This window comes from Stenotrophomonas sp. Marseille-Q4652 (genome assembly GCF_916618915.1).
Classification (GTDB): Bacteria; Pseudomonadota; Gammaproteobacteria; order Xanthomonadales; family Xanthomonadaceae; genus Stenotrophomonas.
Window position 1 is genome coordinate 1,982,529 of sequence record NZ_CAKAKE010000001.1, and the last position, 56,142, is coordinate 2,038,670.

At 69.5% G+C, this 56,142-nt stretch carries 52 protein-coding genes, 1 other RNA gene, 2 pseudogenes and 1 riboswitch (2 of these 56 running past the window's edge); of the genes and pseudogenes, 7 read left to right on the top strand and 48 right to left on the bottom strand.

The annotated features are described in order from the left end of the window. The 4 genes in view from LG380_RS09445 to LG380_RS09460 are tightly spaced (at most 14 nt apart) and all read right to left on the bottom strand, a layout consistent with a single transcriptional unit that may run on beyond the window. Window positions 1-758: the beginning of a penicillin-binding protein 2 gene (locus tag LG380_RS09445; protein WP_225764788.1), read on the bottom strand. It extends 1,087 nt beyond the left edge of the window; 758 of the gene's 1,845 nt are visible here — the first part of the coding sequence; its start codon is at window positions 756-758; its stop codon lies off the left edge, out of view. Next, the gene (gene ftsL / locus LG380_RS09450) at window positions 755-1,018 is read right to left on the bottom strand and encodes a cell division protein FtsL (RefSeq protein ID WP_225764790.1); all 264 of its coding nucleotides are present in this window, start codon (window positions 1,016-1,018) and stop codon (window positions 755-757) included. The genes LG380_RS09445 and ftsL overlap by 4 nt, the downstream gene beginning before the upstream one ends. Further along, on the bottom strand, window positions 1,015-1,980 hold the full coding sequence (gene rsmH, locus LG380_RS09455) for a 16S rRNA (cytosine(1402)-N(4))-methyltransferase RsmH (protein WP_225766547.1): 966 nt from the start codon (window positions 1,978-1,980) through the stop codon (window positions 1,015-1,017). The genes ftsL and rsmH overlap by 4 nt, the downstream gene beginning before the upstream one ends. A gap of 14 nt (window positions 1,981-1,994) precedes the next feature. Next, a complete protein-coding gene (locus LG380_RS09460) occupies window positions 1,995-2,393 on the bottom strand; it encodes a division/cell wall cluster transcriptional repressor MraZ (protein WP_263973797.1) in 399 nt (132 codons plus the stop codon). 372 nt (window positions 2,394-2,765) lie between these two features. Between LG380_RS09460 and LG380_RS09465 the strand changes: the two genes are divergently transcribed. Then, on the top strand, window positions 2,766-3,536 hold the full coding sequence (locus LG380_RS09465; RefSeq protein WP_225764793.1) for an NRDE family protein: 771 nt from the start codon (window positions 2,766-2,768) through the stop codon (window positions 3,534-3,536). 220 nt (window positions 3,537-3,756) lie between these two features. On the opposite strand, the gene rnpB is transcribed toward LG380_RS09465, so the two are convergent. The 3 genes from rnpB to rsmI all read right to left on the bottom strand — a co-directional run bounded on the left by rnpB (window position 3,757) and on the right by rsmI (window position 5,700). Next, window positions 3,757-4,109: RNase P RNA component class A (gene rnpB, locus LG380_RS09470), an RNA gene on the bottom strand. A gap of 63 nt (window positions 4,110-4,172) precedes the next feature. Beyond that, window positions 4,173-4,877, bottom strand: a complete 705-nt coding sequence (locus LG380_RS09475; RefSeq protein ID WP_225764794.1) for a hypothetical protein — start codon at window positions 4,875-4,877, stop codon at window positions 4,173-4,175. Beyond that, window positions 4,870-5,700 (bottom strand): 16S rRNA (cytidine(1402)-2'-O)-methyltransferase, encoded by an 831-nt coding sequence (gene rsmI, locus LG380_RS09480; protein ID WP_225764795.1) that lies wholly within the window; start codon window positions 5,698-5,700, stop codon window positions 4,870-4,872. The genes LG380_RS09475 and rsmI overlap by 8 nt, the downstream gene beginning before the upstream one ends. A gap of 81 nt (window positions 5,701-5,781) precedes the next feature. Here rsmI and LG380_RS09485 point away from each other — a divergent pair, with 81 nt between their 5' ends. The 3 genes from LG380_RS09485 to LG380_RS09495 are packed head-to-tail and all read left to right on the top strand — an operon-like array spanning window position 5,782 to window position 9,259. Beyond that, window positions 5,782-7,500 (top strand): penicillin-binding protein activator, encoded by a 1,719-nt coding sequence (locus tag LG380_RS09485; protein WP_225764796.1) that lies wholly within the window; start codon window positions 5,782-5,784, stop codon window positions 7,498-7,500. Beyond that, the gene (locus tag LG380_RS09490) at window positions 7,490-7,858 is read left to right on the top strand and encodes a YraN family protein (protein WP_225764797.1); all 369 of its coding nucleotides are present in this window, start codon (window positions 7,490-7,492) and stop codon (window positions 7,856-7,858) included. Before LG380_RS09485 ends, LG380_RS09490 begins: the two co-directional genes overlap by 11 nt. Before the next feature lie 21 nt (window positions 7,859-7,879). Then, window positions 7,880-9,259, top strand: a complete 1,380-nt coding sequence (locus LG380_RS09495) for an FAD-linked oxidase C-terminal domain-containing protein (protein ID WP_225764798.1) — start codon at window positions 7,880-7,882, stop codon at window positions 9,257-9,259. A 51-nt stretch (window positions 9,260-9,310) separates the two neighbouring features. On the opposite strand, the gene LG380_RS09500 is transcribed toward LG380_RS09495, so the two are convergent. From LG380_RS09500 to LG380_RS09525, 6 genes are all read right to left on the bottom strand, one after another. Continuing rightward, on the bottom strand, window positions 9,311-10,888 hold the full coding sequence (locus LG380_RS09500) for a CocE/NonD family hydrolase (protein WP_225764799.1): 1,578 nt from the start codon (window positions 10,886-10,888) through the stop codon (window positions 9,311-9,313). Window positions 10,889-11,019: 131 nt separating this feature from the next. Beyond that, complete coding sequence (gene thiL / locus LG380_RS09505) at window positions 11,020-11,994, bottom strand: thiamine-phosphate kinase (RefSeq protein ID WP_225766550.1); 975 nt, start codon at window positions 11,992-11,994, stop codon at window positions 11,020-11,022. Window positions 11,995-12,109: 115 nt separating this feature from the next. Beyond that, a complete protein-coding gene (nusB, locus tag LG380_RS09510) occupies window positions 12,110-12,586 on the bottom strand; it encodes a transcription antitermination factor NusB (RefSeq protein WP_225764800.1) in 477 nt (158 codons plus the stop codon). Continuing rightward, entirely contained in the window at window positions 12,583-13,050 is a 468-nt protein-coding gene (ribH, locus tag LG380_RS09515) for a 6,7-dimethyl-8-ribityllumazine synthase (protein ID WP_225764801.1), read from the bottom strand. The genes nusB and ribH overlap by 4 nt, the downstream gene beginning before the upstream one ends. Window positions 13,051-13,107: 57 nt before the next feature. Beyond that, on the bottom strand, window positions 13,108-14,217 hold the full coding sequence (ribB, locus tag LG380_RS09520) for a 3,4-dihydroxy-2-butanone-4-phosphate synthase (protein ID WP_225764803.1): 1,110 nt from the start codon (window positions 14,215-14,217) through the stop codon (window positions 13,108-13,110). Next, window positions 14,214-14,816: a riboflavin synthase gene (locus LG380_RS09525; protein ID WP_225764805.1), complete on the bottom strand. Its 603-nt coding sequence runs from the start codon at window positions 14,814-14,816 to the stop codon at window positions 14,214-14,216. Before LG380_RS09525 ends, ribB begins: the two co-directional genes overlap by 4 nt. 126 nt (window positions 14,817-14,942) lie before the next feature. Then, window positions 14,943-15,129: riboswitch (FMN riboswitch) on the bottom strand. 164 nt (window positions 15,130-15,293) lie between these two features. Here LG380_RS09525 and LG380_RS09530 point away from each other — a divergent pair. Beyond that, the gene (locus LG380_RS09530) at window positions 15,294-15,914 is read left to right on the top strand and encodes an outer membrane beta-barrel protein (RefSeq protein WP_225764807.1); all 621 of its coding nucleotides are present in this window, start codon (window positions 15,294-15,296) and stop codon (window positions 15,912-15,914) included. 42 nt (window positions 15,915-15,956) lie between these two features. Here LG380_RS09530 and ribD read toward each other — a convergent pair whose 3' ends face one another. The 5 genes and pseudogenes from ribD to LG380_RS09555 form a co-directional block, all read right to left on the bottom strand. Beyond that, window positions 15,957-17,054 (bottom strand): bifunctional diaminohydroxyphosphoribosylaminopyrimidine deaminase/5-amino-6-(5-phosphoribosylamino)uracil reductase RibD, encoded by a 1,098-nt coding sequence (gene ribD / locus LG380_RS09535; protein WP_225764809.1) that lies wholly within the window; start codon window positions 17,052-17,054, stop codon window positions 15,957-15,959. Between the two features lie 34 nt (window positions 17,055-17,088). Beyond that, window positions 17,089-17,571 (bottom strand): GNAT family N-acetyltransferase, encoded by a 483-nt coding sequence (locus tag LG380_RS09540; protein ID WP_225764811.1) that lies wholly within the window; start codon window positions 17,569-17,571, stop codon window positions 17,089-17,091. Between the two features lie 6 nt (window positions 17,572-17,577). Further along, window positions 17,578-18,096: a transcriptional regulator NrdR gene (gene nrdR / locus LG380_RS09545; protein ID WP_225764813.1), complete on the bottom strand. Its 519-nt coding sequence runs from the start codon at window positions 18,094-18,096 to the stop codon at window positions 17,578-17,580. A gap of 101 nt (window positions 18,097-18,197) precedes the next feature. Then, the gene (gene glyA / locus LG380_RS09550; RefSeq protein ID WP_225764814.1) at window positions 18,198-19,451 is read right to left on the bottom strand and encodes a serine hydroxymethyltransferase; all 1,254 of its coding nucleotides are present in this window, start codon (window positions 19,449-19,451) and stop codon (window positions 18,198-18,200) included. Between the two features lie 128 nt (window positions 19,452-19,579). Then, a pseudogene (locus LG380_RS09555) lies at window positions 19,580-20,038 on the bottom strand (RcnB family protein). Window positions 20,039-20,273: 235 nt separating this feature from the next. On the opposite strand from LG380_RS09555, the gene ettA reads away from it, so the two are divergent. Then, on the top strand, window positions 20,274-21,938 hold the full coding sequence (ettA, locus tag LG380_RS09560; RefSeq protein WP_225764815.1) for an energy-dependent translational throttle protein EttA: 1,665 nt from the start codon (window positions 20,274-20,276) through the stop codon (window positions 21,936-21,938). Here the strand turns inward: ettA and LG380_RS09565 are convergent. Further along, window positions 21,854-22,603: a DUF3667 domain-containing protein gene (locus LG380_RS09565; protein WP_318780094.1), complete on the bottom strand. Its 750-nt coding sequence runs from the start codon at window positions 22,601-22,603 to the stop codon at window positions 21,854-21,856. The two genes, ettA and LG380_RS09565, sit on opposite strands and share 85 nt — an antisense overlap. 3 nt (window positions 22,604-22,606) lie before the next feature. Next, window positions 22,607-22,753, bottom strand: a complete 147-nt coding sequence (locus LG380_RS09570; RefSeq protein WP_225764816.1) for a hypothetical protein — start codon at window positions 22,751-22,753, stop codon at window positions 22,607-22,609. Between the two features lie 141 nt (window positions 22,754-22,894). Between LG380_RS09570 and LG380_RS09575 the strand changes: the two genes are divergently transcribed. Then, complete coding sequence (locus LG380_RS09575; RefSeq protein WP_225764817.1) at window positions 22,895-24,211, top strand: NCS2 family permease; 1,317 nt, start codon at window positions 22,895-22,897, stop codon at window positions 24,209-24,211. Here the strand turns inward: LG380_RS09575 and LG380_RS09580 are convergent. The 28 genes and pseudogenes from LG380_RS09580 to LG380_RS15840 all read right to left on the bottom strand — a co-directional run. Further along, entirely contained in the window at window positions 24,196-25,620 is a 1,425-nt protein-coding gene (locus tag LG380_RS09580) for a lipid II flippase MurJ (protein ID WP_225764818.1), read from the bottom strand. The genes LG380_RS09575 and LG380_RS09580 overlap by 16 nt on opposite strands. Before the next feature lie 4 nt (window positions 25,621-25,624). Beyond that, entirely contained in the window at window positions 25,625-26,446 is an 822-nt protein-coding gene (locus LG380_RS09585) for an acyltransferase (protein WP_225764819.1), read from the bottom strand. Beyond that, window positions 26,443-27,840 (bottom strand): O-antigen ligase family protein, encoded by a 1,398-nt coding sequence (locus LG380_RS09590; RefSeq protein WP_225764820.1) that lies wholly within the window; start codon window positions 27,838-27,840, stop codon window positions 26,443-26,445. Before LG380_RS09590 ends, LG380_RS09585 begins: the two co-directional genes overlap by 4 nt. Then, window positions 27,837-28,934, bottom strand: coding sequence for a glycosyltransferase family 1 protein (locus LG380_RS09595; RefSeq protein WP_225764821.1), 1,098 nt, complete (start codon window positions 28,932-28,934; stop codon window positions 27,837-27,839). The genes LG380_RS09590 and LG380_RS09595 overlap by 4 nt, the downstream gene beginning before the upstream one ends. Next, window positions 28,931-30,133, bottom strand: a complete 1,203-nt coding sequence (locus tag LG380_RS09600) for a glycosyltransferase family 4 protein (RefSeq protein ID WP_225764822.1) — start codon at window positions 30,131-30,133, stop codon at window positions 28,931-28,933. Before LG380_RS09600 ends, LG380_RS09595 begins: the two co-directional genes overlap by 4 nt. After that, a complete protein-coding gene (locus LG380_RS09605) occupies window positions 30,130-31,464 on the bottom strand; it encodes a beta-galactosidase (protein WP_225764824.1) in 1,335 nt (444 codons plus the stop codon). The genes LG380_RS09600 and LG380_RS09605 overlap by 4 nt, the downstream gene beginning before the upstream one ends. Then, the gene (locus LG380_RS09610) at window positions 31,461-32,624 is read right to left on the bottom strand and encodes a glycosyltransferase (RefSeq protein WP_225764826.1); all 1,164 of its coding nucleotides are present in this window, start codon (window positions 32,622-32,624) and stop codon (window positions 31,461-31,463) included. The genes LG380_RS09605 and LG380_RS09610 overlap by 4 nt, the downstream gene beginning before the upstream one ends. After that, window positions 32,625-34,607 (bottom strand): hypothetical protein, encoded by a 1,983-nt coding sequence (locus tag LG380_RS09615; protein WP_225764827.1) that lies wholly within the window; start codon window positions 34,605-34,607, stop codon window positions 32,625-32,627. After that, entirely contained in the window at window positions 34,604-35,383 is a 780-nt protein-coding gene (locus LG380_RS09620) for a polysaccharide biosynthesis/export family protein (protein ID WP_225764828.1), read from the bottom strand. The genes LG380_RS09615 and LG380_RS09620 overlap by 4 nt, the downstream gene beginning before the upstream one ends. Then, window positions 35,383-36,309, bottom strand: coding sequence for a glycosyltransferase (locus tag LG380_RS09625; protein WP_225764829.1), 927 nt, complete (start codon window positions 36,307-36,309; stop codon window positions 35,383-35,385). The genes LG380_RS09620 and LG380_RS09625 overlap by 1 nt, the downstream gene beginning before the upstream one ends. Window positions 36,310-36,388: 79 nt before the next feature. Beyond that, on the bottom strand, window positions 36,389-37,732 hold the full coding sequence (locus LG380_RS09630) for an exopolysaccharide biosynthesis polyprenyl glycosylphosphotransferase (protein ID WP_263973779.1): 1,344 nt from the start codon (window positions 37,730-37,732) through the stop codon (window positions 36,389-36,391). A gap of 251 nt (window positions 37,733-37,983) precedes the next feature. Beyond that, window positions 37,984-38,481, bottom strand: coding sequence for a DUF4197 domain-containing protein (locus LG380_RS09635; RefSeq protein WP_225764830.1), 498 nt, complete (start codon window positions 38,479-38,481; stop codon window positions 37,984-37,986). 78 nt (window positions 38,482-38,559) lie between these two features. Next, window positions 38,560-39,738, bottom strand: coding sequence for a nicotinate phosphoribosyltransferase (pncB, locus tag LG380_RS09640; RefSeq protein ID WP_225764831.1), 1,179 nt, complete (start codon window positions 39,736-39,738; stop codon window positions 38,560-38,562). Window positions 39,739-39,790: 52 nt separating this feature from the next. Continuing rightward, a complete protein-coding gene (locus LG380_RS09645; RefSeq protein ID WP_225764832.1) occupies window positions 39,791-40,627 on the bottom strand; it encodes a glycosyltransferase family 2 protein in 837 nt (278 codons plus the stop codon). A gap of 25 nt (window positions 40,628-40,652) precedes the next feature. After that, window positions 40,653-41,486, bottom strand: a complete 834-nt coding sequence (locus LG380_RS09650; protein ID WP_225764833.1) for a glycosyltransferase — start codon at window positions 41,484-41,486, stop codon at window positions 40,653-40,655. After that, window positions 41,483-43,693, bottom strand: coding sequence for a type II secretion system secretin GspD (gene gspD / locus LG380_RS09655; RefSeq protein ID WP_225764834.1), 2,211 nt, complete (start codon window positions 43,691-43,693; stop codon window positions 41,483-41,485). The genes LG380_RS09650 and gspD overlap by 4 nt, the downstream gene beginning before the upstream one ends. Window positions 43,694-43,702: 9 nt before the next feature. Beyond that, the gene (locus LG380_RS09660; RefSeq protein ID WP_225766553.1) at window positions 43,703-44,443 is read right to left on the bottom strand and encodes a general secretion pathway protein GspN; all 741 of its coding nucleotides are present in this window, start codon (window positions 44,441-44,443) and stop codon (window positions 43,703-43,705) included. Between the two features lie 55 nt (window positions 44,444-44,498). After that, entirely contained in the window at window positions 44,499-45,119 is a 621-nt protein-coding gene (gene gspM, locus LG380_RS09665; protein ID WP_225764835.1) for a type II secretion system protein GspM, read from the bottom strand. Further along, window positions 45,094-46,230, bottom strand: coding sequence for a PilN domain-containing protein (locus LG380_RS09670; RefSeq protein ID WP_225764836.1), 1,137 nt, complete (start codon window positions 46,228-46,230; stop codon window positions 45,094-45,096). Before LG380_RS09670 ends, gspM begins: the two co-directional genes overlap by 26 nt. After that, a complete protein-coding gene (locus tag LG380_RS09675; protein WP_225764837.1) occupies window positions 46,227-47,087 on the bottom strand; it encodes a type II secretion system protein GspK in 861 nt (286 codons plus the stop codon). Before LG380_RS09675 ends, LG380_RS09670 begins: the two co-directional genes overlap by 4 nt. Beyond that, entirely contained in the window at window positions 47,084-47,731 is a 648-nt protein-coding gene (locus LG380_RS09680) for a type II secretion system protein J (protein WP_225764838.1), read from the bottom strand. Before LG380_RS09680 ends, LG380_RS09675 begins: the two co-directional genes overlap by 4 nt. Continuing rightward, entirely contained in the window at window positions 47,728-48,126 is a 399-nt protein-coding gene (locus LG380_RS09685) for a prepilin-type N-terminal cleavage/methylation domain-containing protein (protein ID WP_225764839.1), read from the bottom strand. The genes LG380_RS09680 and LG380_RS09685 overlap by 4 nt, the downstream gene beginning before the upstream one ends. Next, a complete protein-coding gene (locus LG380_RS09690; RefSeq protein WP_225764841.1) occupies window positions 48,123-48,641 on the bottom strand; it encodes a GspH/FimT family pseudopilin in 519 nt (172 codons plus the stop codon). The genes LG380_RS09685 and LG380_RS09690 overlap by 4 nt, the downstream gene beginning before the upstream one ends. Before the next feature lie 8 nt (window positions 48,642-48,649). Further along, on the bottom strand, window positions 48,650-49,084 hold the full coding sequence (gene gspG, locus LG380_RS09695; RefSeq protein ID WP_225764843.1) for a type II secretion system major pseudopilin GspG: 435 nt from the start codon (window positions 49,082-49,084) through the stop codon (window positions 48,650-48,652). 57 nt (window positions 49,085-49,141) lie between these two features. Next, the gene (locus LG380_RS09700) at window positions 49,142-50,362 is read right to left on the bottom strand and encodes a type II secretion system F family protein (RefSeq protein WP_225764845.1); all 1,221 of its coding nucleotides are present in this window, start codon (window positions 50,360-50,362) and stop codon (window positions 49,142-49,144) included. A 40-nt stretch (window positions 50,363-50,402) separates the two neighbouring features. Then, window positions 50,403-52,130 carry a type II secretion system ATPase GspE gene (gene gspE, locus LG380_RS09705; RefSeq protein WP_225764847.1) on the bottom strand — a complete coding sequence of 576 codons (1,728 nt, stop codon included), beginning with the start codon at window positions 52,128-52,130 and terminating at the stop codon, window positions 50,403-50,405. Between the two features lie 129 nt (window positions 52,131-52,259). Then, entirely contained in the window at window positions 52,260-54,122 is a 1,863-nt protein-coding gene (locus LG380_RS09710; RefSeq protein ID WP_225766555.1) for a S8 family peptidase, read from the bottom strand. A gap of 159 nt (window positions 54,123-54,281) precedes the next feature. Beyond that, window positions 54,282-56,142, bottom strand: a pseudogene (locus LG380_RS15840) (YadA-like family protein) (its annotated part continues 2,612 nt past the right edge of the window); the annotation flags it as partial.

Below are 56,142 nucleotides of genomic sequence, written 5' to 3' on the forward strand. Positions count from 1 at the left end.
ACCGAGCCGCCAGACGCCTTGTGCGCGGTGACCGCGTTGCGCAGCTCGCGCATGGCCAGGAACTGGATGCGGCGGTCGATGCTCAGGGTCAGATCCTTGCCCGGCTCGGCGGCACGGACCAGATCGATGCTTTCCACGATCGCGCCCTTGCGGTCGCGGATCACCTTCTTGACGCCGGGCTTGCCACGCAGCCAGTCGTCGAAGGCCAGCTCCAGACCTTCCTGGCCGCGGTCATCGATGTTGGTGAAGCCCAGCACGTGGGCCATCGCCTCGCCCTGCGGGTAGAAGCGGCGGAACTCGCGCTGGCTGAAGACACCCGGGATCTTCAGCCCGACGATGCGCTCGGCCTCATCCGGGTTGATCCGGCGGCGCACGTACATGAATTCCTTGTCGGCCTTCTGCGACAGGCGCGTGCCCAGCTCGTCGGCCGGGATCCGCAGCGCCTGCGCCAGCTCGGGAATGCGGTCGGGATGGCGCAGCAGCTCCTGCGGATTGACCCAGATCGAGGCCACCGGCGTGGACACCGCCACCGGCTCGCCGTTGCGGTCGGTGATCATGCCGCGCGAGGTCGGGATCGGCACTTCGCGCAGGTAGCGTGCCTCGCCCTGGCGCTGGTAGAAGTCGCTGTTGACCAGTTGCACGTAGGCCGCGCGGCCAACCAGGGTCACCGAGCACAGGCCCAGGCCCACGCCGACCCACAGCAGGCGCTGGCGCAGGTTGAACTGGGTGCGGGTACGGGCGCGGCCGGAGCTGTTCATGGGCGCACCACCACGATGTCGGCCGCTTCCGGGAACTTCATGCCGAGGCGGCCACGGGCCACCTGGTCCACGCGGGTGGCCTGGGCCAGGGTGGCCTGCTCCAGCTGCAGCCGACCGAAATCGATGTTCAGTTCGTCGCGTGCATGCTCCAGACGTGACAGCTCGACGAACAGCTGGCGATGGCGGTGGCGCATGTAGACCACGCCGATCGCCGAGGCGATGGTGCAGGCCAGCAGCACGACCAGCAGCAAGCGGCTCATGCGCGCACCTCCAGCTTCTGCGCCACGCGCAGCACCGCGCTGCGGGAACGCGGGTTGGCTGCCAGCTCGTCCTCGTCGGCCTTGATCGCGCCGCCAACCAACGACAGCGTCGGCACGAAGGCCTGCTGTTCTGGCAGGCGGCGGTTGCTCGGCGGCGCCTTGGCCAGCTTGTTGAAGTACTGCTTGACGATGCGGTCTTCCAGCGAGTGGAAGCTGATCACCGCCAGCCGGCCACCGGGCTTGAGCCGGGCCACGGCCGCGTCGAGCCCGGCCTCCAGGTCGGCCAGCTCGCGGTTGATGTGGATGCGGATGGCCTGGAAGCTGCGGGTGGCCGGATTGGACTTGTCCTTGCCACGCGGCACGACCTGGTTGATCAGCTCGGCCAGCTGCGCGGTGCGGGTGAGCGGGGTCTTCTCGCGCTGGGCCACGATCGCACGCGCGATCTTGCGGCTGGCGCGTTCCTCGCCGTAGGTCCACAGCACGTCGGCGATCTCGCGCTCCTCGGCGCGGGCCAGCCACTGCGCGGCGCTCTCGCCCGAGTCCGGGTCCATGCGCATGTCCAGCGGGCCGTCCTTGCCGAAGGAGAAGCCGCGCTCGGCCACGTCCAGCTGGGGCGAGGACACGCCCAGGTCGAACAGCACGCCATCCAGGCCGTCGGCGGTGGCGTCCCAGTGCAGCAGGTCGGCGAAGGAGCTGCGGAAGATCGACACGCGCGGGTCCGGCGCGAAATCGCGCTCGGCCACGGCAATCGCCTCGGGATCCTTGTCCATCACCAGCAGTCGACCTTTCTGGCCCAGTTTTTGCAGCACGCCACGGGCATGACCGCCCCGCCCGAACGTGCCATCGAGATAAGTTCCGTTTTCGGTCACCTGCAGGCCTTCGAGGACCTGCGTGTACAGCACCGGCAGATGGGCCGACGGCTGGGACACCGGGAGGTGACCGGCCTGCGCTTCCCCGCGCACCCGGGCACCCCGGCTCACAACGTCAGGTCGAGCAACCCACCGGCCAGATCCTCGTCAGACAATGTCTGCTGGATCAGTGCGCGATGAGCCTGCTCGCTCCACAGTTCGAACTTGCCACCCATACCCATGAGCACCGCCTTCTTCTCGATGCCCACGGCAGCACGATGGCTGGCGGGCAGACTGACGCGGGCATTGGCATCCAGTTCCAGGTGCGCGGCCGAACCCACGAGCTTCTGCTGCAGGGTGCGCACCACGCGCTGGGTGTTGGGCTGGGCCATGACGGAGTCGCGGACCCGTTCCCACTCGGCTTCGGCGTACAGCCACAGGCAGCCGGCCTCGAACGGGTTGTAGGTCAGGACCAGGCGGTTTCCGGCGCGCGCGACAAGGTCGCGATAAGCGGTGGGAACCGCCATTCGCCCTTTGTCATCCACCGTGATGGCCGTCTCGCCCTGGAACACGCCGCCTGCACCTTCCCAAATCCGCCTTGGCGGTCATTGAACCACGAAAAACCACAAAACACCCGGTTTTCCCTCTGGCGCCCACCTTAGCAGCGACCTTTACTTTGTCAACAACTTTCAGAAGGCGAAATCGCCATGCACATCAATGGCTTGCGGCAATCTTTAGAGAATTGTTCAAGGCTTATCCACAAGTTCCTGTTTAGTCTCATTTTTTGAGATTGGGGCGAAATTCAGCCCCGTGGAGGGGGTGTGAAAGATGTGGGTCCATTCAGCTTGGCCGTGATCCAAGCGTGACCGGGAAGTGTGCAAACCGGCACAATTCCGTTCATGTGTCTGGTCGGCCTTGTCTGGAAATCCCACCCCCGCTGGCGGCTGCTGATGGCCGGCAACCGCGATGAGTTCCACGCACGTCCAACCGCCGCGCTGCAGGCCTGGGTTGAATCGGGGGGACAGGTCCTGGCCGGGCGCGACCTGCGCTCGGGCGGGACGTGGATGGGGGCCAGCCCCGACGGCCGCGCTGCGGTGGTGACCAATTTCCGAGATCCGCTGGCCCGCCCCGAGGGGCCTTCGCGTGGCGCGCTGGTGGCCACCTATCTGGCCAGGTCGATGGGCGCAGCCGACCAGGCAGGAGCATTGCTTGCGCGCGCTCCGGCGTACCCGCCGTTCAACCTGCTGCTGGCCGACGCTGAAAGTTGCCACTTCCTCAGCAACCACCCGCTACAGGATCGCGCCCTGGAACCCGGGATCCATGGCCTGTCCAACGGCGCGCTGGATGCGCCCTGGCTCAAGACCCGGCGGTTGCTCACGGCGATGGCGGAATGGCGGGAGGATGGCGGAGACGACCTGACACGGCTGTGGCAGGCGCTGGCCGACGAGACACGCGCCGCCGATCCCGAGCTGCCGGATACCGGCGTGGGCCTGGAGCTCGAGCGGCGGCTGTCGCCGTCCTTCATCCGCGGCCCTGAGTACGGCACACGCGCCAGCACCCTGCTGGGCATTGATCACCACGGGCATGGGTTCATCCACGAGAAGCGCTTCGGCGCGGAAGGCCGATTTCTGAGCGAGACCCGGCTCGAGTTCGGCGGGGAACAGGACTGAGAGCGCGTAGCGCTGCGTGCGCTGGATGGCCCGGCGCCACCGGCCCGGCAAGTCGCGCGGCCATCAGCGGCAGGGGCCCTGCCGGCCGAGCCCACGAAGGCAGGTGGTACCAACACAGCCACGCGGTACCCGACCGACAGGAAGGGCAGATTTAGACAAAGTTTGTCAGCACACACGGTGAACGCCGGCCCGCATGGGGCCTGGGATTCAGGGAAATAGGTGGCGGAGCCGGCCGGTAAGCCGGGTTCTGTCGTGGACAGTCATTCTTCTAGGCGCCACGTCACCGTGACGCTCAAGCAACCTACCCGGACCCGACGCGGGCAACGTCATTGGGTCCCTATTTGGTCTTGCTCCAGGTGGGGTTTGCCGTACCGGTCTGTTGCCAGACTCGCGGTGCGCTCTTACCGCACCATTTCACCCTTACCACGCATCCCGCAGGACCGTTCGGCGGTATCTTTCTGTTGCACTTTCCGTCGGCTCGCGCCGCCCAGGCGTTACCTGGCACCTTGCCCTGTGGAGCCCGGACTTTCCTCGGCATTCCCGAAGGAATGACGCGACTGCCTGGCCGACTCCGCCAGCGCGCATTGTCGCATGGCCGGCCAGCGCGTGCCTGTCGCCGCGACATCGCAGCGCGGATCAGCCGCCGTTGCCGGCCGGGCGCGGCGGCTCGATGACGCCGGCGGCTTCGAGTTGCCAGACCCGGCCTTCGCGCATGAACGCCACCAGCTGGAAGTCGGCGTAGGCCCCGGCCTCGAACAGCGACTGGTGCAGCCGCTCCACCGGCAGCGGATCGAGCTCTGGCAGTGGCCAGTTGTCGTGCAGCAGCAGGCCATTGACGGGGCGCCGCTGGAAACCATTGCGGTGGAGGATGTCGCGCTTCTTGGCCACCGCCCACGCCATCACCGACAGCCACAGTCCGCGCGGATCCTCCGGTGACTGCTGCTGCCGGTGGGCGCGTGCCAGCAGTCCGGCCAGCACCGGGTTGCTCCAGTCCCACTCGAACTGGCCGGGCGCACGCAGCGGCTCGACCCAGCCGGAATTCACGTCGCGCAGCTCGGTCTGCAGCCTCTTGAACTCGGCCGGTACCACTTCCATGCACTCCATGCCCATCTTCAGGCCGGGGCCGTCGAGCAGGAAATCCGGACGTTCGCAGGCCAGTACCCGCAGCGGATAGGCCAGCGTGTGCGCCCGCTCCGCCAGCCACCCGGCCATCAGCCAGCGTTCGCGGCCCTTCTTGTCCAGCAGCGCGGCCTCGGCGGCCGGCAGCCCATCCAGTTCCAGCCGCGACAGCAGGGTCCCGGCCGAGCCGGCACGCCAGGCCAGGACGCAGGGCTCAGTCACTGCCACCCTGGCCGTACAGTGCCTTGCGCGGGGCGCCACTGAGTTCGGCAGCGAGCTTGGCCGCAGCCGACGGCGGCAGGTGCTCGTTGAGCCTTGCGTACAGGCGACGGCCTTCGGCAAGCCTGGCAGCCTCGTCGTCGCCCACGCCCTGCACCATCACCACGAACTCGCCCTTGCGCTGGTTGTCGTCGGCATCGACCCGCGCCAGCAGGTCCTGCAGCGAGCCATCAAGCACGGTTTCGAACAGCTTGGTCAGCTCGCGCGCGATCACCGCCGGACGCTCGCCGCCGAATACGGCCGCCATGTCGGCCAGCGACTCGGCAATGCGGTGCGAGGATTCGTAGAACACCAGCGTCGCGGTCTCGCTGGCCAGCCGCTGCAGGCGCTCGCGACGCGCGCCGGACTTGGCCGGCAGGAAGCCCTCGAACAGGAAACGGTCACTCGGCAGCCCGGCCACGCTCAGCGCAGCGATTGCCGCGCACGCACCGGGCACCGGGCTGACCTTGACCCCGGCCGCGCGCGCCGCGCGCACCAGGCGGAAGCCGGGATCGCTGACCAGCGGGGTGCCGGCATCACTGACCAGCGCCAGCGACTCGCCACCCAGCAGGCGGGCGACGATCCGGCCGGCGATGCTGTCCTCGTTGTGGTCGTGCAGAGCGAGCAGCGGCTTGTTGATGCCGAAGTGGGCCAGCAGCGGCCGCGTGTGCCGGGTGTCCTCGGCGCATACCGCCGCCACCGAGCGCAGTACCTCCTGCGCGCGCGGGGAAAGATCCCCGAGATTGCCGATCGGCGTGGCAACGACGTACAGCGTGGCGGAACTCATGAAACGGCACTCCCTCGGTCAAGGTTAGAATCGTACCGTTTCCCCGGCCGGCCCCGCCGCGCCCTGTCGAACGGAACCCAAATGAACAAGCCAGTCGCACGCATTTCCGCCCTGTCGCTGTCGTTGCTGCTGTTCGCAGGCTGCGCCACCACCAGTGTCCAGCCCGCGGCCTCGCCTGCCCGGCAGGCCTCGCTGGCCCTGATCGAACAGGGCAACGCCCGCGAGGCCGCGCAGCAGCTCGAGGCCCAGGCCAGCCAGGTACGCGGTGCCACGCGCAGCCAGCTGCTGGCCGATGCGGCCTTTGCCTGGCTCACCGCCGGTGACGCAGCGCGCGCCCGCACGCTGCTGGCGCAGGTCCAGCCGCGCCAGCTTTCCGGCCCCAGCCTGCAGCGCTTCCAGCTGACCAATGCCGAGCTGGCGCTGGCTGATGGCCAGCCCGCCCAGGCGCTGCAGGCGCTGGCCAGCACTGTCGAACAGGTACCGCAGCCGCTGCAGGCGCGCTGGTACCTTGCCAGCGCCCAGGCGCTGGAAGGCACCGGCAGGGCGTTCGACGCCGCCGCGGCACGCGCCCGTGCCCAGCTGCCGACCGCCGAACGCGGCGACAACCAGAAGGCGATCACCCGCCTGCTGGCGTCGGTGGACGATGCCACCCTGCGCAGCCGCACTGCCGCCCTGCCGGCCGGCGAGCCGCTGTACAACTACGCCGGCCGCGCCCTGATCTCGCGCGGGCTGCCGTTGCCGCGCCCGTTCGACCGCGACGCCCAGGCCCGTCTGGACACCAGCAAGTGGCCGCCGGCCGACCGCGACGGCTATCGCCCGCCGGCCAAGCTGGCGGTGCTGCTGCCGCTCAGCGGCAACCTGGCCACCGCCGCCGCGCCGGTGCGCGACGGCCTGCTGGCCGGTTACTACGCCGAGACCCGCCGCCGCCCGGAAATCACCTTCATCGACACCAAGGGCACGCCCTTCGGTGCCGGCAACGCCTATGACCGTGCGGTCAGCGAGGGTGCGGACTTCATCATCGGCCCGCTCGGCCGCGACGAGGTCGAGGCACTGTTCGCCCGCGAGCAGTTGCCGGTGCCGGTGCTGGCGCTGAACCGTGGCAAGGACCTGCCGCCGGCCGGCAGCGCCGGCTTCTCGCTGGCGCCGGAAGACGACGGGATCATGGCCGCCGAATACCTGGTCAGCCGCGAGCGCTCGCGCGCGGTGGTGATCAGCAGCAGCGATGACACCGGCCGCCGCGCCGCCGCCTCGTTCGCCCAGCGCTTCGTCGAACGCGGCGGGCAGGTGCTGGCCACCCTCACCGTCAGCGACAACCCGGCCGACATCGGCGCGCAGCTGCGCCAGGCCGGAAATGCCGATGCGGTGCTGCTGGCCGTGCGCGGCAACCAGGCCCGCGCACTGGCGCCGCAGCTGGCGATGGCCGGCCTGTCCGGTGCCAGCCGCGTCGGTACCTCGCAGCTGCTGTCGGGCACCGGCAAGGCCGAGGAAGACATGACCCTGGACGGCATCGCCTTCCCGACCGAAGCCTGGACCGCACGCGGCGTGTCCGGCCTGCCCAATGCCACCACGCTGGCGGGCAGCCTGCCGACCGCCCGCGGCGGTGCCGCGCGCCTGTTCGCCTTCGGCCACGACGCCTGGCAGCTCACCGCGCATCTGGAAAAGCTGGCCAATGCGCCGGAAGGCGGCATTCGCGGCGCCACCGGCACCCTGCAGCTGGATGGCTTCGGCAACGTGCTGCGCCTGCCGGCGTGGTCCACCTTCAGCGGCGGGCGGCCCATACCGATCGCCGATGGCCGCTGACCGGCAGCAACGCGGCGCGGCGGTGGAAGCCGCCGCCCTTGCCCACCTGCAGGCCGCGGGACTTCGGCCGCTGGCCGGCAACGTCCGCTACCGCGGTGGCGAACTGGACCTGGTGATGTTCGACGGTCCGGCACTGGTGTTCGTTGAAGTGCGTTACCGGCGCTCGTCCGCGTTCGGCGGTGGCGCCGCCTCGGTCGACCTGCACAAACGCCGGCGACTGCTGCAGGCCGCCCAACTGTTCCTGGCCAGCCATCCGCAGCATGCGCAGGCCCCGTGCCGTTTCGACGTGGTCGAAGCCGACGGCGAGCCACCGCGCCTGCACTGGATCCGCGATGCGTTCCGCGCCGACGATTGCTGAGCGCCCTCTACTGGACCCCCGATGACCGTCCTGCCCGCCGTTCTCGACCAGCACCTGTCGCAACTCTTGGGCGGTGGCTGGCGCACCGATGAAGCCGCGCTGCAGGCGCACGCGCAGGACAACTCCTGGCGTCACGCCCTGCCACAGGCAGTGGCGATGCCGGCCGAACGCAGCCAGGTACAGGCGCTGGTGCGTGCCTGCCGCGAGCATGGCGTGCCGCTGGTCGCGCGTGGCACCGGCACCGGCACCACCGGCGCGGCGGTACCCAGCGCCGGCGGCATCGTGCTCTCGTTCGCGCGCATGAACCGCATCCTCGCGCTGCGGCCGCAAGACCGCTGCGCGGTGGTCGAGCCGGGCGTGCTCAATGGCGACCTGCAGCACGCGCTTTCCCCGCATGGCCTGTTCTGGCCGCCGGATCCCTCCAGCGCCGAGATCTGCAGCATCGGTGGCAACCTCGCCACCAATGCCGGTGGTCCGCGCGCGGTGAAGTACGGCACCAGCCGCGACAACGTGCTCGGCCTGGTGGCCGTGACCGGCACCGGCGAGCTGATCGAATGCGGCGGGCCGTGGACCAAGGACGCTACCGGCTACGACCTGACCCACCTGCTGGTCGGCAGCGAGGGCACGCTGGCGCTGATCGTGGAGGCGACGCTGAAGCTGGCGCCGCGGCCGCGCGCGCAGGCCGGGCTGCGCGTGCTCTACCGCGATGCCGATTGCGCGGCCGCGGCGGTGTCGCGGGTGATGGCGCAGCCGGTGACGCCGGCAATGCTGGAATTCATGGATGCGCGCAGCCTGGAACTGCTGCGGCTCAACGGCGCGCAGGTACCTCAGGCCGGCGCGATGCTGCTGGTCGAGGCCGACGGCGACGACGACACCCTGCCCTACGCGCTCAATGCACTAGCCAGCGCCGCCGAAGGCGAGGGCCTGCTGGAACTGGACGTGGCCACCGATGGCAGCGCGCGCGACCGGTTGTGGGCGGCGCGGCGCGCGCTGTCGCCCGCGCTGCGCAGTATTGCCCCGGGCAAGATCAACGAGGACGTGGTGGTGCCGGTGTCGCGCATCCCCGAGCTGGTGGCCGGGGTGCAGACGCTATCGGCGGAGTTCACCCTGCCGATCGTCACCTTCGGCCATGCCGGCAACGGCAACCTGCACGTCAACATCCTGTACCACCCCGAGGATCCGGACGAGAACGCCCGCGCCCACGCCGCGCTGCCGCGGGTGTTCGAGCTGACGCTGGGGCTGGGTGGCACGCTGTCGGGCGAACACGGCATCGGGCTATCCAAGCGCGACTTCATGGACCGCGCGTTCAATCCGGCCACGCTGGCGACGATGCGCGCGATCAAGGCGGCACTCGATCCGGACGGCATCCTCAACCCCGGCAAGGTGCTGCCGCCGGGTTGAATGGATGGGACGGATGGCTGCGGATGCACCTGCATCCGCAGCCCCTTCAAGTCAGTGCAGCGGCACGCGCAGCTCCGACGGCGCAGAGGCCGGCGAGGAGAACGTCACCGAACCCAGCGCCCTGGTGCGGTCGGCATAGCGCGGGTCGGTGGTGTCGATGACTAGCGCCAGCCGGCGGCCGGCGGCAATCTCCGCCGCGGTAGCCTCCATCTCGATTTCCAGCGTGCGCGCCTTGCCGGCGCTGCCGGTCAGCGTGTACGGCTTGTAGCTCAGCAGCTCGCCGGCGCCGAGTGCGTTGACGCTGTACAGGTAGGCGAACAGCGTCACTTCCGACTGGCTCGGAGTCACCGTCAGCCGCAGGCTGGGAGCTCCGGCCAGCACCGACTTCCTGCTCAACGCCGGACCGGTCCACACCGCCGCCCCCACGCGGCTGACCAGCGGCAACGAAGCGGTGGTCGGCAGGCCCAGGCCCTGGGCCAGGCCGCTGATCATCACCACGCCCGAATCCGCCACGGTCGGCAACGCGGTGGTGATGCCGTGCTGCCAGCCGTTGGCGTGGGCGCTGGCCAGCGAGCCGGTCGGCGACAGCAGGCCGGTAGGCTTGGTCAGGCCGTAACGCACGGGGTTGGCCTGCACCGCGCCCCAGTTGGCAAAGCCCAGCCACTGGCCGCCGGTGGTCGCCAGCCGTACGGAGGGTTCGCCCGGCACGCCGTTGGCGCTGCCCTTGAGGTGGTGGTCGAACCAGCGCGTGGTCGCGTCATAGACCGCGTTGTCCAGGCCCAGCGCACCGGGGATCTCCGCAGTGGCGTGGTCACCATGACTGAAGATCAGCTGCCTGGGGCCGGCCAGGCCGTTGTAGAAGGACACCAGCTGGCCCGGCGGGAACAGTGCGTCGTTGTAGGCGTTGGCCAGCAGCACCGCGGTGCGGTTGCGGTTGATGTTGGCCAGCTCGCTGCGCGCGCCGCGCTCGGCGGCCACCGGCAGCACGCTGTTGACCGCGCCATGGAAGTCCCCGCGCAGCGAAGCGTTGATCACCGCCGACAGCTCCGGGCCGGGCCGGCCGGTCAGCACGCCGGCGCCGCCGAGCAGCAGGATGCCCTGCTTGCTCGGGGTGGCATTGGCGTACAGCGATTCCTGCAGGTCGGTCCAGCCACTGAGTGCGGCCACGGCCTTGATGCGGGGGTCGCATCCTGCAGCCAGCAGGCTGACGCCGGCACCGTAGGAGATGCCCGAGGCACCGATCGCGTTCTGGTTGGCCCGGGTATTGGCCAGTGCCCAGTCGATCACCGCCGACACATCCTCGACCGTGGCAGGACCGGCGATGTCGATCTGGCCGGCCGAATCCCAGAAACCCCGCGAGGTGTAGCTGACCACGATGTAGCCGTCGCCGGCCATCTTCGCCGCGCGGCCAACGTATTCGAGGTTGGGCAGCGACCAGCTGGCCGGCATCACCACCAGCGGGAACGGGCCGGCGCCCTGGTTCTTCGGTTCCAGCACCACGGCGCCGAGCGCCGTGCCGTCAAAGCTATCGATGCGTTCGTAGCGTTTGCTGTAGTCGCCCGCCCAGGCGGTGGTGGCAGCGAGCAGCAGGGTCGCACTTGCAAGGATCCGTTTGGCCGTACGGTGCATGCGTGTTCTCCGGGTAGGGAAAGATCCCGGACGGGGGTCCGGGATGCCTTACGCCGTGGGGGAGACGCGCGCGCAACGTACCAATGGGTACGGCAGGATTCACGCCGCAATGCGGCACGGTATGGATGGGCTCAGCGGAAGTGGTCGAAGCCGCTACGGGCAGGCGACCAAGGCTGGCCGTCGGGCTTGTGCCAATGCACGCCCTGCCCGGTTTCTAGGCGGCCGATGCAGCTCACCCCGACCCCGGCAGCCGCGGCCACAGCCAGCACCCGCCCGCGGTTCTCGGGTGATGCGGTGAAGCACAGCTCGTAGTCGTCACCACCGCCGGCCTGCAGCGGCCAGGCCTGTTCGCTCGCTGCGTGCACGTCCAGCGCTGCCGAACGCGGCAGTGCTTGCAGCTGCAGCCGTGCAGCCACGCCACTGCGCACACAGAGGTGGCCGAGGTCGGCGGACAGCCCATCGGAGATATCGATCGCGGCCGTGGCGATGCCACGCAACGCCAGGCCCAGTGCCACCTGCGGCGTCGGTCGGCAAAGGCGCAGGCGCAGCGCTTCGGCGTGGGGATCGGGCGCACGCACCGCCACGTCCAGCACGCCGCGCTGCCACAGCGCCAGGGCCAGCGCCGCCTCGCCCGGCACGCCACTGATCCACACTTCGTCACCGGCCCGGGCACCATCGCGGCGCAGCGCCTGGCCGGCCGGGACCGAACCCATCGCGGTGACCGAGATCGACAACGGCCCGCGGGTGGTATCGCCCCCGACCAGGGCAACGCCGTGCTGATCGGCCAGCGCGAACAGGCCATCGGCAAAACCATCCAGCCACGCCGGATCGCCGTCAGGCAGTGACAGCGACAGGGTTACCCAGCGCGGCTGCGCACCCATCGCCGCCAGGTCGGACAGGTTCACCGCCAGGGTCTTCCAGCCGATGTCGAACGGCGCCGTCTCGGCCGGGAAATGCACGCCGGCGTTGAGGGTGTCGGCGGTGACCACCAGCTGCTCGCCGGGTGGCAGCGCCAGCAATGCCGCGTCATCGCCAATGCCGAGCACGACGTCGTCGCGCTGGCCAGCGCGGGCACGCAGTCGGTCGATCAGGGCGAATTCGGCCAGGCTCATCGATTCATGCTCGCAGGCGCGGGAGCGTTGCGTCCCGCATCCGCACGCGCCGGGGGCGCGGCGGCAGGGCCACCGGCGCGCCGCGCAGGCACGCCGGCGACGGCCAGGCTCAGTGGCCGGCTTCGGTCCTGCGCCATTCGACCGCGGCGCGGTCGAGCACGCCATTGACGAAGGTGTGGCCATGCTCGGAACCGAAACGCTTGGCGGTTTCGATGGCCTCGTTGATCACCACGCGGTACGGCACGTCCATGCGGTGCAGCAGCTCGTAGGCCGCCACGCGCAACACGGCGCGCTCGATCGCGTCGACTTCCTCGACGCCACGATCCAGGTACGGCAGCAGCGCCTGGTCCAGCTCGACCTTGTTGCGCAGCACGCCGTCGACCAGGTTCTCGAAATACGCCAGATCGGCAATCTCGTGCGCCTGCTCGTGGGCAAACTGGGCGATCAGCTGCTGCGAATTGCCGCCGGAGATCTGCCAGGCATAGACCGCCTGCAGGGCGCGGCGGCGGGCGCGCGAACGCAACACCGGGTCGATGCCATCGCGGCGGACCTGCTTGCCGTTCCTGCTGTCATTGGGTTTGTTCACGGCAGTTGCTCCAGCAGGTTGACCATTTCCAGCGCCGCCAGGGCGCACTCTTCTCCCTTGTTGCCATGGCTGCCGCCGGCGCGGGCCTCGGCATCCTCCATGCGCTCGACGGCGAGCACGCCGTTGAGCACCGGCACGCCGGTCTGCAGCTGCACGCTCATCAGGCCTTCGGCGCACAGGTCGGCCACGTGTTCATAGTGGCGGGTATCGCCACGCACGACGCAGCCCAGGGCGATGATCGCCGCGTGCCGGCCGGACTGGGCCACGCGGTTGGCGGCCATCGGGATTTCCCAGGCGCCGGGCACGCGGACCACGTCGACCAGGTCCTCGGTGATGCCGTTGCCGGCCAGGCTCTGGCGGGCGCCGGCGACCAGAGTGTCGGTAATGCGGGCATTCCAGCGGCTGGCGATGATCGCAAAGCGCGCGGACTCGGGGGCGCGCAGGTCGCCTTCGTAATGACTCATGGGTGTCGCAGATCCAGTAGGTGGGTCAGTTTAACGTGTCGCGGCGGTCGCCGGCCCTCACGGGGCCGGCGGCTGCACGGTCTCGACAATCTCCAGGCCATAGCCGGCCAGGCCGATCTGGCGGCGCGGGGTGCCCAGCACGCGCAGCTTGCCCAGGCCGAGGTCGGACAGGATCTGCGCGCCCGCACCATTGCGCCGCCACTGGCCCACGTCCTTGTCCTTGCCGGCCGGGCGCACCACGGTTTCGTTGCGCAGCCGCGCCAGCAGCGCATCGCCATCGCGCGGCGCCGACAGCACCACCATCACCCCCTGGCCCTCGGCGGCGATCGCGCGCAATGCGTCGGTGCCGGCCACGCCGAAGTCGTCGCGGCGCCAGTGCAGCAGGTCGGCCAGCGGGTTCTCCACCTGCACCCGGACCAGGGTGGGCGTGGCCGCGTCCGGATTGCCCCTGACCAGCGCGAAATGCAGGTCGTGGGCGATGCGGTCGCGGTAGGTGACCAGCGTGAACGGGCCGAACTCGGTGTCGATGCCGCGCTCGTCCACCCGCTCCACCGTGTGCTCGGTGGCCAGCCGGTAGGCGATCAGGTCGGCGATCGAGCCCATCTTCAGCCCGTGTTCGCGCGCGAACACCTCCAGCTGCGGGCGCCGCGCCATGCTGCCGTCCTCGTTGAGGATTTCCACCAGCACGCCGGCCGGCTCCAGCCCGGCCAGCATCGCCAGGTCCACCCCGGCCTCGGTATGCCCGGCGCGGGTCAGCACCCCGCCCGGCTGGGCGATCAGCGGGAAGATGTGGCCCGGCTGGTGCAGGTCGGCCGGCCTGGCATCGGGCTTGACCGCGGTGCGGATGGTGTGGGCGCGGTCGTAGGCGGAGATGCCGGTGGTGACGCCTTCGGCCGCCTCGATGCTGACGGTGAAATTGGTCTGGAACTGCGCGGTGTTGGCCTGCACCATCGGCGCCAGCCCGAGCTGGCCGGCACGCTCGCGGGTCAGCGGCAGGCACACCAGGCCGCGGCCGTGGGTGACCATGAAGTTGATGTCCGACGGCTTGACCAGCTCGGCGGCCATGATCAGGTCGCCTTCGTTCTCGCGGTCCTCGTCGTCGACGATGACGACCATGCGGCCGAGGCGGATGTCCTCGAGGATCTCGGGGATGGAAGCGAAGTTCATGGGGTGGCTCCTTGGCCCAGCAGGCGCTCGACGTAGCGGGCGACCAGGTCGATCTCGAGGTTGACCGCGCTGCCGACGGCGGTGGCGGCGAAAGCGGTGTTGGCGACGGTGTGCGGGATCAGCGCCACCTCGAAACCCTCGTCGTCGACTTCGTTGACGGTGAGGCTGACGCCGTCGACGCAGATCGAGCCCTTCTTGGCGATGTACTTGAGCAGCGCCCCGGGCGCGGCGAAGCGCAAGCGCTGGGCGCGGGCGTCATCAACGATCGACAGCACCGTGCCGATGCCGTCGACATGGCCGCTGACCAGGTGGCCGCCGAGGCGGTCGCTGGGCCGCATCGCGCGCTCGAGGTTGATCGTCGCGCCCTCGGCCAGGCCGCCCAGGGTGGTGAGCGAGAGCGTCTCGGTGGAGGCGTCGGCCTGGAAGGAGCCGGCGTCGAACGCGATCACGGTCAGGCACACGCCGTTGACGGCGATGCTCTCGCCCATCTGTACGCGCTCGAACGGCAGGCTGCCGACGTTGAAGGTGAAGCGGACATCGCCGCCGATGGACTGACGGGCGGCCAGGCGGCCGACGCCCTCGATGATGCCGGTGAACATCAGCAGGCCTCCGGGACGCGGAAGCCGCGAGTGCTGCAACGATTGGACATGAACGTTTCCCGCATGGTTGGTGAGCGAAAAACGCCGCAAGGCAAACAGGCGCACGCGCGGCCGGGGCCGCGCGCAGGCCGTCTTCTTTCATCCGGACTCTAGGCAGTGTCGCCGGGCGACCCTGCCAACCGTCGGCTCCGGCATCGGACCGGATCTGCTGACCCCGCAAGGACTGCGGGCGCTCGCGGGCTCGTGCGGTTGCTCCGTGGGAGAACCTGCACCTACCGCCGGTGGGGAATTACACCCCGCCCTGAAGACGTTCGTGGTTGCCGGCGAACCGGCCTGCGCATTCTAGCAGCCCGCCAAATGCGATGACCGTCGCAAATTTGTACAGACATAACTAGAATCCGCCGCGGCGACACGACGTCGCCCACCCGCGCCGCAAGGGCGTGGCTGACACGGACATCACCCCTGAAAGGAAAAGCAATGCGCAACAACCTCATCCTGGCCACCCTGCTGGCGGCCTCACCGTTTGCGGCCTCCGCCGCCGACATGAGCTACACCTACGTCGAAGCCGGCTGGACCCAGGTCCAGATCAACGACGATTTCCTCGACGACCCGAAGGGCGACGGCGGCTACCTGCGCGGCTCGTTCGCGATCGCCCCCCAGGTCCACGTGTTCGCCGGTTACTCCACCGTCTCCAAGAGCTACAGCCTGGGCACGGCCCGCATGAAGGTCGAACTGGCGCAGCCGGAAATCGGCATCGGCTACCACATGGAACTCAGCGATCGCGTCGACTTCACCGCCGACATCGCGCTCCTGCGTCTCAACGACGAAGTCACGATCAGCGGCCTCCCGGGCTCCAACGGCCGCTACAAGGATCACACCTCTGCCGGTCGTGCCACGCTGGGCGTACGCGGCAAGCCGTCGGCCCGCACCGAGGCCTGGCTGAAGGGTGGCGTGATTGACGGTTCCGACATCGATACCAGCTTCGTGGGCAACCTGGGCGGCCAGGTCATGTTCGCCCAGCAGTGGGGTCTGGTCGGAGAGATCCAGTTCTTCGAGGACGGCACCCAGTACATGGTTGGCGTGCGCGCCAGCTTCTAAGTAGTCATCTGGCCAGGCCACAAGGGCCTGGCCAGAGCCGCGTCACACCGTCAGGTGCTGGCGCAGCAGCAGGCGCAGGTCATCGCCGAGCTGGCGGGTATCGACCAGACGCAGCTGCCGGCGCTGGGCCATGGCCTCGATGCCCAGCCCTGCCAGCAGCGGCCGGGCGTTGTCGCCGAGCAGGATCGGCGCCTGGTACAGCAGCAACTCGTCGACCAGATCGGCGGCCAGCAGTGCCCCGCCCAGGGTGGGCCCGGCCTCGGTGTGGACCTCGTTGATGCCGCGCGCAGCCAGCAACTGCATCACCGCGGCCAGATCGAGCCGGCCATCGTGCACTGGCACGGCGGCGAATTCGGTATTGGCCAGCGACGGCGGCTCGCGGTCATCAGCGTGCAGGTACAAAGTTGGCGCGTCGCCCTCACGCACACGGGCGCAGCCCAGCGACCGCAGTTGCCGATCCAGCACCACCCGCAATGGCGGCATGACCCCGGCATCCTCACCCAGGCGCACCGTCAGCGCCGGATCGTCGGCCAGCACCGTCGCCGCGCCGGTCAGGATCGCGCCGGCGCGGGCACGCCAGTGCTGCACGTCCTCGCGTGCGGCCGGCCCGGTGATCCACTTGGATTCGCCACTGGCCATGGCCGTACGCCCGTCCAGGCTGGCAGCAAGCTTCACCCGCAGCCACGGCCGGCCCCGCTCCACCCGCGACAGGAAGCCGCGGTTGAGCTCGCGCGCCTGCGCTTCCATCAGCCCCACCTCGACGCTGATGCCGGCCTGCCGCAGCAGCTCGAAGCCGCCGCCGTCGACATGCGGGAACGGATCACGCATGGCCGCCACCACGCGACTGACACCTGCCTCGACCAGCGCCAGCGCACATGGCGGCGTGCGCCCGTAGTGCGCACAGGGCTCCAGGGTGACGTAGGCGGTGGCAGCGCGCGCGCGCGCGCCAGCCTGGCGCAGCGCGAACACCTCGGCATGCGGGCCGCCGGCACGCTGGTGGTAGCCCTCGCCCACCACCTGGTCGCCATGGGCGATCACGCAGCCGACCATCGGGTTCGGCCGCGTGGTCCAGGCGCCTTTCTCGGCCAGGCGCAGCGCGCGGGCCATCAGCAGGTGGTCGGTCGGGGAGAAATCGCTCATGCGCCGTATCGCCATGAAATGGGGGGATTGTCGCTCAGCCGGCGTCGACGGCGCGGCAGACGGTGTCGATTCGCAGCACGTTGACCGGCAGCGGGCCCAGCAACAGCCGTTCCTGCAGTTCCCACCCGAGCCGGGCGTAATACGGCAGCAGCGCGTCGGTGCAGTACAGGTACAGCGGGTTCACGCCGAGCCGTGCGGCCTGGGCAACGCAATGCGTGACAAGCGCAGGTGCCACGCCACGACCGCGCGCCTGCGGGCGCACGTACAGGCTGGCCAGCCACGGCGCGTATTGGCGGATGTCGTCGTGGTCGTTCTGCAGCAGGCTGACGCTGCCCAGCCAGTCGCCATCCTCCTCGGCGACCCAGGTCTCGGGAATGCCCCCGTGGCTGTACTCGCGCAGCTCCTGCTCGGCCTGGGCCACGGTCCAGTCCGGCAGCAGCGTACCGAAGGCGTCCACGTGCGCACTGGCGATCCCCGGGATCCACTCCGGGCGCTCGCACAGGCGGACGATGCGCATGCGCGCTCAGCGTGCCTTGGCGCGGGCGCCGGCTTCCTCGGCCAGCAGCGGCAGTTGTTCCTCGGCCGGCGGCAGGTCGCGCTCGAGCTTCTCGATCTCGTCGCGGAAGTCGGCCAGTTCCTCGAAGCTGCGATACACCGAGGCAAAGCGCACGTAGCCGACATGGTCGAGCTTGCGCAGTTCGTTCATCACGAATTCGCCGACCCGGATCGACGGCACCTCGCGCTCGCCGCACATGCGCAGCTGGTGCACCACCGCGCGAACCGCCGCCTCGATCCGCTCCTCGGCCACCGGCCGCTTCTGCAGCGCGCGGTCGAAGCTGGTGCGCAGCTTGCGGGCGTCGAAGGCCTCGCGGCCGCCGTCGTTCTTGATGATCACCGGCAGCTTCAGCTCGATGGTTTCCAGCGTACTGAAGCGCTCGCCGCAGGCTTCGCAGCCGCGGCGGCGACGGATGGTGGCGCCGTCCTCGGACACACGCGAGTCGATCACGCGGGTATCGGTGTGCTGGCAGAAGGGGCAATGCATGGGAAGCCTTTACGTCGTGGTGCCGCAACCGCAGCCAGGATGCCGGACCGGAAGCAGCGGCGCGCACCCGGCGCGCCGCCGTCCCTCACGGGCCCGATGGCTCAGCCGTAGACCGGGTACTTGCGGCACTGCCCAGCGACCTTGGCCTTGACCGCCTCGATCACGCTGTCATCGTTGGGCGCGTCCAGCACGTCGGCGATCCAGTTGGCCAGGTCCACGCAGTCCTGCTCGACGTAACCACGGGTGGTGACGGCCGGGGTGCCCAGGCGCAGGCCCGAGGTCACGAACGGCGAGCGCGGATCATTGGGCACCGAGTTCTTGTTGACGGTGATGTGAGCCTTGCCCAGCGCGGCTTCGGCGTCCTTGCCGGACACGTCCTTGCCGATCATGTCCACCAGCATCAGGTGGTTCTGGGTGCCACCGGAGACAATCTTGTAGCCGCGCGCGATCAGGGTGTCGGCCATCGCCTGGGCGTTCTTCACCACCTGCTGCTGGTAAGCCTTGAACGCGGGTTCCAGCGCTTCCTTGAAGGCCACGGCCTTGGCGGCGATGACGTGCATCAGCGGACCGCCCTGAATGCCCGGGAACACGATCGACTGCAGCTTCTTGGACAGCTCCTCGTCCGCGCCCCTGGCCAGGATGATGCCGCCGCGCGGGCCGCGCAGGGTCTTGTGGGTGGTCGAGGTGACCACGTGCGCGTGCTCCAGCGGGCTCGGGTAGACACCGGCGGCCACCAGGCCGGCGACGTGGGCCATGTCCACGAACAGGTAGGCGCCAACCTTGTCGGCGATGGCGCGGAAGCGCGCCCAGTCGATCTGCTGCGAGTAGGCGGAGAAACCGGCCACCACCATCTTCGGCTTGTGCTCCACGGCCAGGCGCTCGACCTCGTCGTAGTCGATCAGGCCCTGCTCGTTGACGCCGTACTGGATGGCGTTGAACAGCTTGCCGGAGACGTTGACCTTGGCGCCGTGGGTCAGGTGCCCGCCATGCGCCAGGCTCATGCCGAGGATGGTGTCGCCCGGCTGCAGCAGCGCCAGGTACACGGCCTGGTTGGCCTGCGAGCCGGAGTGCGGCTGCACGTTGGCGTAGTCGGCGCCGAACAGCTGCTTGAGGCGGTCGATGGCCAGCTTCTCGGCCACGTCCACGTACTCGCAGCCACCGTAGTAGCGCTTGCCCGGGTAGCCCTCGGCATACTTGTTGGTCAGCTGGCTACCCTGGGCCTCCATCACCGCCGGGCTGGCGTAGTTCTCGCTGGCGATCAGCTCGACGTGGTCTTCCTGGCGCTGGCACTCGGCGGCAATGGCCTGGGCCAGTTCGGGGTCGTAGGAGGCGATACGGACTTCACGCGAGTACATCGGGCAGCTCCGGAGGGTGAGGATGCGGATACGGCCATTGTAGCCCGTGGCATCCCCCGCCCGGCCCGTCCCGGACACGACAAGGGCGCCCTCAGGCGCCCTTGTAAACTCTCACCGGGCCGGCCGGCTCAGTGGTGCAGGATCAGGTCGGCGATGATGCCCGTGGCCACGGCCACCAGCAGCATGTTGCCGCGGTCGTCGCGGATCCAGCGGTGGCCATGCGGCGGACGGCGCAGGTGGTAGCGGTCGTAGTCGTGCACCACGTAGACCGGGCCACCGTAGTAGTTGCTGTAGCGGTGGCCGCGCTGGAACGCGTAGGGGCGGTAGACCACGCGCGGCGGCGGGGCATGGTGGCGACGGTCGTTGTGGCGGGCGTCGCGGTAGCCCTCGCGGTAACCGGTCTGGTAGTGACGACGGTCATCGCGGCGATCGTGGCGGCGGTCATGGTGCTTGTCATGACCACGACCCTAGCTCCAGCCGGGCTGGTGGCCACGGCCGTGGTCGCCGGGACCGGCAAACGCCGGAGCGGTGATACCGACAGCCAGCAGCGAGGCCAGCGCCATCATGGCAAAACGTTTCATCTTCATCTTCGGACCTCGCGGTGGATGGGACGCACCCCATCATGCCGACGCCATCTGAACAAATTCCGGCTGGAAACGCTTTCCAGTGGGCCTTTGAAAGCTGGATTCACACGCCAGCAAGGAAGCTGGCTGGGGCCAGGGCCGGCCGGGCGCGGCTTGCCGCTATAATCGGCCCATCCCTCTTTTGCCCTGGACCTGTCCGATTCCCGGACCGGGCAAGGCGTGCGCTTACGGAGACTTCATGTCCTCGCAATACATCTACACCATGAGCCGCGTGTCCAAGGTGGTCCCGCCCAAGCGGCAGATCATCAAGGACATCTCGCTGAGCTTCTTCCCGGGCGCCAAGATCGGCCTGCTCGGCCTCAACGGTGCCGGCAAGTCGACCGTGCTGAAGATCATGGCCGGCGTGGACACCGATTTCGAGGGCGAGGCCCGCCCGCAGCCGGGCATCAAGGTCGGCTACCTGGAGCAGGAACCGCGCCTGGATCCGGAGCAGACCGTGCGCGAAGCGGTCGAGGAAGGCGTCGGCGAGGTACTGCAGGCCCAGGCCGCGCTGGAAGCCGTGTACGCCGCCTATGCCGAGGAAGGCGCCGACTTCGACGCGCTGGCCAAGGAGCAGGAGCGCCTGGAGGCGATCCTCGCCGCCGGTGACGCCCACACCCTGGAGAACCAGCTGGACGTGGCCGCCGATGCGCTGCGCCTGCCGCCGTGGGACGCGAAGATCGGCAACCTGTCCGGTGGCGAGAAGCGCCGCGTCGCGCTGTGCCGCCTGCTGCTGCAGAAGCCGGACATGCTGCTGCTCGACGAACCGACCAACCACCTCGACGCCGAGTCGGTGGAATGGCTGGAGCAGTTCCTGGCCCGTTACACCGGCACCGTGGTGGCCGTCACCCATGATCGCTACTTCCTGGACAACGCCGCCGAGTGGATCCTGGAACTGGACCGCGGCCGCGGCATTCCGTGGAAGGGCAACTACACCCAGTGGCTGGAGCAGAAGGAAGAGCGCCTGAAGCAGGAAGACAACCAGGAAAAGGCTCGCCAGAAGGCCATCCAGAAGGAACTGGAGTGGTCGCGCCAGAACGCCAAGGGTGGTCGCACCAAGGGCAAGGCCCGTCTGGCCCGCCTGGAAGAGCTGCAGAGCGTCGACTACCAGAAGCGCAACGAGACCAATGAAATCTTCATCCCGCCGGGCGAGCGCCTGGGCAACTCGGTGATGGAGTTCAGGAACGTCTCCAAGAAGTTTGGCGACCGCCTGCTGATCGACAACCTGTCGATGATCATCCCGCCCGGTGCCATCGTCGGCATCATCGGTCCGAACGGTGCCGGCAAGTCGACGCTGTTCAAGATGATCACCGGCCAGGAAAAGCCGGACTCGGGCGAGATCGTCGTCGGCCCGACCGTGCAGCTGTCCTACGTGGACCAGAGCCGCGACAAGCTGGAAGGCGACAAGACCGTGTTCGAGGAAGTGTCCGGTGGCCTGGACATCCTCAACATCAACGGCATCGAGATCCAGTCGCGCGCCTACATCGGCCGCTTCAACTTCAAGGGCCAGGACCAGCAGAAGCGCGTCGGTTCGCTGTCCGGTGGTGAGCGTGGCCGCCTGCACATGGCCAAGACCCTGCTGCAGGGCGGCAACGTGCTGCTGCTCGACGAACCGTCCAACGACCTGGACATCGAGACCCTGCGTGCGCTGGAAGATGCGCTGCTGGAGTTCCCGGGCAACACCTTCGTCATCTCGCATGACCGCTGGTTCCTGGACCGCATCGCCACCCACATCATCGCCTTCGAGGGCGACTCGCACGTGGAGTTCTTCCAGGGCAACTACCGCGAGTACGAAGAGGACAAGAAGCGTCGACTCGGCGACGATGCCGGTCCCAAGCGCCTGCGCTTCAAGGCGCTGAAGTAAGAGCTGCAGCAAACGCCCGCCATCCGGCGGGCGTTTCGTTTCAGGGAGCCGTGCTCAGCGCAGCGCTCCGGACGCCACCATGACCAGCCCGGTGATGAACGACTGCGCAACCGAGAACATGCCCCAGGCCGACGATGCCACGCAGCATGGCCTTCCACCACGGATAGCCGGCGAAGAACTGGACCAGCGCGAACAGCTGGAAGGCAAGCGAGCACACGATCCCCCCAGCCCACTGCGGCGGGCACCCAGCGCCGCAGCGCCAGCTCCCCCATCCAGAACAGGAAGCTCTGCGCGGTAAGGAAGGTGGCGACCACCAGCCATTCGGAATAGTTGAGGCCGCCAACACGATGGAAGGCCAGCCGCAGGGCCAGCGCTTCCAGCGGCAGCATCAGCAGGGTCATGGCCGCGAAGTTGCGGTTGGCCCATGCCTGCACTGCCTTCATCGACTCGTGCGCCGCGATCGCAACCTGGTCCGGATTGCCCACAAGATCCCCACCCGCCTGCCTCGCCGAGCCGATAAGGTCGCCGCCGGCGGTAAAACGACCGACCAGCACCACCGCCGCACCGGAGACCAGCAGCAACGTCAGTGGTTTGACATGGCGCGCGCGGCGGCCCTCGATGTAATCGCGTATCAACCTGCCGGGACGCAGCAGCAGGCTGCCCAGCGATTACGGCAACCCGCGGTCCAGCTTGAAAACACCGTGCCGCACCTGCTCGACCAGGTAGCTCCAGTCGATGCGCCGCTGGCCCGGCGGCCGGCCGCAGGCCGGACAGAAGTTGAGGAGCGCATCGCCACTGGCGTGACCGCATTCCATGCACTGCGCACTCGTCATCCGCCACCCCCGGAAACAGAGGCCGCATCATGACTGCCGTGCACGCAGCCGCGGCGGGGTGCTGCAGTAAGCTGCAGCCGGTCGCCACGCGCGGCCCCCTGCCCACCCCATCCGGAGCCTGCGATGTCCCTGCCCGAACGCCTGTTCAAGCTCAGCGAACACGGCACCAGCGTGCGCACCGAACTGCTGGCCGGGCTGACCACGTTCCTGACGATGTCCTACATCGTGTTCGTCAATCCGGCGATCCTGGGCACCACCGGCATGGACCCGGGCGCGGTATTCGTGGCGACCTGCCTGGCCGCGGCGCTGGGCTCGGCGGTGATGGCGCTGGCGGCCAACTTCCCGGTCGGCATGGCCCCGGGCATGGGCCTGAATGCCTTCTTTGCCTTTACCGTGGTCGGGGCCGCCGGCCTGCCGTGGCAGCAGGCGCTGGCCGCGGTACTGATCTCCGGCATCGTGTTCCTGGTGCTGTCGCTGACCGGCGTGCGCAGCTGGCTGGTGGCCGGCATCCCGCCGTCGCTGCGCAGCGCGATCGTGGCAGGCATCGGCCTGTTCCTGGCAATCATCGCGCTGCAGAAATCCAACGTGGTGATCGGCGATGCCGACACCCTGATCCGGCTCGGGCCGATGGACACCGCGCCGCCGCTGCTGGCGATGGGCGGCTTCCTGCTGATCGCGATCCTGGAAGCCCGCCGCATCCGCGGTGCGATCCTGATCGGCATCCTCTCCGTCACCGCGATTGCCTGGGCACTGGGGCTGGTGCAGTGGCAGGGGCTGGTGTCGCTGCCGCCGTCACTGGCACCGACCTTCCTGCAGCTGGACCTGGCCGGCCTGCTGCACTGGGACGATGGCGCGGCGTGGTCGGTGCTGCTGCACGTGGTGCTGGTATTCGTGCTGGTGGAAGTGTTCGACGCCACCGGCACGCTGTACGGCGTGGCCAGCCGCGCCGGCCTGCTGAAGCTGCCCAGCGGCCAGAAGCGCTTCGGCCGCGCGCTGCTGGCCGACAGCACCGCGATCGTCGCCGGTTCGCTGCTGGGCACCAGTTCCACCACCGCGTTCGCCGAGTCGGCATCGGGCGTGGAAGCCGGCGGCCGCACCGGCCTGACCGCGCTGGTGATCGCCGCGCTGTTCCTGGCTGCCCTGCTGTTCTCGCCGTTGGCGGCAATGGTCCCGCCCTACGCCACCGCCCCTGCCCTGCTGTACGTGGCCGGGCTGATGCTGCGCGAGCTGGTGGAGATCGAGTGGCAGGAACTGACCGAGGCGGTGCCGGCCGCGCTGTGTGCGCTGGCGATGCCGTTCACCTACTCCATTGCCAACGGCCTGGCCTTTGGCTTCATCGCCTACACCGTGCTCAAGGCCGGCACCGGCAAATGGCGCGAGGTGCATCCGGCCGTGTGGCTGGTAGCGGTGCTGTTCGCGCTGCGCTATGCGCTGGAGTAGAGACTGGATTGGCGCCGGGTCCACAGCCCCAGCGCCAGCAACCACGCCCCGGCATGGGCACTGGCCAGCAGCAGCTGGACAACACCGGCGGTAGTGACCTGCAGCAGAGCGGCCGTGCCCAGGCCCAGCGCGGTGAGCCCAGGCAGCCAGCGCACCGTGGCGTCATCCAGCAGGCGCGCCTGACGCAACAGCAGGGTGGCGGTGACCACACATCCGGCCAGCGTGGCCCAGGCGATGCCCGGCATTCCGGCCGCCAGCGGCAGCAGCACCAGTCCGACGGCGGTCACCGCGTTGCCGGCCAGTTCGTAGCGCAGTGGCGTGAGCGTGTCGCCACCGGCATAGGCGTGGCGGGCGAGCAAGGCATTCCAGCCGCCGAACACGATGACGCAGGCAAACCATGCCAGCAGCTCGGGCAAGGGTCCGTCGGCAAGGCCCGGCGGCAGCATCCAACCCACCAACACCGGTGCGGCCGCGACCAGGCCCAGCGCCGCCGGTACGGTCAGCGCCGCGGTCAGCAACAGCCCCTGGCGCAGCGTGTGGCGGCGGCCGGTGGGGTCAGCCTGCTGTCCGACCATCCGGGCCAGCAGCACCTGGTTGAGGCTGCCCAGCGCGACCAGCGGCAGGTTGACCAGCTTGCGCGCGAGGTTGACCACGGTGATCGCACCCTCGCCCAGCCACGACGCGCAGATCCGTTCCAGCAGTGCCAGTGCCTGGCTGGCAGAAGCGCTGACCAGCAGCGCTCCCAGCCTGCGGTAAAGGATGAGGGCCTGTTCGGCCGAGAGGCGGCCACGCCACGGCCGCCAGCCACCGGCGCACAACAGCGGCAGCGCCGAGGCCAGCATCAGCCAGCCGCCGGCGACGAAGGCCCAGGCCAGCGTCCGTTCGTCCACCGTCGCGCCTCGCATCGCCAGCAGCAACACCGCCGGCAGGTTGTAGATCAGGGAGCCCAGCCCGGCGAGCAGGAAGCGCCCACGCGCCTGGCCCACCGCCGCGGCCAGTGCATGCAGCAGCAGCGCCGGCAACATCGCCGCCAGCAATCCCAGCGAGCCGGCGGCGACCTGCCAGCCTTCGTTGCCCAGGCCGGGCCCGACCACGCGCACCCACCATGGCGCGCCGCCGGCCAGCCCCGCGGCCAGGGCCACGCCGAGCAGCAGCAGGCTCCACCACTGGCTGGTGAGCCAGCGTCCCTTTGCAGTGTCGTGCTGAGCGGCCAGCAGCGGCATCGCCGCCGCCGCCAGCAGGCCGCTGGCCAAGGTCATGCGCACCGCCTCGGGCACGAACATCGCCACCAGGAAGGCGTCGGTACGTGCGCCGGCACCCCATGCGGCCACCAGCAGCCATTCGCGGGCAAAGCCCAGCACCAGGCCGGCCACCGTGGCCAGGGTCAAGCTGAGCGTGGTGCGCAGCATCGGCTCAGTGCAGCAGGGTCAGCAGGTTCTTGCCGCCCACCCGGTAGTTGAGGTTGTGCGGGCGTTCGCCCATGACCTTGGCTCCGGTACCGCCGACGATCTTGTACGGCGCCACATCCTTGGCCACCACGGTATTGGCGGTGACCACGCTGCCACGGCCCAGGCGCGCACCGTGGGCGACCAGCGCGCGGCTGGCAACCCACACGTAGTCCTCGATCACGATCGGCGCGGAGATCGACCAGAACTCCGGTGCGGCGAGATCATGGCTGCCGGCGATGATCAGCACGTGGGAGGCGATGGCGACGTGGTCGCCGATGCGCAGGCCGGCGCGGGCATCGATCTGGCAGTGCCAGGCGATGACGCTGTCGCGCCCGATCACCAGGTTGTTGATCCCCAGCACCTCGGTGTTGCGCCAGATGGTCGAGCCCTCGCCGATCTTGGCCCCGCCCAGCCGCAGCCAGGTCAGCCGCACCCAGTGGAACGGCACCTTGTTGATGGCGATGTTGTAGAGCTGCTCCCACATCCGCAGCCAGCGGTCCTTGAACGTCGGCCAGTTGATACCGAAGGCCGGCACCAGCTGGATGCCCAGGTCCTGCTTGAACGCGGCGTACAGGCGGCGGGCGTTGGCATCGGCCAGCCGCTGTTCGATGTCCACCGAGCAGATCGACACCCGCACCCCGTCGCTGCCGGGTTCCTCGAACACGACCTCGTTGGCCAGCAGCCACTGGTAGGCGTCGGCGACCTGCGGCGGCGCCAGTTGCAGGCGCGCGGCGTAGTCGTCCAGCCGCGTGGCCAGGTCGTTGGAGTGGTGGATGCGGTGCCTCATGGTTTGTCTCCGGATGACAGTCTGGGAGCGCCCGGCGATCCGGCCGCGACGGCGGCCGCGCCCTGCATGCCCAGTCCGGCCACCAGCCAGAACAGTGCAAGCAGGACCATCGTCGAGCTGTAGTAGTGGTCGATCAGGCCAGTGACCAGCGCGGCCACCAGCGCGGTGGTGGCGCCCATCCAGATCGCGTTGCCGGCATGGATCGGGCCGGGGCGGCCGCGCGGGGCCACCGCGCGCCACCAGCGCACGGTCGTGACCACGTGCAGCAGCATGCCGATCAGGCCCAGCTTGTAGACCAGGTGCAGCCACAGGTTGGAAATGCCAAGCAGGCCGCTGCCCGGCACAGGCGGTTCGGTCCTGAAGCCGATGCCCAGCGGGTAGCGCGCCATTGCCTCGGGGAAGCGCCGGTATTCGTCCATGCGCACTTCGGTGGACGCATTCCCGGCGCTGAACATGGTGGCCAGTCGCGCCTGCAGCGGCGCGTAACCCAGCGCCAGTCCGGCTCCGAGCAGCACCCCACCCAGCAACAGCGCGCGTGCACCGGGCACACGCAGCCAGGCCAGCCAGGCCAGCACCACGCCCACGGCCAGGATGGCGCCACGCGAGCCGGACAGCAGCAGCGCCGCGGCGCCAAGCACGGCCACCGCCACGCCGAGCCAGCGGCGCCAGCCGGAAGTGCCCAGCGCATAGAACGCTGCCAAGGGCACGAACATCGCCATCGCACCGCCGGTCAGGTTGGGATGCACCCACGGCGTGCCCAGGCGCGCGTGTTCGGCGCTGAAAATGTCCTGCAACGCTTCCGGATGCGCATAGCGCAGCAGCCTGAGCACCGGGATCATTTCCATCGCATTGCGGTGCTGCACGAACAGCGCCAGCGACAACAACAGCATCGCCAGGTTGCCCAGCAACAGCATCACTACCAGGTTGTCGCGTTGTTGCGGGCGGGCGAGCAGCCACGGCGCGAGCAGCAGCGGCGACAGGTTGGCCAGCCACCGCACCCAGTTGACCCAGCCATTGCCGTCGGCAGCGATGCTGGCCTGGCCGACCAGCAAGGGCACCACGCTGAAGGCGGCCAGCAGCAGCAGCGAGCGCTGAACCGGATCGGGCCGCAGCGGCGGTTGCCGCTGGAACAGCAGTTGCAGGCCGACGCCCAGCCAGGTCATGCCCAGCACCGCTTCGGCCATGGTGAAACGGAAGCCCAGGTTGATCGAGCTGTAGGGGGCGAAGGTGGCCAGCAGCGCGAACAGCGACAGCCCGGCCGTGGGCCAGCGCAGCACCACCAGCGCCAGCGGCACGCCGGCCAGCAGCACGCTGAACTTCTCCAGCGGCAACAGCAGCAGTGCCGCGCCGAACAGCATGCCCAGCGCGGCGGCCAGCCAGCGTCCACCGCTCATCGGCAGGCCTCCGCCAGCAGCTCGGCCAAGCGGGCACGGTAGACCTGCGCATCGAAACGCGCCGCCGCTGCCTGCAGGTTCTCCACGGTCTCGCCTGGGTGGCGTCCGCCGCAGGCGCGCAGCAAGGCCGCGTCCAGGCTGGGGGGGCTGTATGGATCAAACCGCAACGCGTAGTCGGGCAGGATTTCGTCCAGAGCGCTGCCCGTGGCGGCGGCTACCGGCGTGCCCTGGGCCATGGCTTCGATCACCGGCAGGCCGAAGCCTTCGGCCCAGGCTGGATGGAACAGGCGGCCGGCACCGCGGTACACGGCGGCCAGGGTCGCGTCGTCGATACCCGACAGCCAGTGCAGGCCGTTGGACTTGGCCAGCTCCGACGGCACGTCCAGCGCTGAGCCGACCACCACCAGCGGCGGCAGCCCATGCCCATGGTTGCGCAGCGCACGCCAGCGTTGAAGCAACAGCGCCAGGTTCTTGCGTGGCTCGCGGCTGCCGACCGCCAGCCAGTAGCCCGGCGGCAGCCCCTCGGGCAGTGCCGACGGCGGCGGCAACGGCACGACGGCGTTGTGCAGCACGCGCACGCGCTGCGCGCTGGCCGGGAAGAGTTTCGCCAGCTCACCGGCGCTGTAGGCCGAGGGCGTCCACAGCCGGTCGGCCGTGCGCACCGCGTGGCCGACCAGGTAGCGATCCATGTTGCGGTAGACCGCCGCGCGCAGCGCACTCGCATGAGCGCCGGGCAGGGTCAGCTGGAACAGGTCATGGACCAGGGTCACCAGGCGCACGCGTGGCCGCCTTAGCAGCGGCAGGCCGCTGTTGGCGGTGGCGATGTAAAGGTCCAGCTGCAGTCGCGGCAGTTGCCGCGGCAGGAACCCAGCCTCGAAACGCAAGCGCTGTTCCGGCCGGTGCAGCCGCGCGGGCGCGACCTCGACATCGGGACAGTGACAGGACTGCCGGTGTGGATGCGCCGCCGGGGCCATGGTCAGGCGCACTGGCTCGTGGCCCAGTTCAGCCAGTGCAGCTTCCATCGCCAGCACCTGGCGGGAAATACCCGAGTGCGGCGCAGCGGTCACCGGCCGGTAATCAATCCCTACCCTCATCCACACACTCCGGCATAGACCGCTTCGAGCTGGTCAGCCGAGCGCTGCCAGTCGTGTTGTTCGCACACATAGCCACGCGCGGCCACCGCCAGCCGTGCCGCCTGCGCCGGATCGGCCTGCAGTTCGACCATCGCCCGCGCCAGTCCTTCGGCATCGGCGGCCAGGCGGCAATGCACGCCATCGCTGACCGCCAACCCGGAGACGGCCTGCGCGGTCGCCACCAGCGGCAGTCCGGCGGCCATGGCCTCGATCACCTTGAGCTTGGAGCCGCCACCATCGCGCAGCGGGGCGACGAACAGGCTCGAGCGCGCCTGCTCGACCGCCAGCTCGGGCACGTAGCCGATCCAGTCGATGCGCGGATCACGCCAGCGCTGCGCCCACTGCGGCGGCAGCGCGTGGCCGCACAGGGCAATGCGCAGCCGTGGCGCCTGGGCCCAGGCCCGTGGCATCACTTCGTCCAGCAGCCACTGCACCGCATCCACGTTCGGCGGGTATTCGAAGTTGCCGACGAACAACGCGCGCGCGGCGTGCAGGTCCGGCTGCACCACGGCAAGCGCCCCGGTATCACTGCCGTTGACGACCACCGCCACCGGGCTGGCGGCCATCGCGGCGAACACACGTGCATCGTCGGCCGTCATCGCCACCACGTGGTCGGCCTCGCCCAGCACCTTGCGCTCCCAGCGGCGGTAGCGACGCCGGTCGTGCCCGGCAAGGCTGCGCAGCGGCCACGGCAAGCGCGCATAGGTGACCGCGGCCAGTTGTGATTCGACGTTGTGCTCGGTCAGCACCAGCGGCGCACGTCGCCGGCGCAGTGGCTCGCGGCACGGCTGGTAGGTGTAGGAGTGCTCGACCTGGATGACATCCCAGTCCTGCTCGAGCAGTCGTTCCAGCTGCTGCGACAGCGCCGGCGCGTGGCCGTTGACGGTGGCCAGCAGCGGCAACGGCGACACCAGCCCGTGCCACAGCGTGCGTGCCGAGCGCAGCGGTCGCCGCGGCAGCACCACCAGCTTCTCCAGCAGCGGCTCCAGTCGCGCGGCGGTCTCCGCATCCAGCGGCGTCTTGGACTGCACCACCAGGGTGATGCGGTGGCCACGCGCGGCCAGGCAGCGCAGCAGGTGGTACTGGCGCAGCTTGCCGCCGCTGGTGGTCGGCCACGGCAGGTACGGCATCACCCACAGCAGGCGCAGCGGACGCTTCACCACTGCAGCACCTGCAGCTGGGTGGTCACCGGCAGTTGCAGCTGGCCATCGCTGGCCAGTACCGCCTCGCGGCGGTTGCCCAGGATGTCGTGCAGCCAGCCGCGTTCGACACCCGCAACGGTGACCTGCCCCGGGGTGCCGCCCCAGTACATCCACAGGTTGCGGCCGTCAGCGGTGCGCCAGCTGATCGATATCAGACCTTCCGGCGGCGCCTGCACCGACGGGCCCTGGCCCGGCAGCAGGCTGGGACCGGTCACCGCCAGCAGCCGCTGCAGCGCGAGATAGGCAGGCTTGGGCCGGGCCTGTTCGTCGAGCAGCCCATAGCGGCGATCACGCGGACTGGCGCGCTCGTCCAGATCGCTGAGCGCGAACAGGAACACCTTGTCGTAATCCAGCGCGGCCATCAGTGCCAATCGCCGCAACACGTAATCGGCCTGGCCGAGCTCGCCGACCAGCGCCTGTTCCTCGACCGGGCCGTCATAGCTGGACCAGCCCCATTCGTCGGCCCATATCTCGCGCGCGCCAAAGGCGCGCAGGGCGGCGTTGCCCTGGCGGGCGCGGGCGATGAAGTCCAGTTCCTTGGGGTCATCGCCCTCGGGGTACTGCGAGTACGGGTGGTAGGCGGTGACGATGTCCAGTTCGTAGAGTCCGCCGGCGGCCAGCGCCGGGATCATCAGTTCGCCACCACGGGTAGGCATCTGGCTGTAGTACGCCATTCCGCCCAGCACGATCTTGCGGCCCGGCACCTGCGCCTGCATCGCGTGGTAGCTGGCCAGCAGCAACTGGCCGTAGGCCGCCGGGTCCTCGCGCGGACGCCAGAACGCGGGCAGGTTGGGTTCGTTCCAGACCTGCCAGGCGGCGACCTGGGGATAGCGCCTGGCCAGTTCCACCAAGGCCTGCGCATAGGCCTGCGGGTCGCGCGGCGGGTACTGGTCAGGGGTCGGGCTGCCGGGCGGCGCGGAGGTGGCGTGCGGCGCCGAGCCCACCAGGTAGACCTCGGCCTTGAGTCCGCGCGCGGCGATCTCGGCCATCATCGGGTCGAGCACGTCCCAGCGCCACTGCCCCGGCTGCGGCTCGATCGTGTCCCAGTGCAGGTCGATGCGGACCCAGGACAGGCCCAGTGCCTGCAGCCGGTCCAGCTGCCGCGTCTGGCGCGCGGTATCGAACCAGAGCAGGTGCGCGTTGACGCCGAGGAAATCGCCCCACACCACCTCGCGTCCGGGTACCAGGCCGACCGGTTCCCGGGCCTGGCTGCTGCAGCCGCCAAGCAGCAGCAACCAGCCACCAAGCAACAGCGTGGCCACGCCACGCAGTACGTTTCCACCGATCATCGATGCACCTCCAGGACATGATTGAACAGACCGGCGAAGTGGCCGGCCACCTGGTCCCAACGGCGCTGCTCCCCGAGTGCGGCCGCCTGCCCTGCCCAGCGCGACACGCGCGTGGGCTCGTCGATCAGGCGGGTGATGGCCGCGGCCATCGCCTGTACATCGTCCTGTGGCACCACCTGGCCATTGCCTTGCGAGAGCTCCTCGGCGAAGGCGCGGGTATCGGTGGCCAGCACGCCACGACCACAGGCATGGGCCCAGGACAGCGCGCCACTGGTACCGCACATGCGCCCGAGCAGGCGGATCCGCCACGACTGCCGGTAAGGCAGCACCATCACGTGGTGGGCCTGGATGCAGTCGACGATGCGCGCGGCAGGCAGGTCCAGCTCCCAGCGCAGGCGGTCGCCGATGCCCAGCCCGGACGCCAGCGCCTGCAGCTGGGCCAGGTAGTCACCGCCTCCTGCAAAGGTCAGCTCCGGTGCGGTGCCGCCGGCCAGGGTCAGGCGCACGGCCGCGCGTGGACGCGCGGCCACGACCTTCGCCAGCGCCCGCAGCAGCATCTCGATGCCCTTGCCCGGATAGATGAAGCCGAAGTACAGCAACTGCAGCGTGTCCCCGGCTGGCAGCGCAACCGGCGTGACCTGTGGATTGCCATGGGCGATGCAGTGGACCCGGCTGCGCTCCACGCGCATGCGCCGCGCCAGCTGGTCGGCACCGGTGCCGGTGAGGGTGACCAGTGCGGACAGGCCGCGCGCCAACCGGCGTTCGCGGCGCAGCGTGGCGCGGTCGGTGGCCAGCGCGTGCAACTGCGGCAACGGCCGCGGCCAGCTGCCTATGCGCCGCCCCAGTGCGGACGGTGCCGGGTTGCGCCAGACCAGGCGCTCCGGATCGTGCACGGTGGCCGTCAGCCGCGGCCCGGTCGGCCGCGCCTGCAGTTGCTCCAGGTGCAGGAACTCGCGGGCGCGGCCGCCCCCGAGCTCGGCATGGACCAGGTCCACCTGCTTCCAGAACCCGTCATGCGCTGCCGGCCAGTGGCCGTCCGCATCCTGCGGCGGCACCACGACCTCCACCCCGCGTGCAGCCATCGCCGCGCGCCAGGCGCCGGCGTAGTCGGCAATACCGCTCTGCACGGGCGGCAACGGGGCAAGCAGCGCGATCCTCACTCAGTGGACCCCCAGCCAGCGGCCGGCACGGCCCCACACTCGCTGCGGGATCTCGTAGACGCGGCGGTTGAGCACGATGCCATCGGCCCGGCCCAGCGCGCCCCGCAGGGTGGCCAGCGCGTTCTCCACCGCCGGCACCGTGGTGCGGCGCGCCTGCACCACCAGCACCACGAAACCACAGTCACGCAGCGCCAGCAGCGCGCCTTCCTGGCTGAGCGGCGGCGCGGCACGCACCACCACCTCGCCCGGGCCGGCCACGCAGCCGTCTCCGTCGACCACGGCGTGGCCATTGCGCGCGAGCATCTGCCGCAGGTGGGCGGCGACGAAACGCACGCCCTCGCCGCACTGATTGGAGGTCAACCCGATGGTCAGGCCGGAGCTGGCGACCTGTGCCAGCGGCAGCCTGCAGTACAGCCGCAGCAACCCGGCGCGCAGCGCTGCGGCATCGGTGCCGGGATCAAGCTCGGGCAGTGTGGCCAGCACCGGGACGCCGAAGGTCGGCTCGATGCGACCACCATCGTGGATGCGCTGGTCCATGAGGTACAGCACGAACACCACGATCGCGGCCACCGCCAGCGCCACCGGCAGCACCAGTGCGAGCATCAGCATGCTCTTGGGGAACACCCGCGAAGGCGTATAGCTGGACTCGCCGACCAGCGCCACGTTGCTGAGGCGATGGCGGTTGAGGTCGCGGATCACACGGGCACGCAACAGGTAATCGGAGTACTGGGCGAAGGCGCGCTCGGCAGTGGACAGCTCCAGGCTCAGGCGGGTAAGCGAGGGCTCGGCTGCCATCACCGTCTCGCGCTCCTGCTGCAGCGCCAGTATCTGTGCATCCAGCTCAGCGACGTTGGCATCGATCTTGCCCATCGCCACCTGCGCGTCCTGCCGGTCCTGGCGCAGGCGCACGCCCAGGCTGTTGGGCGAGAGGTTGCGCGACCGCACCACCATTTCATCCAGCCGCGCGATCTGTTCGCCCAGCTCGAGGATGCTCTGTTCCACGGTCAGCACCGCCGGTGCGCCGGGAGTGTAGGTGCGCAGCAGTTCAAGGCGCTGCGCCTGCAGGCTGTTGTACTTGAGCTGCAGGTCCTGCCGGGCCGGGTTGAGGCTGATCTCGCGGTCGGTGACCACTTCGCCGTCCACCCGCGGCAGCTGCCGGTTGGCCACCTGCACGATGCCGGACAGCGCCTGGCGCTGGGCCATGAGGTCGCGGCGCTGGCGGTACAGCTGCTGCAGCTTGTCGGTGACATCGACGATGCGCTGCTCGACGCTGGTCGCATCGATCTCGCGCAACTGCCCGCGCATCTGCCGCTTGAGCGCGGCGATGCTTTCGTTGAGTTCGTTGCTCTGCGCCATGTAGAAGTCGAACAAAGCGTCGCCGCCGGCGGCCTTGGCGCGCTCGTCAAAGTACGCATCGACCCATGCGCGCGAGATCGCCTGCGCGATCTGCGGATCGCCCCAGGTCACGCGCATCTCCATCACGTTGGAGCCGGAGTCATGGCCCACGGACAGGCGCTTGGCCATGCGCGCGGCGAGGCGGTCGGCCGGCGGCGCCGGGTCCATCAGCCGCACCAGCACCAATCCGTCGCGTACTGTCTCCTTGGCCCAGGCAGCGGCCTTGCCAAGCTTGAACTTCACCCGCGCCCAGCCCCCTTCCGGCGGCACCGAGGACAGTTCCAGGTAGGCCTTGGCCACGCGCTGCATCACTGGCGTGCTGGTGGCCAGCTTCTCCTCGTCCAGCAGCGGGTCGCGTTGCGGGCTCTGCTGCACGAAGCCCGCTTCCGGCCCCGGCTGCACCGGCAGCTGTACGCTGGCGGTCTCGGTGGGCTTGACCAGCAGCCGCGCGTCGGAAACGTAACGGCTGGGCAGCAGGAACGCGCCCAGCACCACCACCACGAGCGTGGCCAAGAACGCCCAGCGGAACTCGCGGGAGAAGATGAAAAGCAGGCGCAGCAGGTCGCGGAAGCCGCGGATCTCGATCATGGCTGTACCAGGTCGTTGGAGTTGATGCGGTACTCGGGTTCGTTGATCTGGTAGTTCACCCCCAGCCCCACGCCCCGGAACAACAGCAGCTGGGTGACGTACATGTCCACCCGCTGGATTGCATTGCCGATGCGCGAGCTCGGCACGAACACCAGGTCTCCGCGCTGCAACCGCACTGGCGGCCGGCCGTTGTTGCTGCTGGCGAGCATGTCGGCGTAGTCGAAGAAGTAGATCTGCTGCGTGCCCTGCGCGTCCTCGCGCACCAGCGCCACGCGCCGCGCATCAGCCGTGGGCAGTACCCCGCCGGTGGCGGTGATGGCCTGGGCTACGGTGGAATGTGAGGCCAGCTCGAACGCACCCGGGTTGCGCACCGCACCGCCGACGAACACGCGGTTGCCCGGCGCCTCGGCGATGTTGATCGTCACCCGCGGGTAGCGGTAGATCGTAGCCAGCCCTTCGCTGATGTGCACGGCTACGTCCTCGGGGGTGCGTCCGGCCACCGGCACGGTACCCAGGTGCGGATAGGCGATCATCCCGTCCGGCCGCACCGTGAACAGTGTGGCCTCGTCGCGTTCGGCCGGCGACTGCGCGTCGCGCACGATGCGCAGCGTATCGCCGGCATGGATCAGCACCTGCGGCGGCGGCAACTGCTCCGGCGCGAACGTGGCCAGCTGGCGCCCGGAAATCTCCTTGCCGGGCGGCAGCCGCACCACGTTGGGCGTGCAGCCGGTACACAGCAGCAACAGGGCCATGGCCCCGGTCAACAACCTCACCATCATTGGCTCCCCTTCCAGTAGCCCGGGAACATGCTGACCCGGCGTTTGATTGATGCTGGCAACCAGCGCTCGAGATGCCCGAGGCGATAGCCAGCCAGCTTGGCGGCGGTGCGTACCAGCACCTCGCCGGCGCGCCGACGGCGTCCGGCAGCGGCCAGCGCGGCCAGCTCCGAGCGCACGAAGCGCAGGCCCTCGCCACCAGCGCTGCCAAAGCTGCGCGCGATCCAGCGCTCGCGGCTGTAGAACACGCCGATGTCGAAGTAACGGCGCATTTCTTCCAGCACCCGGTAATCGTGCGAATGCCAGGCCTGGGCCTCGGCGACGTAGGCGACCTGGTAGCCGGCCAGCAGCATGCGTCCGGCGACGTGCGCGTCCTCGCTGCCGATCACGTCGCGCGGGAAGCCACCGACCTCCTGCAGCGCGCTGCGGCGGTAGGCGGCGAACGCGTCGGAACTGAAGCAGGTCTTGATGCCCAGCTCGCCGGCGTCCTCCATGCGCTTGGTACGCGAACGCGGCGGATAGTTGAACTGGCGGCCGTGCGCGGCCAGCAGGTCGGCGCCAGGGTGCGGTAGCTGGCGGCCGTAGGCCACCCCGTTGCGCGGATCGGCCAGCAGGCCCTCGACCAGCCGGCGCAACGCATCCGGTGGCACCGGCACCGCGTCCTGGGTGAGGTACACCAGCACGTCGGCATCGACCTGCTCGGCGGCCCACTGGCGGGTCCCGCCGTGGTTGAACTGCGAGGCGGGAATGGCCAGCACGCGCGCGCCGAAGCCGCGCCAAAGCTCCGGGCTGCCGTCGGAGGACTCGCTATCCACCACCAGCCACTGCGCCGGCTGAAGGTCCTGCGCACGCAGTGCCGGCAACAGCCGCTGCATATGGGCACGGCCATTGCGCACCGGGATGATCACGGCCACCCGCGGCTGCATCAGTAGGCCGCCTTCATCGACAGGACCGCCGGCACCGTGCGCAGCAGCACATACACATCCAGGCCCAGCGACCAGTTCTCTATGTAGGCCAGGTCGTACTCGACGCGCTTCTGGATCTTCTCGACCGTTCGGTCTCGCCCCGGTAGCCATAGACCTGGGCCAGGCCGGTAATGCCCGGCTTGACCTTGTGCCGGGCCACGTAGTTGGCCACTGCCTGCTCGAACGGCAAGTCGGCGGCCTTGGTCGCGGTGGCATGCGGTCGCGGACCGACCAGCGACATGCTGCCTTCGAGCACGTTGAACAACTGCGGCAACTCGTCCAGGCTGGTGCGGCGGATGAAGCGCCCGACCCGGGTAACCCGCGGGTCGTCGCTGGTGGTCTGGCGCGCCGCGTCCATGTCGCGCTGGTGGTGGTACATCGAGCGGAACTTGTAAACCTCGATCAGCTGCTGGTTGTAGCCATAGCGCTTCTGCCGGAACAGCACCGGCCCGCGCGAATCGCACTTGACCGCCACCGCGACCAGCAGCATCAAGGGCGAGAGCAGCAGCAGCGCAATGCTGGCCAGGACGATGTCCTCCAGTCGCTTGAAGGTCGGCGCCCAGCCCTTGAGCGGCGGTTCGCACACGACCAGCATCGGGATGTCGGCGATCTCGGCCACACGCGGCATGGCGTAATCGAACGAGTCCATTTCCGGGACGAGGAACACTTCCACCGGCAGGCGGCGCAGCTCGGCGGCGTAGTGCTGGTTGCGGCGCGAGGCGGTCATTGGCAGCGCCACCAGCACCTGGTCGACCTGGTTGTCGCGGATCAGCCGCTCCAGCTCGTGGAAATCGCCCAGCAACTGCGCATGCAGGTCCACGTCCAGGCGTTCGGGTGCGCGATCATCGATGAAACCCAGCAGCCCCGAGCCGATCTCGCCATTGCGCAGCATGCGTTCGGCGAGCAGGCGGCCGTTGCGGGTCGCGCCCAGGATCACCGAGCGACCGACGAAATAGCCGCGACCCATCAACCGCGCGAACACGGCCAGGATCACCATGCGCCCGACCACCAGCAGCAGCGCGGTCAGCGTGTACCAAGCCATGGCCATCCCCAGCGAACCCTGCGAGGCGGGCACGAACACCGAATGCAGCAGCAGCACCAGGCCAAAGGTCGCCGACCACGCCAGCAGCATCCGCCGCAACTGCAGCTGGTTGGTGAACATCTGCCGCCCATACACCCCGGTCACGCCGAAGGCCAGCACGCAGACCACGCCGGCCATTACACCCAGCACCATTGGCTGCTGGTCACCGGCGTGGAAGTCCAGGGTCAGCGCAGCCGGGAGGGCGGCGACGAGGAAATGGTAGAGGCGCGCCAGCAGCCGCGCCCAGAGGATCACGGACGGCGCGGCACGCGATAGCGGTACATCCTGATGCAACAGGCGCATGGGTTCGCTCGGACGGATGGTGTCGAATCGGCAACCCGCCCGGCGCGCCGGATTCGACGCGACGACATTGGCTTGCCCCCTACAAACCAGGACTGCTACAGCTTTACCCCGGCATATTCCACACTTTTTTTGTGCGACGCGTCAATAAACGACTTTGGGAGGCTTGTCAAAACCGGCACGAAGGTGTGGCAGACCGAAACGCGGACACGTCGTACGCGGCGGCCCGTCCGGGGAACAGGGAGCCAGGGAACTCAGCCGCCGAACACCTGGCGACGGAAGTACTGGGTCGCCGCGTCGTCGCCGCCGGTGAGGATGGCCTGCGCATCGGTCAGGCTCATCGCCCGGATCGAGTCGCCCAGCAGCTCGGCAGCCACTGGTACCGCCTGCTCGGCGGCGCGGTTGAGGCTGAGGTGGAAGGCATCGACCCGCTCGCCCTGGCCGAACTGGCGCGCCAAGGTTTCGTACCTGGCCAGGCCCGACGGCAACGGGATGCAGTAATTGCTGCCCCAGAAGCCATCGTTGCGCCCCAGGGTGTTGAGCGCCCTGCTGGCGCCACTGGCCAAGGCTTCCTTCAGCCCGGCGGCAATCTCGCTCTGTGACAGCGCCCCGGTGGCTGCCGGGGAGGCGGCGGTCGCCGCAGCGGCTGCCTTGAGCTTCTCGCGCCCGCTCTTGGCCGAGGCCTGGGTCGCAGTGGCCAGGGCCAGCACGACCAGGGAGCCAAGGACGAGGGTTTGGGTGGATCGCTTCATGCGGGAAAGTCCGTGAGGGATGTTGAGAAGGTGGTGCTGCGCGTGTGCGGGCCGCCGGAACCACGCAGGAAGGGGGGCTCAGGCTTCCGGGGGCAGCTCGAACACCTGGCGCAGATAGGACAGGTAGCCGGGGTCGTCACACATGCTCTTGCCCGGCGAGTCGGACAGCTTTGCCACCGGCTGGCCGTTGCAGCGGATCATCTTGATCACGATGTTCAGCGGCTTGGGGCCCAGGTCATTGGTCAGGTGGGTACCGACGCCGAAGGCGACCTGGCTGCGGCCGCGGAAGTAGTCGTACAGTTCCATCACCTTGGCGATGTCCAGGCCGTCGCTGAAGACCAGCACCTTGCTCAGCGGATCGGTCTTGTTGGCCTTGAGGTGCTCGATGATACGGTCGCCCCAGGCAAACGGATCGCCCGAATCGTGGCGGATGCCGTCGAACAGCTTGCAGAAGTACATGTCGAAGTCGCGCAGGAAGGCATTGAGCCCGACCACGTCCGACAGCGCGATGCCGAGGTCGCCGCGGTACTCGCGCGCCCAGCCTTCCAGCGCGGCCGATTGCGAGTCGACCAGGCGCGGGCCCAGTGCCTGGAAGGCCTGCAGCCACTCATGGGCCATGGTGCCGTGCGGGGTCATGCCGTACAGCCGCGCGAAATGCACGTTGGAGGTGCCGACGAACTGGCTGCCGAGCTGGTCGCGGATCAGCGGCAGCATGTGCCCGTGCCACTGGTGCGAATAGCGCCGGCGGGTGCCGTAATCGGCGATGCGGCACAGCTCGAAACCCGGTGCGTCGCGCAGCAGCGCGGTCTTGGCCGCGAGCCGGCGCTCACCCTCGGCGAAGTCGGCGGTGGTGGTGTTGCGGAACCAGACCTCGTTGATGATCGCCAGCAGCGGCACCTCGAACAGGATCGTGTGCAGCCACGGCCCGGTGATGTCCAGTTCGATCTCGCCCGGCACGCTGGCCGAGGGACGCAGGTCGATGTACTTGCGATCCAGGTGGAACAGGCCGAGGAAATCGACGAAGTCGTTCTTGATGTAGCGCAGCCCGCGCATGTACGCCAGCTCTTCGTCGCTGAAGCGCAGGCTGCACAGGTGGTCGATCTCGACGTTGATCTGGTCGATGAACTGCGCAAGGTCGATGCCGGGCGTGCGGCACTTGAACCGGTACTGGACGATCGCGCCGGGGTACTGGTGCAGCACCGCCTGCATCATCGTGAACTTGTACAGGTCGGTGTCGAGCAGGGACTGGATGATCATGGCCGCATTATGCCGGCCCCCATCCCCGCCACCAGTGATGGCGCTGCCCGGCTCAGCCGCGCAGCAGGATGCGCGGGACCTGCACCGCGGCATGCGCCCAGATCGCCAGCCACACCGCCATGCGCATCGGCCACGGCCGGCTGGCCGCCTCGAATTTTCCGAAGTAGCGCCACATCCCGCGATGCTTGTGCCACTCGACGAAGAATGGCCGTGCCCGGCTCGAGACCCCGCGCACGTGCAGCACCTGCAGGCCGTTGGCGATGGCCACCACGGCCCCGGCCTGGCGCGCGCGGCGGCACAGGTCCAGGTCCTCGGCATGCAGGCGGTAGCCGGCGTCCCAGCCGCCGAGGCGACCGAACAGCGCGCGCGGCATCAGCATCAGCGCTCCGGAAATGGCGTCGACCTCCTGCAGCTGGCGCGAGCGGTCCGCTGCCACCGCCAGCCGCGAACCGGCACCGGGCGAGCGCAGCATCGCGGCGAAATCCGGGTCACGGCGGCGCACCGCCTCGTCGGCCCTGCCCTGCACATCGACCTGCTCCACGCCCAGCACGCAGTCGCCGCGCCCCTGCGCCAGTTCGCGCAGGCGGGCCAGCGTTTCGGGCTCGACCATCAGGTCGGGATTGATGAAGGCCAGCCACGGTGCACTGCCTTCGACCGCGCCCTGGTTGCAGGCAGTGGCAAAGCCCGGGTTGTCCGGGTTGGCGATGAAGCGCACGCGCGCATCGGCCAATGCGTGCTGCTGCACGATCTGCAGCGTGTCATCGGCCGAGGCGTTGTCGACCACGCGGATCTCGGCCACGTCGGCCGCCGCGCGCAGGCAGCGCAGGCAGCGGTCGATGGTGCTGCCGCTATGGAACGTCACGACGACGGCGGTGATGGCGTGGCTCACGGCGACTCCGGCCTGGAAGGACGGCTCAGGCGTCGAACAGGTCGCGCTGGGCCGCCGGCATTATCGCCTGCTCGTAGCGCTGCTGCAGTTGCGCACGCGCCTGCCGCAGCGGGTCCTGCATCAGGAATGCGGCCAGCCGCGACGGCCAGTTCGGCCAGCGGCTGGTCAAGGCATCAAGGTCGCCATCGGCGGGCATGCCCTCGCGGTGGCTGGCCACGAACGCGGTCTCGCACAGTGCGTTGCGCCAGCCCAGCCCGGCCATGCGCAGGCTGAGATCGGCCAGCGCGGCGTAGCGCGAGCCGTAGCTGCTGGCATCCAGGCCGCCGGCCTTGCGCCGGGCACTGCCACGCAGCGCGACCGCGTGGGACAGCGCCGAAGGCAGTTCCGGATGCAGCGGCGGCATGCTCGCGCAGGCAGCGGCCAGCCGCTCGGCGTCGGTCGGCCGCGGGTTGATCTCGCCGGCCCGTGGCCAGGCCACGGTCTCGCCGGCATTGCTCCAGGCCGTGGCGGTGGCAATAGAGGAATCGCGCGCCAGGCAGTCGGCCAGCTGCTGCAGCCAGCCCGGCAGTGGCTCGGTGTCCGGCGCCAGCACCACCACGTCGGCATCGCCGCAGGCATGCAGCATCTGGTCCAGGTGCGCGACCTCGCCGATGCTGCGCTCGCGCCGGGTGTATTCGGCCTGCATCTGCGTATGCGCCTGCCAGTGTTCGATCACCGCCTGGCCGCGCGGGCCGGCCTGGGCGTCATCGGCCAGCCACACCGCGGTGCCTGGCGGCGTGGATCGCTCCAGCGCGGCCAGGCAGGCATCCAGTGCGGCGTCGTCAACGCCCACCGGCAGCAGCACGAACGGGAGGCTCATGGCTGGCGCTGGGCAGGCGGGGTCAGCGGATCGAGCGCGCGGAACTTGCGGCCGTACTCGTCGGTGAGGTCGCGCGCTTCCTGCGGGTTGCGCACGATGGTCGGGGTCAGCAGCACGATCACCTCGCTGCGCCGCTTGTTCTGGGTCTTCTGCCCGAACAGCGCGCCCAGCACCGGGATCCGGCTCAGCCCCGGCACGCCGGAAGAACCATTGCTGGTGCTGTCGTCGATCAGCCCGGCCAGCATCACCGTGTCGCCGGCACGCACCGCGGCCTCGGTCTTCATCCGGCGCGTGTTGATGCGCACGTTGCCGTTGTCGTCCGGCTCGCCTTCCGGCGCGCTGACTTCCTGCACGATGTCCAGGAACACCATGCCGTCGCGGGTCACCCGCGGGCGCACCTTGAGGATGGTGCCGGTCTCCAGGTACTGCACGGTCGAATACTGGTTGTCGCTGATCCCCGACACCGACACCGAGTAGATCGGGATGCGGCTGCCGACGTTGAGCGTGGCCTCGGCGTTGTTGCGCACGAAGATCGACGGGGTCTGCAGCAGGCGGACATCCGAGACCTGGTCCAGCGCGCTGATCACCGCCGCGGCGTTGCGACCGAGGAAGGTCCAGCCCAGTCCGCCGGAACCGTCGCTGCCGACCGGCAGGATGCTGCCGGCGATGTCGCCCCATATGTTGCGGCCGAGCGCGCTGGGCAGGCCGGCCCCGCCCTCGCTGACCGGTGCATTGACGGCCTGCTCGAAGAACCAGTTCACGCCGTAGCGCAGCTGGCCGCTGAGCGCGACCTCGGCCACCTGGGCCTCGATATGCACCTGCATCGGCATCACGTCCAGCCGTTCGATCACCTCGCGGATCGACTGCCAGGCCTGCGGCGTGGAGCGCACCAGCAGGGTGTTGTTCTCCTCCACCGCCGACACGCCGACGCGGTCGCCTTCCACTTCAAGGGTGACACTGCCATTGCCCGCGCTGCGCGGCGAGAGCGACATCGACTCGCGGCTGGAGCCGCTGCCACCGATCCCGCTGCCACCCGCCTTTCCGCCATCGCGCACCTCGGCATCGCGGCCGTCCAGGCCGCCGCTGTCCAGCTGCACCGGGTTTGCGCCGGGCGCCAGGGACGGTGCCTTGTCGCCGCCACCGCGACTGCCGCCAGCAGACGCACCAAACACCTCGGACAGCCGTTCAGCCAGTTCGCGCGCCTTGATGTACTTCAGCTCGTAGGAGAACAGTCGGGCGCTGCCGCCGGCGCTGTCGATGCGGTCCAGCCATTGCTGGATCTGGTCCAGATAGCGCGCCTGCGGGGTGATCACCAGCACCGCGTTGGCGTTCTCCAGCGGCATGAAGCGGAACATGCCGGCGCTCGGCGTCCCGCTCTCCTCGCCGAACACCTTCTCCAGGTCGGAGGCGACCTGCTCGGCACGTCCGGACTGGATCGGGAACACGCCTACCGACATGCCCGACAGCCAGTCGACGTCGAAGATCTCGACCGTGCGCAGGTAGTTCTCGAGTTCGGCGCGGGTACCACCCAGGGTGATCACGTTGCGCGCGCCATCCACACCAACGATCGCGTTCGGCCGCGCGTACGGCTCGAGCACCTTCTTCATCTCGCTGGCGGAGATGTACTGCAGCGGCACCACCCGCACCTCGAAGCCACGCGCGGCCGCCGGCGGCGCGGTGCTCGGGGCGACGGTGCCGGCCAGTGCCTGGTCGGCGGCCACGATGTTGTAGCGGCCACCGCTGTAGACCATGCGCGCATTGTTCCAGCCCAGCACCATCTCCAGCAGGTTCAGCGCCTGCGACGGTGACACCGGGTTGGGCGTGGCCAGGGTGACGGTGCCCTGCACGCCCGGGGCGATGACGTAGTTCTGCCCGAGCATGTCGCCGAGGATGGCCTTGACCACGGCGTGCAGCGACTCACCCTCGAAGTTGAACGTGGCCGTGCCACTGCCGGCCATCGACAGCGACGGTGCCGGCGCAGCCGCCGCACTGCGGTTGATCACCGTGCCGGTGCCGCGGCGGATCACCGCGCGCGGATTGCTGTCGCTTTCGACCAGCTCGACGGTGGCCAGCGGCTGGGTCTGGGCCGAGCCCACGCCCGGCGCCACCAGCGGATCCTGGTTGCGCCGCACATCGGGCACGGGCGTGCTGGCACAACCGGCCAGCAGGCCGATGACCACGGGAATCGATGCGAAGCGTGACGTCATGCGCTCACTCTACTTGTTCGGGCCGGTGGGGCTGGCGTTGCGGTTCGGGGCCTGCTGTTGCTGCTGCAGCTGGCGGCGACGCGCCTGGATGCGATCGCGGATGGCCTGCATCTGCTGCGGCGACGGCGAGGTGGGCGTGTCGGCAGCCGCGTCGGCCGCGGGCGCCGGGGCCGGCACCGGATGGGCCGCCGGCAGCGGCGGCGTCGTGTTCCGGATGACCACGGGCGGGGGCGTCGGCGCAAGCGCTCCGTTGACGCCCGTCCCGGTCGCTGCCGCCGCCGCAGCGGCCGTTGCTGCGTCATTGCTGGCCAGCGGCGTCGGGGCGATTCCGCCCTGGCCATTGAAAACCTGCAGTTCCAGCACCTGGGTGCCACCTGGACCGCTGACGGTCGCCGAGCGTGGCTCCAGGGCCAGCAACTGCCAGCCGGCTTCGGGCGGGCCGCCCAGACGCAGGCGGATCGACTGGCCGTGTTCGGTGGTCAACGTGGCCATGTCCACGCCCGGGGTCATCAGCACGCCGGTCAGGCGCACCGCGCTGGTCGCCCCCTCGCTGTTGCCACCGAGCAGGAACGGCCGCGGCCGCCGGTCTTCGGAAAACAGCGGACGCGCGGCGATCTCGCCGTACTGCTCGATGCCGCCGATGCGTTCGGCGGTGGCTTCCGGCAACGCCGGCAGGCGACCGGCCAGTGCCGGGTCGGCCGGCAGCATCTGCACGCGCGTGCCGAGCCCGGCCAGTGCGGCGATCCACATCGCCAGCGCCCACAGCGCCAGCCCGCCCAGCCACCAGGTCCGCAGGTCGGTGTTGTCAGCGCGCACGGCCCACCTCCGCACTTGGCACGACGACCGAGGGGTTCAGGTAGCCGGACAGTTCAAAGCCCACGTCCAGCCCGTTGCCGCTGTCATTGGGGCCCAGCTGGTAGCGCTGTGCCAGCACGTTGAGGTTGTCGACGAACAGCCGCGGGCTGCCGCTTTCCAGTGCATGCAGCAGGGTCGCCAGTTCCGGGGTGCCGCAGCGCAGGCGCACCTGCACCGCGACCCGGGTGAACCTCTCGACGGTTTCCGGCGGCAGCGGCGAACGGGTGCTGATCGCGCAACTGCGGTTGCCCGGGCTGGCCGCCAGCACCGCCTGTTCCAGCCGCTGTACCAGCACCGAGGACGCCAGTTCGGCCGAGGCCTCGGGCAGGAAGCCTGGCTGCGAGGCCAGCCGCTCGCGCGCCTGCTGCAGGCGCCCGGCCACCTGCGGGGCCTGTTCGAGCTGGGTGCGCACGCGCAGCTCGCGCTCGAGCAGGGTGTCGATTTCGGCCTCGGTCGCGCGCAGTGGCACGGTGAACCACGGGTGCACCAGCACCAGGTAGGCCAGACCGAGCGCAGCCAGCAGCAGCGCCAGCGCTAGCCAGCGGTCACGGGGCGTGGGTTGCGTCGCCATCGACGGCCTCCGTGCGCGGTGCCGGCGCTGCCTGCAGCTCGGCGGTAAGGGTGAAGCGGTCGCGGCGGCTGCCATCGTCGCCCTGCAGCACACCGGTCAGTGCCGGCGTGCGCCACAGGCGCGAGCCTTCCAGCCGCCCCACCAGCGAGGAGGCGCTGTCGCTCAGGCCGATCAGCTGCAACTGCCCGCCTTCCAGCGAGAATTTTTCCAGCCAGGTGCCATCGGGCAGGCGCTGGCTCAGTTCGTTCCACACCTCGACCGCCGGCGGACGTTGCGCACGCTGGCGGTCGAAGAAGGCCGCGCCATCGACCAGGTCCTGCAGCTGCTGGCGCTGCTCGCCAACCGTGCGGGCACGCTGCGCGGCCACATCCACCTGCGCCTGCAGGTTGCGCGCGGCCTGGCGGCGATTGTCCAGCAACTGCCAGCCACCGCCCACCAGCGCCACGACGGCGGCCAGGGCGAGCAAGCGGTTCCAGCGCTGCATCGGGTCGCGCCGCTGCTGGCGCGCTTGCGGCGGCAGCAGGTTGACCCCCAGCGGCAGGCCCTGCGCGTCGGCGGCATCCACGCCGGCCAGTGCGCCCTTCCACGCGCCGCCCTGCCCGGCCAGCGCATCGAGCGTGGTGCGCGGCACCACCACCAGCTCCACGTCGAGCTGCCCGTCCTCGCGATGCCCGATGACGCGTGCATCGAAGTGGACCTGGTCGGCGGTGAACGGCGTCTGCCGGTCGATCTCGAAGCCGACCACGTCGCCCAGACGCGTGGCGGCGGCAGCCGGCAGGCGCAGGCCGCGGCGCAGCACGCTGTGCGCAGGCAGCAGCCAGTGGCACGGCAGCGCGGACAGGCGTGGGCCCAGCAGCGCTTCCACATCACCGGGCGATTGCGGCCACGGTATTTCGGCCAGCAGCACGCACTGACCGGCAGCGTCCCGCTCGATGCGCAGCATTTCGCCGTTTCGCCACAGCAGCAGACGCACGCGCGAGAGACCGAGCTGCTGTTGCCAGCGCGGCGGCAGCCATGCCAGCAGCGAACGCCGCCACCACGCCCAGAACCCGCGGGCGCCGGGCGCCATGCGCGTGGCCGTCTTCTGGAAATTGTCGCGCCACGCCGTCATCTGGTCCCCGTTCCGTGTTCCCAACGCAACACCGTATAGGCCATCCCCGGCACGGCCGAAGGCCCACTGCGCACCACTGCCCGTACCACCGTCTCGCGTTCCTCGTCGAGCTGCGCGCGGGCCTCGATACTATAGGTGCCGCTGCCCGGCGCCGAGGGTGGCGCTTCCGGATCCATGACGGCCGCCGCATCCCCGGCCTCGCGCGCGGCCAGCACGGCCGCTGCGTCCAGCCCCATTGCAGCCAGTACCGGGCCCGGCGCAAAGCGCGGATCCGGGCGCGAACGGTCGCCATATACCGTCACCAGTGGTACCAGCCGGGCCATCAGTCCGGCATCCATCCCCAGCACGCGCTGCAGTTCGCCGACGCTGTCAAAGCGGGCGTCCTTGGCGCCATACGGCAGGCCGGCAGTTGCGTAATCCGGATCCTCCGCGCCGCCCACCGGCTGGCGCAGGTCATCGCTGTCGCGCCAGTCGATGATCGCCCCGGCCAGTTGTTGCGCACGGTTGGGTTCAACCTCCAGTGCCTGGAACAACGCGGCCAGCAATGCCGGATCGGCATTGTTGATGTCGATCTTGCCGGACTCGTCGATGATGCGCAGGTCGATGCGTGCCTGATCGAACTGCCAGCGATAGCGGCGGCCATCGGCCAGCCACGCCGGCTGGTCCGGCGAGCCCTGCAGGCGCACGAGCGCGTATTCGATGCCAGCGCGTGCGCGTTCCTGGCCGGCGGCGGTCTCGGCCAGCACCCGGCCTTGCAGGTGCTCCACGCGCGCGGTCAACGCGAACGCACCGACCAGCGCGGTAAGCAGGGCCACCAGCCACAGCACCAGGACGAGGGCGGCACCGCGCATCCTCATGGATTCACGCCCACGTTGCCGTATTGCGGCAACGTCACCACCAGCGGCGGCCACGCAGGGCCTTGTGTCGGCTGCACCTCGATGCTGACCAGCACCGGCAGCCGCTCGGGCGCGTCCCACTGCGGCAGCCACGGCCCCAGCTGCCCGGTCTGTGCCTCGATGCCGCGGTAACGCAGGGTCACCGTCTTCAGCCCGTCGGCCAGCAGCTCCGGCGCACGTTCAGGCTGTTCGGGAACCTGCTCGCCGTCCTGGACCATCAGCAGGCCCAGCTCCAGACGCAGCCTGTCGGCTTCACCCACCACCTTGAGTTCATGCAGGTAGGGGCCGCCGCGGCCGAGGTAGTCGGGCACGTCGGCGACGAAGCGCAGTTGCCGCGCCTCGCCGGTGAAGCGCAGCGGCAGTCCGGTGGACTCGTCACGCGCCATCGCCACCGGCAACGCCGATGCCAGCCGCCGGCGCAGGAACGATTCCACCGCGCGCATCCGCTCGCCCTGCGCGGCCATCGCCTCGCCGCGCGCACTGACCGCCATCGCCGAACGCACCGTGGCAAAGGCCAGGGCCAGCCCCCCGGCAAGCAGCACCGTGGCCAGCAGCACCTCGATCAGGGTGAAGCCGGCACTGCGGCGCGCGTGCCGCCGCGTCACTGCAGCACCTCGATGTCGTTGGACGGCAGCAGCCGAAGGCTGCGCCACTGCATCTGTTGCCCGGGGCCATCGCCCCAGTGCACCTGCAGGGTGAGCTGCAGCAGTGGCGCATCGAGCGGCTTGCCGGGTTCGCGGAAAGGCTCGACCAACAGCGTCCAGCGGTAGCGGCCCTGTTCCCATTCGCCACTGCGCTGGCCTTGGACCAGTGGTTCCTCGATACCCAGGCCGGCAAACAGCGACTGCGCGTGCAGCGCGGCACGGCCGTGGTCGTCGGCCTGGCGCACCTGCCGGGCGGCGCCGGACAGGCTGCCCAGCAGCACCGTCAGCGCCAGCGCCAGCAGCGCGAAGGCGACGATGACTTCCAGCAGCGAATAGCCACGCTGCCGTGACCTCATCGCGCCGGCTCCGGACGCGGCCCCACGCGCACCTCGCCGGTGATCCAGCTCACCTCGATGCGCCACGCCGCCTCGCGCAGGGAAAGATCGATGCGGCCGCCGGTGGAAGCACCATCGTCGAAGAAGCGGATCGCGCCGACGCCGGCCTGCGGCTGCACCTCGCGCGCACCGGTGAAGGCGACCGCGACCTCGTCCGGCAGCGTTCCATGACGGCCTTTGGCACCCTCCCAGCGTTGCTGGCGCGGATCGATGCTGAAGGACTGCGGGGTACCGGTGGATATCGCAACGGTGCGCGCATGGCGCAACTGCGCTGCCACTTCCTTGGCGGCGCCACGCAGGCGCATGCCGTCGCGTCCGCCGCCCATCGCCATGGCCGACAGCAGGCTGACCACGGCGATCAATGCCACCACCAGCAACATCTCCAGCAGCGAGACACCGGCCATCGACGCACCCGGACGCACCCGCCGCGGGGCATCGCCGGCGAAGTGCGGGGCTGGCGCGGCAGCATGGAGCATGCGGCTGCTTATTCGTAACGGATGTCGGCGTCGTAGCTGCTGCCGCCGGCGCGGCCGTCCTTGCCCAGGCTCAGCAGTTCGAACGGCTGGCCGTCGCCCGGGGCGCGGTACTCGATGGCATTGCCCCACGGATCATTGAGTTCGGCCGGCTTGGCATACGGACCGAGCCAGTTGGCCACGCCCGAGGGCTGGGTCACCAGGTCATCGAGCTTGCCCGGCAGGCGGCCGGTATCGAGCTGGTAGTTCTCCACCTTGCCGGCCAGGGTCTGCACCTGCGATTTGGCCAGGTTGGCCTTGCCGCGATCGGCGCCACCCAGCACGCGGCTGCCGACCAGGGTCAGCACCGCGCCGATCAGGACGATGACGATGATGATCTCCAGCAGGCTCATGCCGGCCTGGCGGCGGGCGCTGGTGAAGCCGGAGCGGGAACGCGTGATTGCCATTGCCTGTTTCCTTTGCAGAGGGTCCAAGGGTTGCCTGTCGCGACGCGGCCGGCGGGGCTAGCCGATCGCGCTGGTCAGGTCATACAGCGGCACCAGCACCGCCACGATCACCACGCCGACCACCGAGGCCAGCACCAGGGTGATCGCGGGTACCAGCGCGGCAAGCAGCCGGTCGATGGTGCGCGCGGATTCGGATTCGAAGGTGTCGGCGGTGCGCAGCAGCATCGCGTCCAGCGCGCCGGATTCCTCGCCGACCTGGATCATCTGCACGGCCAGCCGCGGGAAGCGCTTGCCGCGCGCCAGGGCCACCGACAGGCCCTGCCCGTTCTTGACCTCGTCGGCGGCCTCGCCGACGTCAGCGCTGAGCGCGCGGTTGGACAACACGTTGCGGGCGATGCCCAGGGCCGCAAGCAGCGGCACCCCGTTGCGCAGCAGGGTGCCGAGAGTGCGGGCCAGCCGCGCGGTTTCCAGCCGCGCCACCAGCGGCCCGGCCAGGCGCGTGCGCAGCAGCCAGCCATCGAAGGCCAGTCGGAACACCGGGTCGCGGCGCTTGCGTTCGGCCCACAGCAGCAACAGCGCCGGCACCGCCAGCAGCACGAACCAGCCATCGCGCACCAGCAGCCCCAGGCTCAGCACGCCCTGGGTGAACCACGGCAGCGCCACGTCCAGGCTTTCGTACATCTGCGCGAACTGCGGGACCACGTAGCCCAGCAGGAACACCAGCGCGCCACCGACCACCAGCAGCAGGATCGCCGGGTATACCAGCGCATTGATTACCCGCCCCTTCAGCTCCTGGCTGCGTTCGAGGTAATCGGCCAGGCGCTGCAGGGTGTCGTGCAGGCTGCCGCCGGCCTCGCCCGCGCGCACCATGTTCACGTACAGCCGCGAGAACAGGCCGTGCTGGCGTTCCAGCGCCACCGACAGCGGCGCGCCACCGCGCACGGTGTCGCGGATGTCGCCGATCACCCGCCGCGACTTCTCGTCCTCGGGCAGGTCGAGCAGGATGGTCAGCGCACGGTCCAGCGGCTGGCCGGCACCGAGCAGGGTCGCCAGCTGCTGGGTGAAACGCACCAGCGCCGCGCCGTCGAACGGCCGCTTGCGCAGCAACTGCCGCAGCGCCCCGCCATCGAGCCCGGAGCCTGTGGCAGGACGCGCCTCGACCGGCAGGTGGCCCTGCTCCTGCAGCCGGGTGATCACCTCGGCGTCGCTGCCGGCCTCCATCTGGCCATCAAGCATTTCGCCGTGCGCGTCGAGCGCCTTGTAGTGGTACAGGGGCATCGTCGGTTCCGCTCAGCGCATCACGACGGCACGGTCGTGCTCATGCATCTTCGGTGACACGCAGGACCTCCTCGATCGTGGTCTGCCCGGCCAGCGCCTTGGCGAGCCCGTCCTCGTACATGGTGCGCATTCCGGCGGCGCGTGCGATCTGCTCGATCTCGCCCATGCCGGCGCGGCGCATCACCGCGCGCCGCAGCTCGTCGTTCATCACCAGGAATTCCATGATCGTGGTGCGCCCGGCATAGCCGGTCGGCGCCAGCTCGGAGGGCTGCGGGCGGTACAGGTGGATGGTGCCTTCGGGCTGCAGCCGGCGCAGGCCGAACTTCTCGATTTCCTCGGGCGAGGCCACATAGCGCTGCGCGTGCGCCGGCTCGAGCCGGCGCACCAGGCGCTGGGCAAGGATGCCGTTGATGGTGGAGGTCAGCAGGTAGTCCTCCACGCCCATGTCCAGCAGGCGGGTGATGCCGCCGGCGGCGTTGTTGGTGTGCAGGGTGGACAGCACCAGGTGGCCGGTGAGCGCGGACTGGATCGCGATGCGCGCGGTTTCCAGGTCGCGCATCTCGCCGATCATGATGATGTCCGGGTCCTGGCGGACGATGCTGCGCAGCGCGTTGGCGAAATCCAGCCCGATCTGCGGCCTGGCCTGGATCTGGTTGATGCCCTCGATCTGGTACTCGACCGGATCCTCGACGGTGATGATCTTGACATCGGCGGTGTTGAGCTGGCCCAGCGCGGTGTACAGCGTGGTGGTCTTGCCAGAGCCGGTGGGGCCGGTGACCAGCAGGATGCCGTGCGGCTGTTCCAGCACCTTGCGGAACTGCGGCAGGAAGGCGTCGGTGAAACCGAGCCGGTGGAAGTCGAACACCACTGTCTCGCGGTCGAGCAGACGCATCACCACGCTCTCGCCATGCGCGGTCGGCACCGTGCTCACGCGCAGGTCCAGCTCCTTGCCCTGCACCCGCAGCATGATGCGGCCATCCTGCGGCAGGCGGCGCTCGGCGATGTTGAGCCGGGCCATGATCTTGATGCGGCTGATCACCGCGGCGGTCAGGTTCACCGGCGGGCTCTCGCCATCCACCAGCACGCCGTCGACCCGGTAGCGCACCTTGAGCCGGTTCTCGAACGGCTCGACGTGGATGTCCGAGGCACGCAGTTCCACCGCCCGCTGGATCAGCAGGTTGACCAGGCGGATCACCGGTGCTTCGGAAGCAAGGTCACGCAGGTGCTCGATGTCGTCCACCGCGCCGGCATCGCCGTCGGCGGTCTCGACGATCGCGCCCATCGCGCTGCGCCCCTGGCCAAACCAGCGCTCGACCAGGTCATCGACCTCCGATCTCACGCCCACGTGTACGCGCACCGGACAACCACTGGCCAGCTGCACCGCCTGCTGCACGTAACCGTCGTGCGGGTCGGCCAGCCACAGGTCGAGCACGCCGTCCTCCAGCGCCAGCGGACAGGCGTGGAACTGCTTGAGGAAACGCAGGGACAGGCCCGGAGTATCGGCCAGCGCCGGCGGCGGTGCGCTGGGCAGCTGGCGTGCATCGAGCAGGGGCAGGCCCAGCACCTGGGCGCTGGTCTCGGCGTGGTCGCGTTCGGATACCAGGCCCAGGCGGGCCAGCAATGAAAGCAGGCCTCCGCCGGCCTCGCGCTGCAACTGGCGTGCACGCAGCAGGTCGGCTTCCTTCAAGCGGCCACGGGCCAGCAGCGCATCGACGATGCGGGCCTCGGCGTCGGTTTGGACGACGGAATCATCGACAGCCGTATTCACGCAACCTCCTGTGATGCACTCGACTTTAGCAGTTGGCGCCATCGGTTCGCGCCGCATGTGGTGTGATCCACCTGCCAAAAAACGAACCCCGGCCGAAGCCGGGGTTCACGGTGTTGCAGGAACCGGAGCTTACTGGCGGGCAACCAGGCTCACGCCGCTGTACGCCGAGGCACCGACCAGCTTGATGTAGTAGGTGCCGGCCACCGGCGCGGTGAAGCGCACGGTCTCGCTGTTGCCCGGGCGGGTCGACTTGGCGTCATGGTCGGTCGCGGTCGGCTCCTCGCCGAGGCTCACATACAGCGACACGTCGCCGGTGCCGCCGTAGGTCATGATGCTCAGCACCTGCCCGGCGCTGGCTTCGAAGCTGTACAGCGCTTCGCTGCCGGCCGCACCGGAGACCGAGACCACCACCTTGTTGGTCAGCGGTACTGCGGTCGGACCACACTGCTCGACCTGCGGGTCGCACGGTTCTTCCAGCGCCTTGTCCAGCGCGGCCCTGGCATCGACGATGCCGGTACCGATCGGGGTGCTGGCCGGCGGCGCGACCGGGAACGGGCGCGCGGTCTGCTTAAGCAGCGCTTCCAGCTCGGCCGGCGACAGCGGGTCGCGGCCGGCGGCGGCCAGCGCCCCCTGGACCAGCGCGGCAACGCCGGCCACGTGCGGCGAGGCCATCGAGGTGCCGCCCATGCCCATGTAGCTGTAGGCGCCCGAGGTCGGGGTGGTCGCGCCGTTGTATCCGGCCTGCCACACATAGCCACCCGGATTTCCGTCGACACTGCCACCACCACCCGGGCCGGAAAGATCCACACCCGCACCATAGTTGGAGTAGTAGGCGATGCCACCGGTGATGCGGGTTGCGCCCACGGAGACCACGTTGTTGCAGCCGGCCGGGCGGTAGTTGGCCACGTTGCCGGCGTCGTTGCCGGCCGCCACCACAACGGTGGTACCGCGCGAGACCGCGCCGTTGATCGCATCCTGGTAGACCGCGCCACAGGCGCCGCCGCCGCCCAGGCTCATGTTGATGACCTCGGCCGGATTGGTATTGGCCGGGACGCCACCCACGGTACCGCCCGAAGCCCAGGTCACCGCGTCGGCGATGTCGGACAGGTAGCCACCGCACTTGCCGAGTACGCGCACCGGCAGCACCTTGGCCTTGAAGGCAACGCCGGCCATGCCAATGCCGTTGTTGGTCGCCTCGGCCACCGTGCCGGCGACATGGGTGCCGTGCCAGGAGCTTTCCTCGGCCCGGGAGCCGGCATAGCACTCGTTGTCGTTCTCGACCCAGTCGCCGTAGTCCAGCGCGCCGGGGACGCGGTCATCGGTCGGACGGCGCGAGGTGTCGGCGTCGGAGATGAAGTCGTAGCCTTCCAGCAGGTTGCCGGCGAAGTCCGGATGACCAGGCAGGATGCCGGTATCCAGCACCGCCACGACTAGACCCTCGCCCTGCGCCACATCCCACGCGGCAGGAGCATTGATGCCACCGGTGGCGTTGTGCAGGTGCCACTGGTAGGTCTGGTAGTACTGGTCGTTGGGAACCAGCTGCGGCTGTTCCAGGCGGGTCGGCAGGTCCGCGCGCTGCAGCTTCACGTCGGCCTCGGCGTACTGCACGGCCGGGTCGGCGGCGATCTCGGCCACCACCTTGTCCAGGTCGCTGCGGCTCAGCCTGGCGTCGAGGCGGATGAGGTCGGCACCCACGCCCAGGGTGCGCACGTGTTCGGCACGTATGGCCGCGGCGCGGGCCTTGCCGGCGCCGAGGCCGGCGCGCGAAACGGCCGACTGCACCGCGGCCAGCTTGGCCGAGCGGTCACGGGCGGCGGCACTGCCCTCGCGGTACTTGACCAGGATGCGGCTGGAGCCCTGCACACCGGCTGGAGCCGCCTTGGCGGGTTCCTTGACCTGCAGCTGCGGCGCAGCGTGGGCGGTGGCGCCAATGGAAATGCCAAGTACCGCGGCGGCGAGTGCATTGATGCGAAGGTTGTGCTTGTTGATCACGTTGACGTCCTCTTCAAGTTTCATGGATCAGGCGACAGTTCAGGCCGAATCACTCCATGCGAAATCCGTTGGCCGGCCCAGCCAAGGTTCCTGCGGTCTGCCCCCTCAGGCCCACGCTGTTGAAGGACGGCGCCCATCGCGGACGCCGCCCGTGCCCCATCACCAGCCGAAGCCGGCACCGATGCCCACCGAGCTTTCATCGCTGGTGAACGCACCACCGAAGGTCACCGTGGCGCGCTCGCTGAGCGCACGCTGGTAGCCCAGCGACAGCGCCGACTGCCCGCTCTGGAAGCCCACGCCCACGCCGACCCGGTTCTGGGTGCGGATGCCGGCGGCACTGGTGGCCATGTTGAGCATCGCCGCATTCATCGCACCCTGGCGGTCGATGCGGCGGTCCTGGTGGTGCAGGCGGTTGTCGATCTCGGCCCGGTAGATGTCGAAGCTGTCGGCCATCGCGGTGAAGCGGGTATCGGTGTAGGCATTGGCCGTGGCGATGCCGCCGTCAAGCTGTGCCTTGTTCACCGCATCGGTGGCCTGGGTACCCGCGGCGACGTTGGCGATCTGCCGCTCGTAACCAGCGCTGCCCACCGACACCGTATTGGCACGGTCCGCAACCGCCCCCTGGCCCAGTGCCACCGCGCCCTGCGCGGTGACGCTGGTGCCCTGGCCGATCGCGGTACCCGAGGCGGCGCTGACATTGGCGCCCTCGCCCATCGCCACCGCATTGGTCGCGACCGCGGCAATCGTGGTGTTGGCGCCGACCGCGGTACTGCCGTCGGCGTTGACCCGCGCATTGCTGCCAATGGCAGTGTCGTTCGGGCCGTGGGCATAGGCGCTGCCACCCACGGCGGTGCTGCTGGCGGCGTTGGCCTGTGCCTGGCTGCCCACCGCAACCGCACCCTCGGCGCCGGCTGTTGCCGCGACCGGAGTCGTCGCCTGGATGCTGGCCCCCGAGGCCGCCGCCTGCGCGGTTTCAGGCACCTCGACTGCGGCCATCGTGGCGCTGCCGCGCGGGGTCTTTCCGCCGCTGTTGGCGTTGTTCAGTGCAGTGACCTGCTGGTCCAAGGCTTTCAGCGCATCGCCCACGTTGTTGTAGCTGCTGCCCTGGATGACGTAGGTGGGTGCGACGAAAGCGCCCTGCACGCCGACCGCGGCGCCGCCGCCGAGGAAGCTGGCGATGTTGCCCAGCGACTGGAACAGCTGGCCACCGTTGATGGCCTGCAGGCTGCCGGCGGCAATGGATCCGGCGGCGACGTTGTCCAGGCGCGTGCCGTTGAGACCGGACAGGGTGATCGTGTCGCGGCTGCTGTCATCGTAGGTCACGGCGTTGGCCGTGACGCCTTCCACCGTGCCGATGCGGCCGTCGATGTCGTTGACCCGGGTTTCCACTGCCCCCACGCGCTGGTTGGTGACGAACAGCTGGCCACCGTTGACCGCATCGGTGCTGCCACTGGCGACAACGCCCTGGCCGACATTGACGATGCGACGGGTGACCGGGCCGTCCGTGCCATTGCCGCCACCGACCGAGACCACGTTGGCCTCCACTGCACGCGAACCCGCGCCCAGCGCCACCGAGTTGGCCCCGGACACACCGGCGCCCGAACCGATCGCGATGCTGTTGGCACCATTGCTGGCGAAGGCCCCGTAGCCGATCGCGATGCCGTTGTTGGCGGTGATCGAGGTGGATCGGCCCAGCGCGACGCTGTTGGTACCGCGTGCCGACGCATCGGCGCCAATGGCGGTGGCGCCGGTGGCATTGGCAACGCTGGCGGTACCAACCGCAGTGCTGCGGTTGGCGCTGGCGTTGGCACCGGAACCGGCTGCGATGCTGTCGGTGCCGGTCGCCGCAGCCGAGCCGGAACCACTGGCCTGGAAGTACTGGCTGGTCGTCGCCGCGGACGAGGCCACCGCATCGAGCTGCGACTTGGTCACCGCGTCACTGGCGTTGATGCCCTCGCTGACGTTGGTGATGCGGCGGGTGACCGGCGAGGTGGTGCCGTTGCCACCGCCGACCGAGACC

Bases quoted from the DNA above. Each gene is read 5' to 3' on its own strand.
- LG380_RS09465 (WP_225764793.1), top strand. From the start codon at position 2,766: ATGTGTCTGGTCGGCCTTGTCTGGAAATCCCACCCCCGCTGGCGGCTG.
- nrdR (WP_225764813.1), bottom strand. From the start codon at position 18,096: ATGCATTGCCCCTTCTGCCAGCACACCGATACCCGCGTGATCGACTCG.
- ribB (WP_225764803.1), bottom strand. From the start codon at position 14,217: ATGAACTTCGCTTCCATCCCCGAGATCCTCGAGGACATCCGCCTCGGC.
- LG380_RS09530 (WP_225764807.1), top strand. From the start codon at position 15,294: ATGCGCAACAACCTCATCCTGGCCACCCTGCTGGCGGCCTCACCGTTT.
- LG380_RS09630 (WP_263973779.1), bottom strand. From the start codon at position 37,732: ATGCGCCTGTTGCATCAGGATGTACCGCTATCGCGTGCCGCGCCGTCC.
- LG380_RS09585 (WP_225764819.1), bottom strand. From the start codon at position 26,446: ATGAGGCACCGCATCCACCACTCCAACGACCTGGCCACGCGGCTGGAC.
- LG380_RS09495 (WP_225764798.1), top strand. From the start codon at position 7,880: ATGACCGTCCTGCCCGCCGTTCTCGACCAGCACCTGTCGCAACTCTTG.
- LG380_RS09615 (WP_225764827.1), bottom strand. From the start codon at position 34,607: ATGATCGAGATCCGCGGCTTCCGCGACCTGCTGCGCCTGCTTTTCATC.
- ftsL (WP_225764790.1), bottom strand. From the start codon at position 1,018: ATGAGCCGCTTGCTGCTGGTCGTGCTGCTGGCCTGCACCATCGCCTCG.
- ettA (WP_225764815.1), top strand. From the start codon at position 20,274: ATGTCCTCGCAATACATCTACACCATGAGCCGCGTGTCCAAGGTGGTC.
- LG380_RS09460 (WP_263973797.1), bottom strand. From the start codon at position 2,393: ATGGCGGTTCCCACCGCTTATCGCGACCTTGTCGCGCGCGCCGGAAAC.
- gspD (WP_225764834.1), bottom strand. From the start codon at position 43,693: ATGACGTCACGCTTCGCATCGATTCCCGTGGTCATCGGCCTGCTGGCC.
- LG380_RS09675 (WP_225764837.1), bottom strand. From the start codon at position 47,087: ATGAGGATGCGCGGTGCCGCCCTCGTCCTGGTGCTGTGGCTGGTGGCC.
- LG380_RS09605 (WP_225764824.1), bottom strand. From the start codon at position 31,464: ATGATCGGTGGAAACGTACTGCGTGGCGTGGCCACGCTGTTGCTTGGT.
- glyA (WP_225764814.1), bottom strand. From the start codon at position 19,451: ATGTACTCGCGTGAAGTCCGTATCGCCTCCTACGACCCCGAACTGGCC.
- LG380_RS09525 (WP_225764805.1), bottom strand. From the start codon at position 14,816: ATGTTCACCGGCATCATCGAGGGCGTCGGCCGCCTGGCCGCCCGTCAG.
- LG380_RS09575 (WP_225764817.1), top strand. From the start codon at position 22,895: ATGTCCCTGCCCGAACGCCTGTTCAAGCTCAGCGAACACGGCACCAGC.
- ribD (WP_225764809.1), bottom strand. From the start codon at position 17,054: ATGAGCGATTTCTCCCCGACCGACCACCTGCTGATGGCCCGCGCGCTG.
- LG380_RS09690 (WP_225764841.1), bottom strand. From the start codon at position 48,641: ATGCTCCATGCTGCCGCGCCAGCCCCGCACTTCGCCGGCGATGCCCCG.
- gspM (WP_225764835.1), bottom strand. From the start codon at position 45,119: ATGGCGACGCAACCCACGCCCCGTGACCGCTGGCTAGCGCTGGCGCTG.
- LG380_RS09635 (WP_225764830.1), bottom strand. From the start codon at position 38,481: ATGAAGCGATCCACCCAAACCCTCGTCCTTGGCTCCCTGGTCGTGCTG.
- ribH (WP_225764801.1), bottom strand. From the start codon at position 13,050: ATGAGTCATTACGAAGGCGACCTGCGCGCCCCCGAGTCCGCGCGCTTT.
- LG380_RS09685 (WP_225764839.1), bottom strand. From the start codon at position 48,126: ATGAGGTCACGGCAGCGTGGCTATTCGCTGCTGGAAGTCATCGTCGCC.
- LG380_RS09660 (WP_225766553.1), bottom strand. From the start codon at position 44,443: ATGTGGATCGCCGCACTGGCCGGGCTCGGCACGCGCGTGCAGATGCTG.
- LG380_RS09590 (WP_225764820.1), bottom strand. From the start codon at position 27,840: ATGAGCGGTGGACGCTGGCTGGCCGCCGCGCTGGGCATGCTGTTCGGC.
- LG380_RS09580 (WP_225764818.1), bottom strand. From the start codon at position 25,620: ATGCTGCGCACCACGCTCAGCTTGACCCTGGCCACGGTGGCCGGCCTG.
- LG380_RS09670 (WP_225764836.1), bottom strand. From the start codon at position 46,230: ATGACGGCGTGGCGCGACAATTTCCAGAAGACGGCCACGCGCATGGCG.
- LG380_RS09540 (WP_225764811.1), bottom strand. From the start codon at position 17,571: ATGCGCATCGTCCGCCTGTGCGAGCGCCCGGAGTGGATCCCGGGGATC.
- LG380_RS09625 (WP_225764829.1), bottom strand. From the start codon at position 36,309: ATGCAGCCGCGGGTGGCCGTGATCATCCCGGTGCGCAATGGCCGTGCC.
- pncB (WP_225764831.1), bottom strand. From the start codon at position 39,738: ATGATCATCCAGTCCCTGCTCGACACCGACCTGTACAAGTTCACGATG.
- LG380_RS09485 (WP_225764796.1), top strand. From the start codon at position 5,782: ATGAACAAGCCAGTCGCACGCATTTCCGCCCTGTCGCTGTCGTTGCTG.
- gspG (WP_225764843.1), bottom strand. From the start codon at position 49,084: ATGGCAATCACGCGTTCCCGCTCCGGCTTCACCAGCGCCCGCCGCCAG.
- LG380_RS09570 (WP_225764816.1), bottom strand. From the start codon at position 22,753: ATGGAATGCGGTCACGCCAGTGGCGATGCGCTCCTCAACTTCTGTCCG.
- LG380_RS09500 (WP_225764799.1), bottom strand. From the start codon at position 10,888: ATGCACCGTACGGCCAAACGGATCCTTGCAAGTGCGACCCTGCTGCTC.
- LG380_RS09490 (WP_225764797.1), top strand. From the start codon at position 7,490: ATGGCCGCTGACCGGCAGCAACGCGGCGCGGCGGTGGAAGCCGCCGCC.
- LG380_RS09595 (WP_225764821.1), bottom strand. From the start codon at position 28,934: ATGAGGGTAGGGATTGATTACCGGCCGGTGACCGCTGCGCCGCACTCG.
- LG380_RS09650 (WP_225764833.1), bottom strand. From the start codon at position 41,486: ATGAGCCTCCCGTTCGTGCTGCTGCCGGTGGGCGTTGACGACGCCGCA.
- LG380_RS09620 (WP_225764828.1), bottom strand. From the start codon at position 35,383: ATGGTGAGGTTGTTGACCGGGGCCATGGCCCTGTTGCTGCTGTGTACC.
- rsmI (WP_225764795.1), bottom strand. From the start codon at position 5,700: ATGAGTTCCGCCACGCTGTACGTCGTTGCCACGCCGATCGGCAATCTC.
- LG380_RS09700 (WP_225764845.1), bottom strand. From the start codon at position 50,362: ATGCCCCTGTACCACTACAAGGCGCTCGACGCGCACGGCGAAATGCTT.